This window comes from Streptomyces sp. NPDC051738 (assembly GCF_044453205.1).
Taxonomy (GTDB): Bacteria; Actinomycetota; Actinomycetes; order Streptomycetales; family Streptomycetaceae; genus Streptomyces.
The window spans coordinates 389,463-447,133 of sequence record NZ_JBITCM010000006.1; the positions used below are offsets into that span (position 1 = coordinate 389,463).

The following is a 57,671-nucleotide window of genomic DNA, read 5'->3' on the forward strand; positions in this document are numbered from 1 at the left end:
CTTCGCCGGAGGCTCAGGCTTGGCGGGCAGTGCGGGCTTGGCCGGGAGTGCGGGCTTCTCGGGCAGTGCGGGCTTCGCCGGGAGTGCGGGCTTGGCGGGAAGCTCAGGCTTGGCCGGGAGTGCGGGCTTCTCGGGGAGAGTGGGCTTCGCGGGAAGCACGGGCTTGGCGGGCAGTGCGGGCTTCGCCGGGAGTGCGGGCTTGGCCGGCAGCTCAGGCTTGGCTGGGAGCGCGGGCTTGACCGGCAGCGCGGGCTTGGCGGGAAGCTCAGGCTTCGCCGGGAGTACCGGCTTCGCCGGCAGCGCGGGCTTGACCGGCAGCGCAGGCTTCTCGGGAAGTGCGGGCTTGGCCGGCAGTTCGGGCTTCGCCGGGAGTACCGGCTTGACCGGCAGCGCGGGCTTGACCGGGTGCACTGGCTTGACCGGCAGTTCGGGCTTGGCCGGCAGTTCGGGCTTGACCGGGAGCGCGGGCTTGACCGGGTGGACCGGGTACACCGGCTTGACCGGGTGTTCCGGCTTGATCGGGTAGGCCGGCTTCACCGGGTGGTCGGGCTTGATCGGGTAGGCCGGCTTGACCGGATGTTCCGGCTTGATCGGGTACACCGGCTTCACCGGGTGGTCGGGCTTGATCGGGTAGGCCGGCTTGACCGGATGTTCCGGCTTGATCGGGTACACCGGCTTCACCGGATGCTCCGGCTTGATCGGATAGGCCGGCTTCACCGGATGCTCCGGCTTGACCGGGTGGTCCGGCTTCACCGGATGCCCTGGATAGGCCGGCTGCGCCCCATGCCCAGGGTGGGCGGGCTTCGCCGGATACGGCGGGTGCGGGGTGGTGTGGTCCTGTGCGTTGGCGGCACTCGCGCTCGCCAGGGCGGCTGCGGCGAGCGCGGCCGCCATGGCCGGCGCCAGAACAGATCGCCATTTCGGCGATGTCGTCATTTGCTTCCACTCTCCTCGACTTGGTTCAGGGCCTCGTGACGGCTGGTCAGCACCAAGAGCCGGACAGTGGAATGAATAGGAAATCGGCTGATATGAATAACGCTGCGACGGTCATAAGCCACCGGATGGGGTAGCGCACGCGGTCACCGATTGGCCCGGGTGGTGGCAGGGCGGCGATGCGGCAGGGCAGTTGCACCACACGACACGCCTGCGCCGCCGGTACGCACATCCGACGGACCGTCAGGTCGCCCACGGGCCCGACCCATCGGGCTTTCGGCGCGCGTCGACAAGCGCCTTGGTGACGCCGTCCGTCGCCTCGCTCCGGCTGGCCCGCCCCTGACCCACGGCCCCCGGGCGTAGCGCGAACTTCGCGGACATCACGTCCACCGCGACACTCCCCGCCCCCGCCGCCACCCTGCCTCGGTCGGCGGGGTTATCTGAATGTTTCATCAGTTCTATTGACTGACATCAGTCTCGAAAGTGAAGCTTTCCTCAACCGATCACTGCACCAAGGAGACAGCCGAAGTGGTCCCGCTGACCGTCCTCACCTCCGTCCTGGCCGTCTGGTTCGCGTTCCTGGGCGTCGGTAAGGCCATCGGCGCCGCCCCGATGGTGGAACGTGCCGCTCACGTGGGATTCGGGCTCGGCGTGTACCGGGTCATCGGCGCTCTCGAACTCGCCGGCGTGATCGGGCTGCTCCTCGGGCTGATGCTGCCGGCGCTGGGCGCCCTGGCGGCGGCCGGGTTCCTGCTGCTGCTCACCGGGGCGGTCGCGGCGCACCTGCGTGCCGGGGACCGACTGTCCGCGGTGGTACCGGCGATCGTCTCGGCCCTGGTCGTGGTGGGCTACCTGATCGCCCTCTTGCGGTAGCGATCCCCGCCGACCAACGATCACGGCTACTGGCCGCTGCGCATGCGGGAGGTCTACGTCGACGAGCAGAACATCTTCGAGTGGGTTCTCGGGCAGGTCACCGCCCCGAGCGGCGGCCGTTGGTGGACCGACGGTCACGACGACGCCGTGGGCCACCGCACGGTCCTCCTGCTGCGCCGGCGCCGCGGGGTACGCGGCCGGGCGTTCCGGACGTACGTCCACGACCGCATGGGTCCCGCGCTGCACACTGCCGGAGCGCGGGCCTGCGGACGTACACCTTCCTGCCCTGGTCCCGCTTCATGCACCTCACGCCGGGCTTCGTCGACGTCTGTCTAAGGACAGCGCATGTCGATGGCTTGCGGAGGCAGTTGATGAAGTAACGGGCGCAAAGACAACGGATATCGCTGATCTGGGACGATGCCGCTCAGAGAGCCCGTCGAGAGCCTCACCAGGACTCACTGCGCGGCTTGCCCCTGCTGCTGAAGGATGGCGGGGCGGCCTCCTAAGCTCGCCCCATGGTTAATTTGGCCCCTTACGAGCAGACCTGGATCGACGTCCTGGACGAGCTGAAGAACTGTCCCGGGATCGAAGTCCTCAACGAGTACCGGGAGATCGACCCCGAGATCGAGGATGCCGAGACCAGCGTCGACACCGTCTCCGTCGCCACGGGCATGCCGTTGGGCCCGTCCTTCCGGGACAGTCACTTCCGGTTCGAGTATCTCGGCAGCGCCTGGCAGAGCGCCGAGGGCGAGGATCACTTCATCACCGGGGAGTTCTGCCTGGAGGCCCTGGAGACTGCCGTGCTGAATCAGCGGCCGCTCGAACTGTGGGCGAACATGACGCCCGAGCAAGAACGGCTTCAGTCCGAACTCCGGTGCATCGACGGAACGCCCGAGTGGGGCACAGGCCATCTCGCCGCGCTCAGGGTGCAGCCGGGTGTTGAGCAGCCCGAGATCTGGTTCGACAAGACCAGCGACCACTATTACACGCTGGACCTGGACTACCAGGGCTATCTCGACGCCCTGCGCGTCACGAAGGGCACCTTCGGCTGGCAGTACCTGTTCACCGAGTCCTCGCTCAAGGGCAGCGACAGCACGGTCGCCAGGCTCCGCACGATGCTCGAACTGTTTCCCAAGTGGTTTCCCGACCACGACTACAAGCCGTTCCGGCGACGGCTGGACATGGCTCTCAAGCGTCGTTGACACAGTGGAAGGGAGTGGCGAGCACACGATCGCCGACCTCGCTGAGTTGTTCTCCATGAGCCGGTCGACGATGGCCGCGCAGAGGCGGGGTCGGTGAAGGTCTTGGTCCAGCCGCCGAAAGACTCGTTGGATGCGATGGCGACGCTGTTCCTCCCCTCGCGCTCAGTCCGCACCTGGAAGAGGAGCTCGGCGCCGTGGCGGTCCAGTTCCACGTAGCTGAACTTGCGTTCAAGCTCCCGCATCGACTTACCACCGCGATGGTCTGCTGCTCGATAAAGCCACCACGCCCGGTGTCGGTCACGACACCCCAGTCTTCCGCCGCTACCACGCGAGCGTCGTCATCGGAACCGACAGCCGCGCCGCCCTGGACGACCTGCTCCACTCCGAGCAGGTCGCCGGACTCCTCGCCGACCAGCACACGGTCCTGACGGCCGTACACGCCTACACGGTGGAGCGAGCCGTGCCCGTCATCCGCGCGTGACGTGCCCCCGCCGCATCGCCGAGGAATTCGACGCCGGCGGCCGACAGTTCGGCGGAGGCGGCCTCGATGTCGTCGCGTTCCAGGTGACGCCCTGTGTCTTCATGGTGTGGATCTCCCTGACGGTGCTTGTCAGGTGGTTCTCAGAAGGCGCCGGGGGTGCGGCCGAGGGTGTCCGTGGGGTCGCCGGGGTCGGTTCCCTTGACCTGGCCGAAGTAGAGCTCGACCTGGGAGCGGAAGCGTTCGACGGCGTCGCGGTTGGACATGAACTTGGCGAAGGCCTTGGGGTCGGTGTTCTTGTACGACGCCAGGGGCTTGAGGCCGGTCGGCGGGGCGACGTCCTTGCGGGTGGACCAGGTCCAGGTGGCGATGGCGTTCTTCTGGACGGCCTGGGAGTTCAGCCAGCTCATGAAGAGCTTGGCGCCGGCCTTGTGCGGGGCCTGCTTGAAGATGGCGCCGCGCTGGGCCCAGGAGTTGAAGCGCTCGGTGTTCGAGAAGACCTGGGTGCCGTTGGGGCGGGCGTCGCCGCCTACGGCGATGGAGGCGCGGTAGTCGCCGCTCGCAACGCCGGCCGCGGAACCGGGGACGCCGCGGATCAACTTGGGGTTCTGCGCGGCCAGCTCGGCGAGGTAGTTCCAGCCGTACTCGTCGACGATCTGCTTGTAGCCGAAGAGCACGGCGTCGTCGTCGTTCGGGTAGGTCAGGATCAGCTTGTTCTTGTACTCGGGCTTGAGCAGGTCCGTGCCCTTGAAGTCGCTTGCCTTCGTCGGGAGTTGCTTGGCGTTGACGATGTAGGAGAAGGCGCCGTAGAAGACGCCGGTGTAGTAGCCGTCCTTGTCCTTGGCGTTGGTGAACACCTTGTCCCAGCCGACCGGCTTGTACTTGAGCAGGTCGCCGTGCTTCTTCCAGCGGTCGAAGTCCTGGCTGGTCTGCAGGATGGCGGCGTCGGCGACGAGCTTGCCGGTGGCGAGCTGGTTGTCGATGCGGGCGTCGTGGTACTTGCTCAGGTCGGTGACCAGGTTGAGCTTCACGTCCGGGAACTGCTGGGTGAATGCCTTGGCCAGCGAGTCCCACTGGCCCGGCGCGTCACCGCCCATGTAGACGGTGACCTTCCCGCCCTCGGCCTCCGCCGCCTTGTAGAGCGCCGCCAGCTGATCCTGCTCGCTCGCGGCGGCAGGGCGGTCGGCCCGGTCGGCCTGGGGCGTCTGGGCGATCGCGGTGGTGGCGACCGCGGCGAGCGCGACGCCCGTCGCGACGGCCGCACCGAGCTTGTTCTTCTTGCTGAGCTTCATGGCGATGTGCTGCCTTTCCTGGGCTCGCGAATCCTGGGCCGCCCGCAAAGCGTTTGATACTTCAAACGAACTCTCGCTCGTACGCTACATCGCATGGATTGAAAGTTCAAACATCGCTGGATTGAAGGTTCAAACGAAACGTCGGTAGGCTGCCCCCATGTCCACGACGCCGCGCTGGCTCACCTCCGAGGAACAACAGGCCTGGCTGGCCTACATCGATTTCTCCACCCTGCTGAGCGATCACCTGAACCGGCAGCTCCGGCGGGACGCGGGACTGACCCACGCCGACTACACCCTGCTGAGCCACCTCTCCTCGGTCCCCGACCGCACCCTCGGCATGTCCGAGCTGGCCCACCGGCTGAAGATCACCCGCAGCCGCCTCACCCACGCCGTGACCCGCCTCCAGCAGGCCGGCCACGTGGACCGCCGTGACGACCCCGCCAACCGGCGCAACCAGCTCGCCACCCTCACCGACCAGGGGCAGGAGCTGCTGGAGCGGACGGCCCCGGGCCATGTCGAGGCCGTGCGCCGTGCGGTGTTCGACGTCCTGACCCCCGACCAGGTCCGCCAGTTCGCCGAGATCGGTGAGGCGATCGGCACGGCACTGCAGCGCGCCGACGACGGTACCGAGGCCGAACCGGAGGCGCTGCCCTGGCGGCGGCGGTAGCGCGCCCCGCAGCTCCCGGCAGCAGCTCCCGCCCGCAGCTCCCGCCCTCAGCGGCTGCGGCGTTCGGCCCCCAGACGGGCGTAGTACTCGATGAGATCCGGCGCGTCCACCGCCGCGGCGTTGACGACCTGCTCGGCGGGGGCGCCCTGGAGGAGGCGTTTGACCGGGACCTCGAGCTTCTTCCCGGTGCGGGTGTGCGGGATGGCCGGCACTTCGAGGATCTCGTCGGGGACGTGGCGGGGTGAGGCGCCGGTGCGGATGGCGTCGCGGATGCGGTCGCGCAGGGCGTCGTCGAGGCTCGCCCCGGCCGCGAGGACCACGAACAGCGGCATCCAGTAGCCGCCGTCCGGCTCCTCCGCGCCGATGACCAGCGCCTCGGCGATCTCGGGGAGCCGTTCGACGACGTCGTGGATGTCGGCGCTGCCCAGCCGCACGCCGTTGCGGTTGAGGGTGGAGTCGGAGCGGCCGTGCACGATCACCGAGCCGTGTCCGGTGACCGTGATCCAGTCGCCGTGCCGCCATACGTCCGGGTACGCCGAGAAGTAGGCGGCGCGGTAGCGGCTGCCATCGGGGTCGTTCCAGAAGTACAGCGGCATGGACGGCATCGGGCGGGTGACGACCAGCTCGCCGACCTGGTCGAAGACCGGGAAGCCCTCGGCGTCGTACGCGGCCAGGGCCACGCCCAGGTGGGGAGCCGACAGCTCGCCCGCCCAGACGGGGGTCGTGGGCGCGCTGCCGGCGAAGCCGGAGACGATGTCGGTGCCGCCGCTGATGGAGGCGAGCAGGACGCCGTCGCCGACGTGGTCGCGGACCCAGGGGTACGCGGAGGCGGGCAGCGCGGACCCGGTGCAGCCGATGACACGGATCGACGACAGGTCGTGCACGGACGGGTCGATGCCGAACTTGGCCATGCCCAGCAGGTATTGAGGGCTGGTGCCGAAGACCGTGACGCGGTGGCGGGCTGCCAGTTCCCACAGCACGTCGGGGTGGCTCAGGGGGGCCGGGCTGCCGTCGTACGTGCAGGCCGTGGCGCCGGTCAGGAGGGTCGAGGCGACCAGGTTCCACATCATCCAGTGCGTGGTGGTGTACCACAGGAGGCGATCGCCAGGGCCGAGGTCGGAGTGCAGGCTCAGGGTCTTGAGGTGTTCGAGGAGGACGCCGCCGTGGCTGTGGACGATGCCCTTGGGTAGTCCGGTGGTGCCGGAGGAGAAGACGACCCAGAGGGGGTGGTCGAACGGCACCGGCTCGCAGGCGAGTTCCTCGGAGCGGGTGGAGGCGTCCTCCCACGGGAGGACCAGCGACGGGTAGTTCTCCGAGAGGCCCGGGAGGCCCGCGTGGTCCACCAGTACGGTGGCCTTCAGCGTCGGCAGCGCGTGGGCCAGTTCGAGGGCGGCGTCTCGGCGGTCGTGGGTGGTGCCGTTGAAGAGGTAGCCGTCGGCGGCGATCAGGACGGTGGGTTCGAGCTGGGCGAAGCGGTCGGCGGCGGCCTTGGGGGCGTAGTCCTGTCCGCACACCGACCACACGGCACCCAGGCTCGCCGCGGCCAGGAACGCGACGATCGCGTGCGGGGTGTTGGGCAGATAGCCGACAACCCGGTCGCCGGGTCCCACCCCCAACTCGCGCAGGGTGGCGGCGACGGAGGCGACCTGTGCGCGCAGCCGCTTCCCGGTCACCTCGTACCCGGCGCCCGTCTCGTCGAGGGCGACGATCGCCGCCTCGTCGTCCGTGAGATTGCGCAGCGCGTGGTGGGCGTAGTTGAGCGTGGCGCCGGGGAACCAGCGGGCGCCCGGCATCCTTTCCTCGGCCAGCACCTGCTCGTACGGCGTCTCGGCGTCGACGCCGAAGTACTCCCACACCGCACCCCAGAAGCCCTCCAGGTCGGTCACCGACCAGCGGTGCAGGGCGGCGTAATCGGCATCGGCCTCGACGCCTCGGTGCCGGGCGGCCCAGCGGGCGAAGTCGACGATGCGGCTGGCGGCCGCCGCCTCCGGATCGGGCGTGAAGAAGGGGGTCGGGGTCGGGGTGTTCATCGTGTGGTGCTCCTCAACAGGCTTTTCTCAACGGTCCGTTGGGAAGGAAGGGGGCTTCGTGTGGTGTGCAGCAGGGACGCCCAGCCGGCCGTGCCCGTGAACGCGCCGCCGCCCGCCGGGACGACGTCCATCACGACCCGGTCCGGTCGCAGCAGCGCGGCGTCCGCCCGGCCCGCGCGCAGCCAGTCGGCGAGGCGGCCGTCGTCACCGAGGCCGGCCACGGGGAGGATCCGGGCGCCGAGGCCGTCGGCGACCGCGCGCAGGGAGGGGGAGAGCGGTACGGCGGTCAGGACGGCGAAGGAGTCGCCGAGCAGGTCGTCGAGGCGGGCGCGCCGCCCGTCGGCGCTCACCCAGGGCTGCGGGCAGAAGCGGCCCGCGAGACCGCCGCCTCTCCCGGTGCGGCGGCGGACGAGCGGCCCGGCGGTCAGTCCCGGACTGAGGTCGCGGGCGACCGCCGTACTCAGCCCGGGGACCCGGACGGCCGCGCCCAGGAGTCCGCGCCGGACGGCGGCGGCGCCGTCCTGGCCGCCCGTCATGGCCCAGCCCATGGCCACCGCGAGCCGGATCACATGGCGGGCGTGCGGCCGGCGCTCGCTCTCGTACGTCTCCAACAACCGTTCCTGCGCGCCCTGTTGGAGGACGCGGGCGAGCTTCCAGGTGAGGTTGTAGGCGTCGCGCAGCCCCGCGCACAGGCCCTGCCCGATGAACGGCGGGGTGAGGTGGGCCGCGTCGCCGAGGAGGAAGACACGTCCCCGCTGCCATCGGTCGGCGATCCGCGCCCGGAAGGTGTACTGCGCCTTGCGGACCACCTCGAAGTCGGCGCCGTACGTGAGCTCCACCCACGGGGCGACCAGCTCCCGCAGCCGATCGAGATCCGGCTCCGCGTCGTCGTACAGCCGGAACTCCCAGCGGTAGCGGTCCTCGCCTATCCGCATGAAGGTGGCCGGGCGCCGCGGATCGCAGACCTGCTCGACGCCTTCCCAGCAGCGGACCGGGAGGGTGGTGCGCACGTCGATGACCGTCCAGCGCTCCTCGAAGCGCAGGTCTTCCCAGGTGGCGCCGATGGCAGCGCGGGTCAGGCTGTTGGCGCCGTCGCAGCCGAGGACGGCGTCGGCCCGCAGCAGGTGGTCGCCCGCGTCGTCGCGGTAGGTCACCCGGACCGGGCCGTCGCCGCCCTGCTCGACGCCGACGACCTCCACGCCGTCGCGAAGCTCGCACTGCGGGGTGCGGGCCAGGGCGTCGCGCAGCACCCGTTCCAGCTCGGGCTGGTCGAACATGCTGGTCTGCGGAAAGCCGTGCGTACCCTGCGCGGCGCGCGGGAACTCGGCCAGCACCCGGTGCCGGGCGTCCAGCAGCCGCAGTCCCCGCGCGGGGCGGGCGATCGCGGCGAACTCCTCCTGGACCCCGGCCGCCTGGAGGATACGGCGGACCTCGTCGTCGGTGGCGACGGCGCGGGGGAGGGGATAGATGTCGTGGTGGCGTTCGAGGACGACGGTCCTCACCCCACGTCGGGCGAGCAGGAGGGCGGCGGTCACGCCCACGGGCCCGGCTCCGACGATCACCACGGGTACGTCGGCCGAGGTGTGCTCGACGGTCATGTGCGGCTCGTTTCGGGTCAGTTCGCGTCGCTGACGGGGGTGCGCTGCTCGCCGAGGTCGATGCGCCCGTCCGGGGTGGCGATGGTGGCGGTGACGACGTCGCCCTGGTGCAGGTAGTGGGGGTTCTTGGCCTGGGTCTTGAAGAACGCCTTCCACTTCACGGCGGGCGGGAGCAGCGCGCCGATCTTCTCGACGGCCTTGGGTGGGGCCTTCAGCGCCGTGCCGCCGGGGGTGCCGGTCAGCAGCAGGTCGCCGGGGTCGAGGGTCTGGAACCGGGCCAGCAGCGTGAGGGCCTGCGCCGGGCGGACGATCATGTCGGCGAGGGTGCGGTCCTGGCGCAGGTCGCCGTTGACGCTCAACCTCAGCCGCAGGTCCAGGAGATGGGCGAAGTCCTCCGGGTCCAGCAGGGCCAGGTGGGGGCCGGTCGGCGTGAAGGTGGGGTACGACTTGCTCTCGTAGAACTGCGTCTTGGTCAGCTGTACCTCGCGGGCACTGACGTCGTTGGTGATGACGAGCCCGGCCACGTACGAGGGCAGGTCCCGCTCCTCGACGACGGTGCCGATGGGCAGCGGCGCCCCCATCACCAGGCCGAGCTCGACCTCGTAGTCGAGGAACTTCACGTGCGGGGGCCGGACGATGGCCTCGCCCGGGCCGCTGACCGAGCCGGACGCCTTGCGGAAGAAGGCGGGCGGGATGTCGCCGGTGAAGCCCGAATCGCGGGCGTGGCTACGGTAGTTGACCATCTGGGCGACCACCCGGCAGGGGGTGGTGACCGGGGAGAGCGCTACCAGGTCGGCGACGGGAGTGCCCGGCTCACCCGAATGGGCCGCCTCTCGCACGGCGGCGCGGTCGGCGAGCAGGTCCGCGGTGGTCGCCGCCTTGGTGTCGACGGGGACGGCGCGGTCGCCGAGGACCACCCACCAGCCGTCGGCGGTGCGTAGGACGTTCGTACTCATGTCAGGGCCTTCATCTTGGGGAGGGGAGGGGAGGGGGAGGGGGAGGGGGTCAGGTGTTGGCGGCCTTGAGCAGGCCGAGGAGACGGGCCGGGTCCATCTCGTTGTCGCCGCGCAGGGCCTCGATGACGTCGCGGACCCGCTGCGGGGAGGGGCTCGCGCCGAGGAAGTCGCGGGTGGCGGGCGGGCCCCACTGGGCGAGACCGCTGGTCGACATGGGCGCCCAGCCGGGCTCCAGGTCGCAGGAGAACAGGTCGCCGTCGGCGAAGTGCTCCAGCATGAAGTGATCGGGATCGCGCCAGTAGTCGAAGAGCTGGCTGCCCTGGATGTGCCGGCCGATGCCCCAACTGCGCTTGTAGCCACGCTCGTTCAGGTACTCGCCACCGGCCGCGATCGAGTCGAGGTCGGTGACCTGGTAGGCGGAATGGACATAACCCGTCCCCGGCCCCAGGTGCATGGCCAGCGTGTGGTGGTCGGCCGGCACGCTGCCCAGATCGCAGCGGATGAACGCCATCGTCGGGCCGCGCCCGCGCTGCCCGTCCAGGAACAGGAAGTCGGACACGATCATGCCGAGCGTGTCCAGATACCAGTCCAGGGCCCGGCCGAACACCCGTGTCTCCAGCACCACATGACCCAGCCGCTGGATGCGGGACGGCTCGCGGGGCGGACGCTGCGTGACGTTCGTACGGCGGTGCTCGGTGCCGAAGTTGAGCAGCAGGGGCCGCTGCTCCGGCAGGGCCGGCAGCTCCTCGCCGCAGTGCACGACCCGCACCGGGAAGCCCGACGGGTCGAGCAGGTGCACGGCCTTGCCGCCGCCGGGCACGTCCGCGTCCCGTACGACCGTCCCCGTCGCCCGCGCCAGCCGGTCCAGGTCGGCCCGCTCGGCCGCGCGGAACGCCGGGCCGATGAAACGGGACGTACGGCCCTGTCGGATCACCATGCACGGGGAGCCGGCGAAGGTGCCCCGCAGCCACAGCTCCCGCTCGGTGCGTGCGGCGATGCCGAAGCCGAAGTCGCGGGCGAAGACCTCGGCCCGGTCCAGGTCGGGCTTCTCGAACTCCAGCCACGCCAGGTCGGCGACCTTGATCACGGGGTTCCGGGACCGACCTGGATGCTCGCCGAGCAGGGCGCCCTGCTCACTGTGGAGGTCCTGATGGGCTGTTCTGGACATGGCGTCCTCCAAGCAACATTGCCGTAATGAGGAAATCATCAGCATTGACTTCTCAATCGTCAATAGCTGAACCCGCTGAAAGTGATGGAGTCATCAGAACTGTGGCATCAGATGGCCCGTTGCTAGACTCGCGCATATGTCGACGTCAGCCCTGCCCCGCAACCGATTCGAACGGCGCCGTGCCGAGACCCGGCAGGCACTTGTCCGTGCCGCCCGGCAGATCCTCGCCGAGACCGGGGACACCAGCGCCAGCATCCAGGCGATCGCCGAACGCGCCGACGTCGGCTTCGGCTCCTTCTACAACCACTTCGAGTCGAAGACGGAGCTGTTCGACGCGGCGGTGAAGGACGCCCTCGAAGAGCTCGGCCAGACCTTCGACGAGCATCTGGAGGGCATCGACGACCCCGCGGAACTCGTCGCGGCGGGCTTCCGGCTCAGCGCGCGCATGGCGGAGTCCCGCCCGGAGTTGATGCAGGTGCTGCGCCACCGCGGACTCGGCCACATCCACTCCGACTCGGGCCTGGCGCCGCGCGCCCTGCGCGACCTTGAGGTCGGCGTCGCCTCCGGCCGCTTCGTCATCGTCGACCCGGTGGCCGCGCTGACCGCCGTCGGCGGCTCGCTGCTGGCACTGCTGGAACTGCGGTTCGCGCGGCCGGAACTCGACGGGGACGAGGCCGCGTCCAACCTGGCCGAGATGCTGCTGCGGATGCTGGGCGTACCGCCCGAGGACGCCCGCGACGTCGCCCGGCGCCCCCTGCCCGACCTCGGCTGACGAAGGTCCGCGGGGTCACGCGGACGTCGAACTCGGGCGGAAGGTCACCGACTTGCCGGTGAAGCGGGCCTCGATCCCGCTCTCCGTGGTGGTGACCGACCGCAGGTGCAGCCCGGCGGGGATGTTGTGCAGCGGGACGGGCGCTTCCAGGGCCTTGTCGAGCAACGCCTCGGCGGGCGGGATCAGTTCGCCCTCGGCGACCCGGACGTCCCTGAAGGCGATGCGGTTGCCGGAGGCCGCCGAGACGGCCGTGCTCACGGTCACGTCCCCGGCGAGCGGCAGGCTGACCGTCAGGTTCGCCCGGCCGGGCCCGTCGCCCTGCGAGACGTGCAGGCCGAGCGCGTTCGACAGGTCCTCGTACGACAGGAAGGCGGTCGCCTCGACGTCGCGGGCATGCGCCTCGTCGGCGCTCCCCGAGGTCTTGAGTCCGTCGAGGCCGATGGACAGCTTCGTCACCGGCAGCGGTCGGGTTGCCCCGCGGGCGGGTATGTCGTGGGCGGTGATGTCGACATGCCGCAGGCTGCCGTCCGCCAGCTGCGTCAGCACGGGAAAGCCGCTGACGTGCACCGAAGGTCGCTTCGCTGTCCCCATGCCGTCCTGGAACGCCTTGGCCGTACGGCTCTCCACGCCGGCCGCGGCGACCCGGTCGACGGCGACGGCGCCGAGGAGCAGGGCCGTGAGGGAGGCGATGGCGATGATCTTGCGGCGTCGCCCAGGGGTCGGGGAGCTCACGTAGGTGGCTGTGTCGGTGTAGTAGGCGTGGGCGTCGGTGTAGTGGGCGTCGCCGTAGTGCGTGTCGCCGTAGTAGTACGGCTCACCCACGGTTTTCTCGTTGTACGGGGGCTGGTGCATGGCGTTCCTCTCGAACTGGTGGTGCTGGTGGTGCTGGTGGTGCTGTTCGGGCTGTGGTCTCCGGCCGTGCGTGAGTAGCCGGGGCCGGGGCCGGAGCCGGAGCCGGAGCCGGACTCGGGCGCGGCGTGGGGTTACCGGGCGCAGACGAGTTCGGGGCGATCGAGCCCGCGGACCCGCGCCGCGGCGAGGTCGCCGTCCACCCCGAGCGCGATCAGTACGGCCGTCGCGCTGCCGCTGCCGTCGTCGCTCCAGGTGCCGGCGTTCACGCATTCGAGGAGCGCCAGGATCAGCCGTTCCAGGGCCCTGCTGAGCGGTTCCGGCGGGACGCTGGTGTGGAAGACGCCCTGCTGCTGCCCCCGCGTGATGATCGCCCTCGCGGTGTCGCGGGCGGGGCCGAGGATCTCGTTGACGCGTTCCTCCCCCAGATCCTGGGGCGCGAGCCGCAGCAGCGTGCGATAGCGGTCGCCGACGGGCCAGAGGGCCAGCACGAAGCCCGCCATCGCGTCGATGGCCTCGGGGCCGGGGTCCGGCGCGCCTGTCAGGGCCCGCCGCAGTGCCTCCGCGGCGTCCGTGACAAGCCCCTCGACCAGCGCGGACCGTCCGGCGAAGTGGTCGTAGACGGTACGGCGCACCACACCGGCGACCTCGGCGATGTCACCGAGGCTGCTCTCGGGGGCGCGGCCGAGTTGCTGTCGTGCCGCTTCGAGGATGCGGGCCCGGGTGAGCTCTGTCTGGCGGCGTCCACCGCCTGTGACCTGCGGGTTGGGCATGTACGACCTCCAATCGACGGGGCGGGCACCTCGATACTTGCACAACGGCGAGCAATTAACTAGTCTGCGCATTGTTGGGTAATTAACTGTGTCCGGTCGGGGACGCGGCCATGCCGGCGCTGCTCCCGCCGATCCATCGATCCATCGATTCAGAGATCCATGGCGAACACGTCGCTGATCGTGGCCGCGCCCGACATGACCGTGACCTGGGCCTGAGCAGCAGTGACCGCTGGGGGGCACCTCCCACGCCCTTGAGGCAGTGGGGGAGGGGCATCGACGGCTACACCGTCCCGTACGCCGCGCTGGTGCTGGTGCTGGTGCTGGTGCTGGTGCTGGGCTCGATCGGCGACAAGTACAGCCGCCGGGGCGCGCTCGTCCTGGGCCTGCTGATCTTCGTGGGCGGTTCGGTGATGGGCGGCCTGGTCGACGAGACGAGCCTGGTGATCCTCGCCCGAGCGGTCACGGGCGTGGGTGCCGCCGTCGTCATGCCGGCCACGCTGTCGCTGCCGGTCGCGATCTTCCCGAAGGCGGAGCGCGCCAAGGCCATCACGGCCTGGACCGCCACCTCCGGCCTCGCCATCGCCGCCGGCCCGCCGGCCGCCGGCTGGCTCCTAGAGGACCACGCCTGGGGCTCGACCTTCCTGATGAACGTGCCGATCGCGGTCCTCGGCGTCGTCGGCGCACTGCTGCTCGTGCCGTCGTCGAAGGCGGAGAAGATGGGCCGGATCGACTACGTCGGCGGTCTGCTCTCGATCGTCTCCGTCGGCTCACTGGTGTACGCGACCATCGAGGGCCAGCACTTCGGCTGGGGCGTCGGCCCGATCGCCGCGGCCGTGGTCGCGGGCGTGGCTCGGCCGGCCTTCGTCGCCTGGGAGCTGCGTCATCCCCACCCGATGCTGAATGTGCGCAAGTTCAGGGAGCGCCCCTTCAGCGGGTCGATGCTGGCGGTGCTGTTCTTCTTCGGCACCTTCGGAGCGAACTGCTACTCCACCCAGGGGGAGTCGGCGACGGCGGAGGCCGCCCGGGACGAGGACTGCGCAGCCTCCGTACGGTGACGCGGGCTCGACCGCCTGACCGCCCGAACCCCCGCAGCCTGCCCGGCCTCGCCCCGACGAGTCCGGGCCGCGGGCGTTCCGAGGTGCCCGGTCGGCGCCCGCATCCCGACGATCCGTATCCGCCCGTGCGGCGTAACGTCGACACTGTGGACGTCACCGCGGACAGCCTCGTCTCCCGTGCCGCACATGAAATCGGCCTGCGCGTGGAGAGCCTGATCGCCGACGTGGAGGAGTGCCTGCGACGCGAGCTGCCCGAGCTGTGGGAGGACGCGGACATCGCCCGCATGACGACGGACAACATCACCGAGCACGTCCTCGTCGCCATGGCCGGCCTGGAACACGGCATCGAGCCGACCCGGATCGATCCGCCCGCCGCCGACATCGCCCGCGTCCGTCGGCTGGCCCGGCACGGGACACCCGTCAGCGCGATGCTGCGCGGCCACCGGCTCGCCCAGGGCATCGCCCTCGACCGGCTGCTGGCCGAACTGCCCCGGCTGACGAGCGACCCCGAGCTGATCGGGGCGGCGGCGCGCAAGGTGATCGCGGTCACGACCGGGTACGTCGACCGCACGTCCGAGCAGGGCGTCGTGGCGTACCAGGAGGAGCGGCACCGTCGGCTCAGGGGGCGCTTCTCGATGGTGAACGAGGCCGGCATGCGCATCGGCACCACCCTGGACATCGCCCGCACCACCGAGGAGTTGGCGGATCTCGCCACCGAGCGGTTCGCCGACGTCGTCACCGTCGACATGCTCGATGCCGCGCTCCACGGCAACGACACCCAGGCTGACGAACCACCCGTACTGCGCCGGGTCGCCCGGCGCTCGGTGACCGGCGACCCCGACCCGACGATCGCACCGCAACAGCTCCACATCTTCCCGGACGGATCGCCGCCGGACCTCGCCCTGGCCACCGGACAGTCCTCACGGCACCACCCGGACGGGCCGGCCGACGCACCCGGGACCCACCCGGTGCACTCGATCCTGGTCGTGCCCCTGCGCGCCCGCGGCACCACCCTGGGCGTGGCCCAGTTCTCCCGCCACCGCAACGTCGACCGCTACGACGACGAGGACCTGCTCCTCGCCCAGGAGATCGCCGCGAAGGCGGCCGTGGCCGTCGACAACGCCTGCCGCTACACCCACGCCCGCACCACCGCCCTCAGCCTCCAGCGCAGCCTGCTCCCGACGCGCACCCCACCGCAGTCCGCCGTCGAGGTCGCCTGCCGCTACCTGCCCGCCGGAGGCCGGGTCGGGGTGGGCGGCGACTGGTACGACGTCATCCCGCTGTCCGGAGCCCGAGTCGCCCTCGTGGTCGGCGATGTCGTCGGCCACGGCATCCACGCCGCCGCCACGATGGGCCGGCTACGGACCGCGGTACGCACCCTGGCCGACATCGACCTGCCGCCCGACGAACTGCTCACCCACCTCGACGACGTCGTCATCCGCCTTTCCGCCGAGGCCGCCACCGACCCGGACGCCGAGACCGCCTCCGCGGAGCTGGGCGCCACCTGTCTGTACGCCGTCTACGACCCGGTCGGGGGCAGCTGCACCCTCGCCCGAGCCGGGCATGTGCTGCCCGCGGTGACGACCGGCGCCGGCGCGGTCGGGACCCTCGATCTGCCACCGGGCCCACCGCTCGGCCTGGGCGGCCTGCCCTTCGAGGCGGTGGAGGTCGACCTGCCGGAAGGCAGCCTCCTCGCCCTCTATACGGACGGCCTGATCGAGGCCCGCGACCACGACGTCGAGACGGGCCTCACCCTGCTCCACCAGGTTCTCGCCCGGTCCGCCCCCTCCCTGGAGTCCACCGCCGACGCCGTGCTCGAAGCCCTGCTGCCGGCCCGCCCGGACGACGACGTCGCCCTCCTGCTGGCCCGCACCCACGCCCTCGGGGACCGCCAGGTCGCCACCTGGGATCTGGAGCCCGAACCGGCGGCGGTCGCCGGAGCCCGCTCGAACGTCGCCCGGCAGCTGAGCACCTGGGGTCTGGACGACCTCGACTTCACCACCGAACTGGTGGTCAGCGAACTCGTCACCAACGCCATCCGCTACGGCCGTCCCCCCATCCGGCTGCGCCTCATCCTCCCCCGGCTCCCTGGCGGGCCGGGCGATGCCCCCAACGGCAGCCTCCTGTGCGAGGTCTCCGACGCCAGCGGCACCACTCCGCACCAGCGCCGCGCCCGCACCTACGACGAGGGCGGCCGCGGCCTCCTCCTGGTCGCCCAACTCGCCGAACACTGGGGCACCCGGCACGCCAGACACGGCAAGACGGTCTGGGCGGAACTGAACGAGGGGGCCGGAGTGGACGCCTTCACCTCCGTCTGGGCCTAGCCCTGCCCGCGGGTTTGGGCCGGTCCCGTGGCTGGGGCCGATGCGACGTGAGACGCGGCTTCAGCGCGCCGCGCCGTCGCGAGCCCTGGTCCCGGGGGCGTATGCCTGACGGAGCTCCTTCTCCAGCAGGGTGAAGGACTTGGGCACCCCGCCCGGCTGCGGCTTGCCCTCCTTATGGCCCACGACGCGGTAACCGGCCTCCTGGTAGTAGGCGTTGAGGGGCGCGTTGCCGGCCAGGCAGTCCAGGCGTACCCAGGTCCGGCCCACCGCGGCCACTCGGCGTTCCGCGGCCCTCAGCAGCAGGCGCCCCGTCCCGCGCGTGGCGATGCTCCGGTCCACCATGAGTCGGTGCACATACCCGGCCACCGGCGGCTGCGGACCCCAGGCGGCCTCGTCCTCCCACCACAGCTCCCAGGCACCGGTGACGCGCCCGTCGGCCTCCGCGAGCCAGACCTCGCCACCCGCCATGACCCGGCGGAAGTGCTCCTCGTCCAGTTCCCCCGGCCGCCACTGCCCGGTGATGCCACGGGCGAGCATCCAGCGGGCCGCGTCGTCGCGGAGGCGGACGAGCGTGGTCAGATCGGCCTCCGTGGCGGGGCGGATGCGTAGATCATGCCGGCGTAGGTCATTCACGGCGGATCCGGTCATGTCCTGTCGGACGCCCCCGAGGCGAGCTGTAGCTCCAGGAGTGGTTCGAGCTGGGCGGCCCACTCCGGGTGCATGGCCGCCTTCCGCTCGTGCAGTGCCATGATCGCGCCGGCCAGCTCCGGGGCCATGTCGTCGGAGAGGTCGGGGCCGATGGAGATCTTGGCCAGGTGCGGGAGGATCTCGGGATCTCCCGCCAGGTGAACCGGGTCGTGCATGTACCGCTCCAGGGCCGCCAGGTCCTCGATGCCCACGCAGTAGGCGTGGGTGAGCCCCTCGGCGGGATCGCCCAGGCTCTGTCCGACGGTGGCGAACGAGACCGACTCGACGGACGCCGTTCGCCGCATCAGGGCGAGTACTTGGGCCTTCTGCTCCTCGGTCGTCCCGTCCTTGAAGGCGAAGCGCAGCGTGTGAACGATCATGGGTTCCCGCCCCTCGATTGAATCGTCGACTGAACCAGTTGGTTCAGTAAATCTTCCTGGTCGGTAACGCACCTAGAATGAACCCATGGGTTCAGGAGCGTCAACTGGCGCCGGCGCCGGCGGCGTCTCGCGCGGGCGTGTCGACAAGCGGCAGGCGATCCTCGACGCCGCGTTCGCCGTCTTCGCGCGGCGCGGCTACGCGCAGGCATGCGTCCAGGAGATCGCGAAGGAGGCAGGCGTCGCCAAGCCGACCGTCTACAGCCACCTGAACGACAAGGAGACGCTCTTCCGCTCCACCGTCGAGGCGGCGGCCGACACCCTGATGGCGGAGAACCTCGCGGCAGTCGAGCGGCTGCGCGATCGAGCCCCGGACCATGACCTGCGTGCGGCGCTGACGGACCTGTCCCAGCGGCTGCTGCGGATCTGCTGCGGCGAACGCGCCCGCGCGCTGCGGTGGTTGACCTACGCCCAGGTGGCGCAGTTCCCCGACCTGATCGAGACCGTGCAGGAGCGCACCGCTCACCGCCCCCGCGCCGCGCTCGCCGATCGGCTGGCCCGCCTCTCGCTCGCCAGCCGTCTGCGCCCGTGCGACCCGGACCAGGCCGCCGAACACTTCCTCGCCCTGCTCACCGGCCCCTTGGAGTTCCGCTCCCGACTGGGTACCCGTCGAGTGCCCGCCGCCGAACTGCGTGACATCGCGGATGCGGCCGTGGACGCCTTCCTGCGCGCGTACGGGAGCGACTGAGCGTTCCCTCGGTCATGCCGCCTTTGTTGCGTCGATATGCGTGCGCCCTGGCGAGCACGGAGGTGTGGGGGAGGTAAGAACCCGGTCGTGGAGCTCGACTCGATCCCCCGGCACCTGTGGGGGATCGGGTGCACTTGGGGAGCGCAAAAGGGCTGGAACGAGGTCAACCCGCCCTGCGGAGCGGGATACTGGTGCCTTCTCGCGACGTGGCGATCAGGGGAGCGAATTGGTGAACTCGGTCGGAGAAGCGGGTCGTTGGGGCGTAGGCGACGGTAGGGAGGGGCGGCACGCGGTCGTCGTGGGCGGGAGCCTCGCGGGGCTGCTCGCGGCGCATGTCCTGGCCGGCCACGCCGACCGGGTGACCGTCGTGGAGCGCGATCGGTTCCCGGACGGGACGCGGCCGCGCCCCGGCGTACCGCAGGGCCGGCATCCGCATGTGCTGCTGGAGGGCGGTCAGTCGGCCCTGGAGTCGCTGCTGCCGGGCTTCCTGGCCGAGTTACGGGCGTCCGGAGCACCGCGGGTGGGCATGCCGTCGGACCTGGTGCTGTGGCAGAACGGCCGCTGGTTCCGCCGGCTGCCCGCGACGACGCACATCTACACCGGTTCGCGCGCGCAGCTCGAGGAGCTGGTGCGGCGGCGGGTTCTGGCCAACCCGGTGATCAGCGTGGTGGAGGGCACCGACGTCGTCGGTCTCCTCGGTGACGCCTCGCGTGTGCGGGGCGTGCTGCTGCGGGACCGCTCCGGTGACGACCGCGGGGAACAGCGGGCCGTCGAGGCCGACCTGGTCGTCGACGCCTCCGGCAGCGGCACCAAGGCCTCGCAGTGGCTCGCGGCGATCGGCGCCGAGTCCCCGCACGAGGAGACCATCGACACGGGGCTCGCGTACGCCTCGCGCATCTACCGCGGCACGAGCGACGTCCTCGACGGTGACACCGCCGGCTACTACGTCTACCCGAGCCCCGACCAGGTCCACGCCGGCGGCGCGTTGCCGCTGGAGGACGGCAGTCACCTGGTCATCGTGTCGGGACTGCGCGGCGACGAACCGCCCACGGGCGACGACGAGTTCGTGACGTACGCCAAGAGGCTGCCGCATCCCCTCCTGCACCGGTGGCTGGACGAGGCCGAACCGCTCTCGCCGGCGTTCGGCTACCGACGGACCGCCAACGTCCGCCGCCGCTACGACCTGCCCGGCCGCAGCCCGGCCGGTTTCCTCGCCACCGGCGACGCCCTGTGCACCTTCAACCCGATCTACGGACAGGGCATGGCCGTCGCCGCGATGAGCGCGGTCGCCCTGCGCGACGCGCTCGCCGATCCACGCCGGACTCCCACGACGCGGCGCGTGCAGCGGGCAGTGCTCACGGCGTCCCGGCAGGCGTGGGACATCTCCGCCGGGGCGGACCGCAAGATGCCGGGCGCGGTCGGCAACGCGGTCGACGGCGGGCCTGCGGACCGTGTTGCCGACTGGTACCTGCAGCGCGTGCAGGACTGTTCCCCCGGCGACCCCGTCGTCGGGCGCGCCTTCCGCTCCGTACTGACCCTCTCCGCGCCCGTCACCGCCCTGTTCGCCCCGCCCGTGGCCCGGGCCGTCCTCTTCCGCCCGCCCGCGCCGACCCCCACGGAGCCGCCTGCGGTGCGGGAGGAACCGCGGGAGGAACCGGGAGGTTGAGCGAGGCGGGCGGCACGTCGGTCAGGCGTCTACGACGGGGCCCGCCCTGCCCATGGGAAAGCCCCGGCTGGACGGGGGAGACCAGCCGGGGCCGTGAGTGGTGACGAGCGGAGGGCGGTCGCCTCTCGGCGAAAGGCTCCATGGGGCTTCAGCCGGACGATCGTCCCCATGGGCTATAGGTGGGGCCCGGGGACACTGTTCCCTCCGCTGGCCACATATAGGTGAACGGTCCACCGCCTCGGGTTGTTCCCTGCGCCGCCAGGGTCCCGCTGTGAGGTGGGGCACTTTGCGTCAACGGCTGCGCGTCACCGGAGAGATTTGGAATACCTGCTGGTCATCATGGCTGGGAAACCCGTAGGTGCTGTCGCTCGGCCAGTTCCTCCGCGCCGACCACGGTCAGAACGGGGGTGCCGGGCGGCGCGAACATGGTCACCACCAGCTGGGACTGCGCGTCCGGAAGGTTGTTGGCGCCCTGGTAATGGATCACGTCGCCCCCGGGCTCGAACAGGGCGTCACCGGCCTTGAGTACCCGGGGCGGCTGCCCTTCCAACTCGAAGACGATCTCGCCCTGAGTCACATAGCCGAAGAGCGGCCCGGGGTGCCGGTGCGGCGGCGCGCCGGGGTCACCGGGCGCCAGGGTGACCCGGATGGTCCTGGCCTCGGCGCCGGCCGGGATCCTGGCCACCGCGTCCGGCAGGGTCGTGATCACCTCGACGCCTGGGGGCAGGTGTGCGTGCTCAGCACTCATGTATTCCTCCAAACAGAGACTGTCCCCAGTAAGGACAGGTCTGCCTCCCTGTTTGTGACAGCGCTGTGCGGCGGGACGGGGCGGGACGGGGCGGGACGGGTCCCGGGCCGACAGTTCTACCCTCCGCGGATGACTTCCGATGAGGTGCGCAGGCCCCCGGCGCCGGTACTCGCAGCGGTTGTGGTCTACGCGCTGTTCGCCGCCGTCTTGCTGATCTTTGCTCTGGGTGTCGCTATCGCCGGTGCGCCCGCATTGGCCCTGCTCGGACTCGTGGGGCTGCCATGGCGTCGACGGCACCTCGCCACTCACCGCAGCCGACGCGGTGCCGCCCTGCGCGGCCTCTGCTCCCGACCCTGGAGAGTTATAGGCCGACTCCCGTTACGGGTCCGTGCATCATCACTGTGACGCGTCTGCGCCAAGACGCGAATGCAAAGACGTTTCCCATGCAACAGAGCACAACACCCGTACACCGGAGGGCTTCTGTGAGCGTTCGAAACGTCATCCGCACCTCGGCCGTCGCCTCGGTGGCACTCGCCGCGAGCCTGGCCTTCATCCCGCAGGCGTCCGCAGACACCGCGGTGATTCCGTTCATCAGGCATGCGCAGAGCACGTTGTACCTGGACGCCAGCATCTCCCAGGGCATCCGCCTCAACGACTGCAACGACGGCGAATACCAGCGGTGGTCCTGACAGGGTTCTGACCCGCCCTGTGTCCCGCCGGCTGTGCGCGGGCGGAACACGGGGCGTCCGCATCGCAGTTGGAGCGCAACAGAGTGCGAGTGGCTTGGAGATGTGCCGGGTGAAGCGCAGTCGCCCTCGCCGAAGTTCTGGCCGCCGATGAAATGAGGACGCCGAGACGGAAACAGAGAACAAGGCGTCCATCGCAGAGGTCAAGCATGAGCTTCAGAGCATGGAGCTGATCTTCGCGTCACCGGTCATGTGCCCGGAATGGCTCGCAACGCTGGTTGCCCTTTCGAGGTGGAGGGCGCGACCCGGCCCGCCGCGGAGGTGGGCGGACGCATCGACGTGGAGCGGCACGCGGCATTGATCGACGAGATCACGAACCTGGTCGAGTCCGCGACCCCGATCCTGGGCGGCTTCGACGCGAAGTACCTCGCGCTGCCCGCCGACATCCTCGTCACGGTCATGCGCAAGCACCAGCGCTACCGTCCGGTCGTGGACGCGCAGGGGGAGACGCTGCCGTACTTCGTGGCGGTGGCCAACGGAACGTACGGCCACGACGCCGTCCGGCGCGGCAACGAGGCTGTGCTGCGCGCCCGGTACGAGGACGCCTCCTTCTGAGAGGCGGGCCTGCGGACGCCGCTGGGCGAGATGAAGGAGACGATCCGCCTGCTCCCGTTCGAGGAGCGGCTGGGCCCCATGACGGACCGCACGGACCGCATCACGGCGGTGGCCCGCCGACTCGCGGACGTGCTCGGCGTCTGCAGAGCGGATCGCGACACCTGGAGCGGGCGGCGACCCTCACCAAGTTCGACCTCGGGTCCCGGAGGGTCACGGAGCCGTCGAGCCTCGCGGGCGTCATGGCCCGGGAGTACGCCTCCCGGGCGGGGCAGAGCGAGGCGCTGGCTCAGGCGCTTTTCGAGAGCGAACTGCCCCGCGCCGCCGACGACGCGCTGCCCACCACGCTCCCGGGTGCGCCGGCGGCGCTGGCGGACCGGCCACTCGGCATCCAGGTCGTGTTAGTCGCCGAGCGACTGGTAGACCGTGGTCCAGTGGTCATGCGGTTGCCCCCTGAGTGGTCTCGTCACGAGCCGCCACGCCAGGAAGCCCGGCGTGGGACCGGGGAACGCGATCAAGCGGAATGCCGCCACGCCGTCGCCACCACGGGCCACTCGCGATCAAGCTCCTGCCAGCCACTGCCTGGGCCCGTCCGTCGGCCCGCGCAAGCGGAATTCGGCCTCGGCGTCAGGGGGCGGCTGGGCCATCTCCAGACGGTGTCAACCCGCTTGACAACATCGCGCGGCGCCTGCCAGGGTCAGTCGCCGTGGGTCGGGGGCCGTAAAGGCGATTCGATTCAGGCGAACCGGGGGAAGTGCGACCTCATTTGTAACGGCAGTATTACACGCCCTCCTTTTAAGTAATATTATATTGACTCTCGCTCTGAATGGGTCGACTGAGGGCGCACAAGACACTTATTGAAATTCCAGGAAGCTCACGGGGGTGGCTTTAATGGAAGCGCAAAAGCCTGCCAATAATTCTTCTGCCGACCTGGCCGCCGCAGTGCGCTCCGAATTATCCGCCCAGCTCGGCATGGATCCCGCTGCTCTGCGCGACGACGTCGTGTTCTCCGCCTATGGACTCGACTCGCTCAAAGCCGTCGGATTCGTCGAGGCGCTCGGCGAACTGATGGGCCGTAAGCTTTCGGCCACGCTCCCGTGGGAATGCCCGACGGTCGAGCGGCTGGTCGCGCGGCTGCTCGGCGGACCGGCGCCGGCGGCGACAAGCGCGATGGAGGGTCCGGGGGCGCCCGCGAGCGGCGAGCCCGTCGCCGTCGTGGGCATGGCCTGCCGCTTTCCGGGCGCGGACGACATCGATCAGTTCTGGCGGCTGCTGAGTGACGGCGCCGACCTGACCGGACCGGTACCGCCGGGGCGGCGAACGCCCACGTCGGGGCCGCGTGAAGCGGGCTATCTGCGCGGCCCTGTCGACCGGTTCGACCCGCTGTTCTTCGGCATCTCCCCGCGCGAGGCGCAGGAGATGGATCCGCAGCAGTCCCTCTTCCTCGAAGTGGCCTGGGAGGCGCTGGACGCCGCCGGGCTCGGCGACGGCAGCCTCGCCGGCAGCCGCACCGGCGTCTTCGTCGGCGCCATCTGGCACGACTACGCCGACCTGGGTGCGGCGCCGGACGGCCCGGCCTCGGCCTACCTGGCGAGCGGGCGCTCCCTGAACATGATCGCCAACCGCTTCTCGTACGCCCTCGGGCTGCGTGGTCCGAGCCTGGTCGTCGACACCGCGTGCTCGTCCTCGCTGCTGGCCGTGCACCTCGCCTGTCAGAGCCTGGCCACCGGGGAGTCGAAGGTCGCCGTCGCCGGCGGGGTCAACCTGCTCCTCGACCCGCGGACCACGGAGGCGCTGCAGGGCTTCGGCGCTCTCGCGCCGGACGGCCGGTGCAAGGTCTTCGACGAGAGCGCCGACGGCTTCGGCCGGGGCGAGGGCTGCGGCGTCGTCGTCCTCAAGCCCCTGTCGCGCGCGCTCGCCGACAACGACCGGATCTGGTGCGTGATCCGGGGATCGGCCGCCAACAACGACGGGCAGAGCAACGGCCTGACCGCGCCGAACCCCGTCGCCCAGCAGGAAGTCCTCAGCCGGGCCTACGAGACGGCGGCGGTCGACGCGCGCGAGGTCGCGTTCGTCGAGACGCACGGCACGGGAACCGCGCTCGGCGATCCGATCGAGGCCTCCGCCCTCGGCGCCGTGCTCACCGTGGGGCGGCAGGAGGATGCGCCCGACCTGGTCCTCGGTTCGGTGAAGGCGAACATCGGCCACCTCGAAGGCGCCGCGGGCATCGCGGGGCTGATGAAGGCGGCGCTGTGCCTGTGGCACCGCCGTATCCCGTCGAACCCGCACTTCGAAACCCCGAACGCGCACATCGACTTCGAGGGAATGCGCCTGCGCGTCCCGCGCGAGAACGAGGCCTGGCCGGAGAACGCGCGCCCGCTCGCCGGCGTCAGCGCCTTCGGCTGGGGCGGCACGAACGTGCACGTCGTTCTTGAAGGACGCGACGAGCCCCCGCTCCGTGAACTGCCCCCGGCGGGCACCCCGGAGCCGGTCGGGAGGTCCACCGCCCCACCCGTGGACGGGCCGAACCCGGACATCCTCTTCGTCTGCTCCCCGCACGGGCACCAGTACGCGGAGATGGGCGTCGAGCTGATGCGCGCGGAGCCGGTCTTCCGCGCCGCGGTCGAGGAGTGCGACCGCTCCTTCGTCCCGCTGGCCGGCTGGTCCCTGGCCGAGAAGCTCGCCACGGGCTCGGAGTCCAGGAAGCGCCTGGACGTGGTCCTGCCGCTGCTGTACGCAGTCCAGGTCGGCCTGGCCCGCCTGCTGGAGCACCACGGCGTGCGCCCGGCCTCGGTGGTCGGACACTGCATCGGCGAGATCCCGGCGGCCGTGATCGCCGGAATCCTCGACGTGGAGCAGGGGACGGCGCTCGTCTACCACTACAGCCGGTACCAGTACCAGATGGCCCGCCCCGACCACGGCATGGCCGCGCTGGAGTACACGGCGGCCGAGGCGTACGAACTCGTCGGCGACGACGACCGGGTGACCGTGGCCGCGTGCAACGGGCCGCGTTCCACCGTGATCTCCGGCGACCGCGCCCGGCTCGAAGAGCTGGTCGCCGAGACCAGGGCCGCCGGCGCCCAGGCCGGCATGATCGACGTCGACGTGGCCGGACACGGACCGGCGATCGAGCAGGTCATCGAGGACCTGGTGCGCGACATCGGCGAGCTGCGCCCGCGCCCGGGGCGGATCCCGATGATCTCCTCGGTCACCGCGGAGCCGCTCGACTGGCGTGAGGTCAACGGCGCCTACTTCGCGCAGAACCTCCGCTGCCTCGTCCGGTTCGACGACGCCGTACGCCGGGCGATGACCGACGGCGCCTCGGTACTCCTGGAGATCACCGCCCATGCCGTGCTGCTGCACGCGCTGACGCAGCTCACCGAGGAGGCCGCAGCCGGCGCCACCGGCGATGACCGCAGCCCTGTCGCACTCGGCACCATGCGGCGCGGCGACCCGCGCGGCGGACTCTCCGACGCGCTCGCGGCGCTGCGGGCGTTCGGCTGGCAGCCTCAGGCGCGGGACGAGCGGACGGCGCAGCTGCTGGCCCTCTCCGCGCGGAGTCCGCAGGCGCTGCTCCAGTACGCCGGGGAGACGGCCCGTGCGCTGCGCACGGCCACGCCGGAGACCACCGTCGCGGACGTCTGCCAGGCCACCGCACGGCGCACCGCCTTCCCGTATCGGCTCGCCGCGGTCGGGCGCGATCTGCCCGGCCTGGCCGCGGACTTGGAGCGGCTCGCCCAGGGCGGCGACGCGGAGGCCGCATGGGCCTGCGAGCAGCCCGCGGCCGGCCGGCCCCGGACCGCGTTCGTGTTCCCCGGTCCCGGCTCGCAGTGGCCCGGCACGGCCCGGAGCCTGCTCGCAGAGGAGCCGGTGTTCGCGGCGGTGCTGCGCGAGTGCGACGCGAAGGCGGCGCCGCTGCTCGGCCGCTCGCTCCTGGAGGAGCTGAACTCCACCGCTGCGGACGGGCAGCCGAACGGTCCCGTCCAGCCGCTGCTCTTCTCCGTCCAGGTGGCACTCGCCGAGCTGTGGCGGTCCTGGGGAGTGGAGCCGGACGTGGTGATCGGCCACGGCATCGGCGAGGTGGCGGCGGCGTGTACGAGCGGGGCACTCACCCTGGACGACGGCCTGCGGATCACCTGCCTGGGCAATGTTCTGTCGGACGGCCCGCTGGAGGAGCTGCGGGCGGAGCTGAGCGCGCTCCGGCCGGCCGCCGGCCGGGTCCCGATCCACTCGACCGTGCTGAACCAGCGCGTCGACGGCTCCGGCATGGACGCCGCGTACTGGTGCGGCACCCTGCGCGAGCCCGCGGCGTTCCCGGACGGTGTCCGGCCGCTGCTCGACGACGGCAACTCCCTCTTCGTCGAGATCAGCCCGGACCCGGTCCTCACCGGCGCGATCGACCAGGCCGCCGCGCACGCCGGGCGGCGGGTGACGGTCGTCCCGTCGCTGCGCCGCGACGAGGACGGGCGCGCGGTCATGCTGCGGTCGCTCGGCGCCGCCCATCTCGCCGGTGTCGAGGTCGAAGCAAGCGCGGCGCTGCGCCCCGGCGCGCGCCGCCAGGCGGACCTTCCGGCGTACCCCTGGCAGCGGGAGCACTTCCCGATCCCCGGCCTGTCCGGTGCCGATCGCGAGGCGCGCTCCGGGTACGCGGCCGGTACGGGTCTGGTGCTCGGCGCCCGGCTCGACTCCGCGGTCGAACCCGGGGTGCACTACTGGCAGACGCGACTGTCCGCGGAGCTCCCGGAGGTCGCGGACCACCAGGTCCGGGGCACCGGGGTGGTGCCGGGATCGGCCTTCCTCGCGCTGGCGGCGGCCGCCGTCGACGAGGTGATGCCGGGGGCGGAACTCGGCGTCTGTGACCTCCTGTTCGCCTCCGCGCTCGCGCCGGAGGCCGGACGGCCGCGGCTCGTGCAGTCGGTGCTGTCCGAGGAGGGCGGCGGCGCCTGCTTCCGGGTCTTCGACCGCACAGGCGCGACCCCGGTCCTGCTCGCCGAGGCCGTGTTCCGGGCCGAGGACCGCATGCCGGACGAGCACGGTCCGCTGCGCCACGGCCTCCTGTGCCACGGTCCCCTGCGCCACGACACGGAGCTCTCCGCGCCGGACGCCCTCACGGAGGACGGCTTCTACCGGCTGCTGGCCGAGCACGGCGTCGAGTGCGGTCCGGAGTACCAGCGGGTGACCGCCTTCCGGGCCGTCGACGGCGGCGCGGTCGCGCTGGCCACGCTCACGGCACAGGACCTCGCGATGGCGGGTACGCGACTGCCGCGCGCCGCGTACGACGCGGCCTTCCAGACCGTCACCGCCGCCGTGCTCGGCGGCGCGGCCCCGGACAGGACGGGCCTGGTGCTGGTCGAGGGAGCCGACTCGATCTCCTTCGCCGGCAAGCCGTCCGACACGGTCTGCGTCCACGTGCGCCTCGAAGCGGACGGCGCCGGAGGCACCCGGGCCGACGTGCGGATGCTCGACGCCGCAGGCGGCGACCTGATGGAGCTCCGCGGGCTGCGCGTGCGCCGGTCCGACACCTTGCGGATCGCCTCACCCGCCGCGGAACCGGGCGGCTTCGCGCAGGCCCCGGAGTCCGCGCGGCCCGAGGCGGCCGACGAGAGGGGGCCGGAGCCGCTCACGGCGGCCGAGGTCGAGTCCATCGTGCGGACGGCCGTCGCACGGATCGTGGACACGAGCCCCGAGCGCCTCCGCGCCGACCAGCCGTTCAGCGAGTTCGGCATGGACTCGCTCATGGCGGTCGAGCTCCGCAAGCGGCTGGAACGGAAGTTCGGCGTGAAGCTGTCGGCCAGCCTCGCCTTCAACTACCCGACGGTCCAGGAGCTCGTGCCGTACCTCATCGACAAGGCCGGGCTGAGCACGCCGCAGCACGACGCCCTCGCGCAGCGGCCGCCCGAGCCGCTGCCGCCCGGCTCACCCGACGGATCCGCGCTCCAGCCCGGTGCGGACGACGCAGACAGCCTGCTTCGGGAGCTCGAACTCCTCGAAGCACGCATAGAGGACCTCTGACATGACCGATTCCCCCACCGTCGCGGCTCGGCCCGCGTCGGCGCCCGACGCTGCGCGCATCGTCGCACGCCTCCGGGAACGTATCGAGAAGCTGGAGCGCACCCGCAGCGAGCCGATCGCGCTGATCGGCATCGGCTGCCGCCTGCCGGGCGGCGTCCGGTCCATGGAGGACTACTGGGACCTGCTCTCCGGCGGCGTGGACGCCATCACGCCCATCCCCGCCTCGCGGTGGGACGGGGACTCCTACTACGACCCCGACCCCGAGACGCCCGGCCGGATGCGGATGCGGTACGGCGCCTTCGTCGACGGGGTCGACGAGTTCGACCCGTACTTCTTCGGCATCTCGCCGCGCGAGGCCTCCCGGATGGACCCGCAGCAGCGGCTGTTCCTGGAGGTCGCCTGGGAGGCACTGGACCGGGCCGGACTCTCCCGGGAGACGCTCGCCGGCACCTCGACCGGAGTGTTCGTCGGGGTGAACTCCGCCGACTACCTCCAGCTCCAGGTCGCCGACCCGTCCTGGGCGGACACCTACACGATCACCGGCGGCACCAACTCGCTGATCGCGAACCGGCTCTCCTACCTGCTCGACCTCAACGGCCCGAGCCTGACCGTGGACACCGCCTGCTCCTCCTCGCTCGTCGCGGTGCACCTGGCCTGCCAGAGCCTGCGTAGCGGCGAGAGCGACCTGGCCGTGGTCGGCGGTGTGAACCTGATCCTGTCCCCCTCGGTGGCGGTCGCCCACGCGAAGGGCATGCCGCTCGCCCCGGACGGCCGATGTCGCACCTTCGACGCCGCAGCGAGCGGATACACGCGCGGCGAGGGCGTGCTCGCGGTCGCGCTCCGCCGGCTCAGCGACGCGGTGGCCGCGGGCGACCCGGTCATCGCGGTGATCAACGGCACCGCGGTGAACCAGGACGGCCTGAGCAACGGTCAGACCGCCCCGAACGGCCGGGCCCAGCAGAAGGTGATCCGCCAGGCGCTCAAGTCCGCCGCCCTCCAGCCGGACCGGATCACCCTCGTCGAGGCGCACGGCACGGGCACGGTCCTCGGCGACCCGATCGAGGTCGAGGCGCTTGCGGCGACCTACGGGCGCGCGGACGAGGCGCCGCCCTGCCTGCTCGGTTCGGTGAAGACCAACATCGGCCACCTGGAGTCGGCCGCGGGACTCGCCGGGCTGGTGAAGGCCGCACTGTGCATCAAGCACGGCCGGATCATCGGCAATCTGAACTTCGAGAGCCTCAACCCGAACATCGACCTGGACGGCACGCGGCTGGCCCTTGCCGAGAAGGCCCAGGACTGGACGGTGCCCGACCACTTCCGGCACGCGGCGGTCAGCTCCTTCGGCGCCGGCGGGACGAACGCGCACGCGATCCTCGGCCCGGCACCGGCACCGGAGCCCGCACCCGAGGCCGCGCCCGCCCCGCCGCCCCCGTACGTCGTGGCGATGTCCGCCCGCACCGAGGAGCTCCTCGCCGCCACCGCGGCGGCGCACCGGGACTTCCTGCACGGGGCCCCGGACGGTGACACGGAGTACCGGGCCATCGCGCACACGGCGACCGTCCGGCGTACCCACCAGGAGCACCGCCTCGCCGTGGTGGCCCGCACCGCGCGCGAGGCGGCGGAGCGGCTCGGCGACTGGTCGGAGTCCGGCTTCGCCGCCGGGGTGACCGGCGGGCGGGCCGCCGACGCGCCGAACGGCGTGGTGTTCGCCTTCTCGGCGCACGCGCAGGGCGGCTGGGCCCAGACCGCGCGGCGGCTGTCGCAGGAGAGCCGCGCCTTCCGGGAGACGCTCGACGACTGCGACGACGCTCTGCGCCCGTGGCTCGGCCGGAGCATCCACGACCTGATCGAGGGCATCGACGACGAGCGGCGGATCGACCTGGTCCAGCCGGTGCGGTACGCGATCACCCTCGGCCTGGCCGCCTGGTGGACGGAGCTGGGGGTCAGCCCGCAGGCCGTCATCGGGCACGGGTTCGGCGAGGTGGCCGCGGCCCGGTTCGCCGGGGCGCTGGACCGAGTCGACGGCGCCCGGGTGATCTACGCGCAGAGCGCCGCCGTCGAGGCGCGGCGGGGCCACGGCGGGATGCTCGCGGTCGCCGCGTCGGCCGACCGGCTCGCCGATCTGGTGCGGCGCCACGACGGTCTCGTGGTGGCCTCGTCGGAAGGCCCGCTGTCCGCCGCGCTCTCCGGCCCGCAGGACGCGCTGGAGAAGGCGGCGGCCGAGCTGAAGGCGGAGAACGTCCCGTCACGGCTGGTCAGCCAGGCGGTCGCGACCCACAGCTCGGCCATGGACGCGATGCGCGAGCAACTCCTCGACGCGCTGTCCGGGCTGACGCCGCGGCCGGCCGGTCCGCAGATCGTCTCCACGGTGACCGGACAGGTCCGCGAAGGCACCGACTTCGGGCCCGAGCACTGGTTCGAGAACATGCGGCGCACGGTCCGCTTCTGGGACGCGGCGCAGACCGCGCTCGGCCTCGGCGCCGGCCTGTTCGTCGACCTGAGCCCGGGCCAGCCGCTCGCCAGCAGTCTTCAACGGGCCCTCGCCGACGCCGAGGTCGAGGGGCTGGCCGTGCCCGCGCCGAACTCGGGCGCCGCGGCCGGGGAACCCCTGCTGCTGGGCGCCGCGGCGCTGCACTGCGCAGGCATGCCGATACGTTTCGACACCCTGCTCGGTCCGGTCGCGCAGGCGGTGCCGCTGGTGCCCCAGCAGTGGCAGCACGAGCGGCTCTGGTACCGCGAGCGCGACACCCGGGCCGTGGCGCAGGCGCCGAAACCGGCCGCGCCGCAACGGCGCCGCGCCTCCGCCGATGCCGAGCTCGGCGGGCGACTGCGTACCCTGCCGCCGGCCGAACGGGTGCCGGCCGCCGCGGACTTCGTCCTCGGCCTGGTGGCCACGGCCCTGGAGTTCGACCCCCGGGAACTCGACCCGGACGCGGGCTTCTTCCAGCTAGGCATGGACTCGCTCATGGCGACGAACGTGCACAAGCGGATCGTCGCCGCCCTCGGCATCCCGATCCCGGCGACGGTCATGTTCGAGCACGGATCCGTCAACGCGCTCGCCCGGCACCTGACCGAGGTGGCCTCTCCCGAGGACGAGGGCCAGGACGGGGCCGTTCCCGAGGCCGTCACGGTGCCCGCCCCCGAGGCCGACGCCCGGGAGGTGGAGGCACTGGATCTCGCCGAGGCCGAAGGCCTCTCGGAAGAAGACCTCATCGCTCTGCTCAACGCGGAAATCGACAGTGAGGATTAGGCGAAGGGCTATGACCATCGACACAGCTGAGTCCAGCCAGGCCCGCGAGGTACTGGCCCGGAGCCTGGTGCAGATCCGCAAGCTGCGCGAACGCCTCGACGAGGCGGAGCAGGCGAAGACCGAGCCCATCGCGGTGATCGGCATGGGCTGCCGGCTGCCCGGCGGAGTGCGCAGCCCGGAGCAGTACTGGGATTTCCTGCTCCGGAGCCAGAGCGGAACCGGGCCGGTCCCCTCGGACCGCTGGGACCCGCAGCGCTGGGGCGGCGTGAAGGGCGGCGGCTTCCTCGACGAGGTCGACCGCTTCGACGCCGGGTTCTTCGGCATCTCCCCGCGCGAGGCCGCCGCACTCGACCCGCAGCAGCGGATGTTCCTCGAAGTGGCCTGGGAGGCCCTGGAGCACGCGGGCCAGTCCCCGGACCGCCTGTCCGGCAGCCCCACCGGCGTCTACCTGGGCGTCACCACGTACGACTACACCCAGAACCAGATGCAGCACGTCGTCCCGGACGAGCTGGAGATGTACTGCACCACCAGCAACGCCTCCACGTTCGCGGCCGGCCGGCTCTCCTACTGGCTCGGCCTGAGCGGCCCGAGCCTGTCCGTGGACACCGCCTGCTCCTCCTCGCTGGTCGCGGTGCACCTGGCCTGCCAGAGCCTGCGCTCCGGCGAGACCTCGATGGCCCTGGCCGGGGGCGTCAACGTCCTGCTGAGCCCCGAGTGGTTCCTGCTGATGACCCAGGCCGGCATGCTCGCCGAGGACGGCCGATGCAAGACCTTCGACGCGTCCGCCGACGGGTACGGCCGCGGCGAGGGCTGCGGCGTGGTGGTGCTCAAGCGGCTGTCCGACGCGCTCGCGGACAACGACCGGATCGAGGGGCTGATCCTCGGCTCCGCCGTCAACCAGGACGGCCGCAGCAGCGGCATCACCGTGCCCAACCCGGCGGCCCAGACCGACGTGGTGCGGGCGGCGCTGCGCGCGGCCCGGGTCGACGGCAGCCGCGTCGGGTACATCGAGGCGCACGGCACCGGCACCCCGCTCGGCGACCCGATCGAACTGCGGGCGCTGCGCGCCGCACTCGGCACGCCGGCCGGTGCGGAGCCGCCGCTGGTCGGTTCCGCCAAGACCAACTTCGGCCACCTGGAGGCCGCGGCCGGCGTCGTGGGCCTCATCAAGGCCCTGATGACCGTGCGGCACGGCACCGTACCGCCGCACCTGAACCTGAACACCGTCAACCCGGCGATCGACCTGGACCAGCTGCACCTGCGCATCCCGGTCGAGCCGACAGCGTTCCCCGCCGGGAGCGGAACCCGCGTCGCCGGAGTCAGCGGGTTCGGCGTCAGCGGCACCAACGCGCACGTGGTCGTCGGCGAGCCGCCGGCGCCGGAAGCGAGCGCGGACCTGCCCGAGCCGCGCAAGGACCACGTCCTGACCCTGTCCGCGAAGAGCTCCGCGGCCCTCGGCGAGCTGGTGCACGCCTACCAGGAGCGGCTGGTGGCCGTGGACGAGCGCGAGCTGCCCGACCTGTGCCACACCTCGACCGTGGGCCGCGCCGTGCTGCCCCACCGGGCCACCGTGGTCGGCTCGACCGCCGAGGTGCTGAGCGAGCGGCTCGCCGAGGTGATCGAGCCGGACGAGGACGCGTCGCCGTATGTGCACACGGGCCGGGTGAGCGCCTCCGGGCGGCCCCGCGTCGCCTTCCTGTTCACCGGCCAGGGCTCGCAGTACGCGCCGATGGCCGCCACGCTCTACCGCACCGAGCCGCTGGTGCGCGAACTGTTCGACCAGGCCGACGAGCTCCTCGAGCCCGTGCTCGGCCGCCGCCTGCTGCCGCTGATGCTCGACGGCTCGCTCGACACCGGGCTCATCGACGAGACCCGTTACACCCAGCCGGCCCTGTTCGTCCTCGAGTACGCCGTCGCCCGGCTGTGGCGCTCCTGGGGCGTGGAGCCGGCCGCCCTGCTCGGCCACAGCATCGGCGAGCTCGCCGCGGCCTGTGTGGCCGGGGCGATGGACTGGACCGAGGGCGCGCTGCTCGCCGCCCACCGCGGCCGGCTGATGCAGGAGCTGACCCCCGAGGGCGCGATGCTCAACGTGTTCGCCGACGCCCAGCGGGTGCGCGAACTGCTCGCGCAGGCCGGGCCGGGGCTCTCGCTCAGCGCCGTCAACGGCCCGCAGAGCATCGTGGTGGCCGGCGCGCCCGAGGCGATGGAGCCCTTCCTGCCCGTCCTCGCCGAGGCGGGCATCAGCTCACGGCCGATCAACACCGCCAAGGCCTTCCACTCGCCGCTCATGGAGCCGATGCTCGACGCGTTCGAGGCCGAGGCCGAGAAGATCGTGTACCGGGCTCCGCAGATCCCGTTGTTCTCGAACGTCACCGGCAAGTCCCTGGGCGGCGACGGCTGTATCGGCGCCGGGTACTGGCGCCGCCACGCGCTTGCCCCGGTGGACTTCCTCCGCGGGATGCAGGCCGTGTTCGACTCCGGCTGCACCGTGTTCATCGAGGTCGGGCCGAGCCCCGTGCTCTGCGGCATGGCCTCGCGGTTCGCCCCGCAGTCCGACTCCGGCCCCGACCTGCTCTTCCTGCCCTCGCTGCGGCAGCGGCAGGACGACAACCGGGTGATGCTCAACAGCCTGGCCGCGCTGCACACCCGCGGCGTTCCGGTCGACTGGGAGAAGGTCGACGCGGGACGGGGCCGGCGCAAGGTCGGCGTACCCACGTACCCGTTCCGGACCGACCGGCACTGGTACACCCCGAGCACGCGCACCGATGTCGCGGCGACGCCGGGCTCCCCGGCCCCGACGGGCGCCTCCGCTGGCGCCGCGGGCGGCGCGCTGCTCGGCGCGTCCATCCCGTGCGCCCTGGACAGCCGTCTCTACGACGCGCGGATCGACCCCGCGGCGCACGCGGTCCTGCGCGACTGCGTCATGGACGGCATGCCGGTGGTCAACGCCGGTGTCTACCTCGACCTGGCCATGTCGGCCGCGCGGCGCGAAGGCGTCACCGGGCCGATCGCCGTCGAGGACTACTCGGTTCCCCAGAGCCTCATCGCCAGTGAGGTGTGTGCCGGACAGATCGCGCTCGAACCCCTCGACGAGACGCGCCACGCCTACCGCTTCTTCGCCCGCCCCGAGAGCGCCGGAGACTCCGCCCCCTGGGTGCTGCACGCCCAGGGACGCGTCGGCCCCGGCACGCCCGGTACGGCCTCCGAGGCCATCGACGAGGCGCGGCTGGCCGCCGAGTTCGCCCAGCAGACCACCGGCGAGGAGCACTACACACAGCTCTGGAAGCGCCAGATCTACCTGGGTGGGGCGGCCCGCTGGATCGACCACCTCTGGCACCGGCCCGGCGAGGCCGTCGCCCGGCTCCGGCCCGCCGCTGCGGGCGAGGCCGACCCGTATCTGCTGCACCCGGGCGTGACCGACTCGCTGCTGCAGATGCTGATCAGCTGCATGCCCGAAGGCGGTGCGCCGGACGAGGCGTACATGCTCCTCGGCATCGACCGCCTCACCTTCCACGGCCACGACGGCGGCGCGATCTACTGCCGCGCCACCGTGACCCGGTCCGGCTACGCCGGCGACGTCCTCACCGCGACGCTCGACGTGCGGGACGCCGAGGGCAACCCGGTGGTGTCGGCCCAGGGCGTGTACATGAAGCGCGCCGACAAGGACGCGGTCACGCGGCAGCAGACCGCGAAGACGAACGCGGCGCGCCCCGGCGCGGCGGCGTCCGCCCAGCCGGCCGGAGCGAGCGGTGCGGCACGCGCCCGTATCCTCGCCCTGCCCGCGAACGAGCGCGCGGCCGAGACCCTGAAGCTGGTCGCCGGAACCATCGCGGGTGTCCTCGGAGCCCGCGCCGAGGACCTCGACCTCGACGAGCCGCTCCCGGCCCTGGGGCTCGACTCGCTGATGGCGCTGCAGGCCAACGACCAGCTGACCCGCCGGCTGTCCGTCTCGCTGCCGCTGGTCGCCTTCATCGAGGGCTGTGACATCAAGGGCCTGACGGAGCTGGTCCTCGACGCGCTCGGCGAGCCGACCGGCGCCGACGCCGTGCAGGACGCCGCTCCGGGCGCGGATACCAGCCTCGAACCCGTGGCGGACGAGCCGCCGCGGATCGTGCCCGACCCGGCCGCGCGGTTCGAACCCTTCCCGCTCACCGACCTCCAGCAGGCCTACATACTGGGCCGCACGGACGCCTTCGAGCTCGGCAACGTCTCGACCTACTTCTTCACCGAGGTCGACCTCGAAGGCGCCGACCTCGGCCTCCTGACCGACAAGCTCAACGAGCTGATCGACCGCCACGACATGCTCAGGGCGGTGATGAACGGCGACAGCACCCAGCGGGTGCTGCCCGAGGTGCCGCGCTACGAGATCCGTACCTACGACGTGTCCGGGCTCGACGCCGAGGCGCGTGAGCGGGAGCTGACCGCCGTCCACGACGAGATGCGCGACCAGGTCTTCGACCCGGCCGAATGGCCCCTGTTCGACGTCCGCGCCACCGTCCTCGGCGAGGGGCGCATCCGTCTGCACGTCGCGCACGAGGCGCTGATCAGCGACGCGTGGGGCGCCTCGACGGTGTTCCGCGAGTGGGCGGCGTCCGTCAACGGCGAGGACCTGGGCGAGCCCGCGGAGATCACCTTCCGCGACTACGTCACCGCGGTGAAGGAACTGGAGCAGGGCCCCGAGTACGAGGCCTCCCTCGACTACTGGCGCGGCCGGGTCGCCCACATGCCGCCCGCGCCCGAACTGCCGCTGGCACGCGACCCCGCCACCGTGCGCCGGCCGCACTTCGTGCACCGCTCGCACCGGCTCGACGGCGAGGCCTGGACGGCGTTCCGGGAGCACGCGAAGGCGGCCGGGGTCACCGCGTCCGCGGCCATCTGCGCCGCGTACACCGAGGTGATCGCGCAGTGGAGCACGAACCCCGACTTCACCCTGAACGTGCTCTTCTTCAACCGGATGCCGCTGCACCCGCAGGTGGACTCGATCGTGGGCAACTTCAGCTCGACGATCCTGCTGGAGGTGCACGCGGGCGGCGGCACGCCGTTCGCCGAACGCGCCGTCAACGTGCAGCAGCAGCTGTGGCAGGACCTCGGGCACAGCCGGGTGAGCGGTGTCCGGGTGCTGCGCGAGCTGAACCAGCGGCGCGGCGAGTCGGTGCGCGCGTCCGTACCGGTCGTGTTCGCCAGCACGGTGAACTTCGCCGCCCGTGACACGCGCGCCGCGGGTGTCGGCCTGGTCCAGCACCTGCTCTCCCTCGGCGACGGCGGACACGAGGTCTCCAGCGCCATCCGCACCCCGCAGGTGTGGCTCGACCACCAGGTGATCGAGGACGACGGCGAGCTGATCGTCAACTGGGACGTGGTGGAAGAGCTCTTCCCGGCCGGTCTGATCGACGCGATGCACGCCGCCTACGTCAGCCTCCTCAACGAGCTGGCCGCCTCGCCCGCGGCCTGGCACGGTCCGATCGCCCCCCTCCTGGGCCAGCCGGACCTCGCCGTGCGCCACCGCGTCAACGCCACCGCCGGCCCCCGGCCCGAAGGGCTGCTGCACGCGGGGTTCCTCGCAGGCGCGGCCGAACGGCCCGAGCGGGTCGCCGTGATCACGCCCGACCGCAGCCTCACCTACGGTGAACTCGACACCCTGTCGAACCGGATCGGGCACTGGCTGCTCGACCGCGGCACCACCCCCGAGCAGCTGATCGGCGTGGTGATGCACAAGGGCTGGGAGCAGGTCGCCGGCGCACTCGGCATCCTCAAGGCGGGCGCCGCCTACGTGCCGATCGACGCCTCGGTCCCGGCCGAACGGCTCCGCACGCTCTGCGAGACCTCCGGCATCACCCTGGCGCTCACCCAGCCCGGCGGGCCGGCCGACGAGTCCTGGCCCGAAGGCGTGGAACGGCTCGTGATCGACGACGAGACGCTCGCCGCGCTCTCCGACGCGCCGACCCCGCCGTCCCCCGCGGACCCGGGAGACCTGGCGTACGTCATCTTCACCTCCGGCAGCACCGGAACCCCCAAGGGGGTGATGATCGAGCACCGGGCGGCCTGCAACACCATCGCGGACGTCAACGACCGCTTCGCCGTCACCGACCGGGACCGCGTGCTGGCCCTGTCCGCGTTCAACTTCGACCTGTCCGTCTACGACGTGTTCGGCATGCTCGCCGCCGGCGGCGCGATCGTGCTGCCCGAGCCGGACGCCGCGCACGAACCGTCCCGGTGGGCCGAACTCGTCCGCGAACACGGCGTGACGATCTGGAACACCGTCCCCGCCCTGATGGAGCTGTTCGCCCAGCACCTCGCCTCGCCGGCCGCGCGGCCGACGGACCAGGTCCGCATCGTGATGATGAGCGGCGACTGGATCCCGGTGACCCTGCCGGAACTGATCCGGCGCGTGCTGCCCGGCGCGGCGACGTGGAGCCTGGGCGGCGCGACCGAGGCGGCGATCTGGTCGATCTGGCACCCGATCGAGAGCGTCGACCCGCAGTGGACGAGCGTCCCGTACGGCACGCCGATGCGCAATCAGCAGTTCCACGTGCTCGACGAGCAACTGCGCCCGCGCCCGGCCTGGGTGCCCGGCCAGCTCTACATCGGCGGCGAGGGCCTGGCCCGCGGTTACCACGCCGACGGGGAGAAGACGCGCGCCTCGTTCGTCCGGCACCCGGCCACCGGTGAGCGGCTCTACCGCACCGGCGACCTGGGCCGCTACCGGCCCGACGGCGTGATCGAGTTCCTCGGCCGCGAGGACAACCAGGTCAAGGTGCAGGGATACCGCATCGAACTCGGTGAGATCGAAGCGGCGATCGCGCACTGCGAGGGCGTGCGCGCCACCGTGGTGCAGGCGCTCGGCTCCCGGCAGGGTCCCAAGCGTCTGGTCGCCTACGTGGTCCACCAGCCCGACGCCGACCCGGACACCGGCAAGCTGGAGTCGGCGCTGCGCGCCGTGCTGCCGGAGTACATGATCCCCAGGCAGTTCGTGCTGCTCGACGAGCTGCCGCTCACCGCCAACGGCAAGGTGAACCGCGGCGCGCTGCCCGACCCGTCCCTGGCCCTCGGCGACGCCGCCGGCCGGGCGCCCCAAGGCGAGACCGAGACCCGGCTTGCCGCGATCTGGGCCGAGTTCTTCGACCCGGCGCTGGTCACCGCGGAGGCCGGCTTCTTCGCCCTGGGCGGCGACTCGCTCACCGCGGTGCGGCTGATGGCCCGCATCGAGGCCGAGTGGGAGCGGGTGCTGCCCGTGTCCCTGCTGTTCGCCCGGCCGACCATCGCCCAGCTGGCCGAGGCGCTGGCCGACGCAGGCGGCACGGCCCGCCGCGAAGCCCTGGTGCCGGTGCGTACGGAAGGCGCGCTGCCGCCGCTGTTCTTCGTGCACCCGGTCGGCGGCGACGTGCTCTGCTACGCGGAACTGGCCGCGCGGGTCGACGGCGACCGCCCGTTCTACGCGCTCCAGACCCCGGACGACCTGGGCGCGCCGACGCTGACGGAACTGGCCGCCCACTACGTCGAGGAAGTCCTCGCGGTACGGCCGGACGGCCCCTGGGTGCTCGGCGGCTGGTCGATGGGCGGCGTGGTCGCGATCGAGATGTCCCGGCTGATGGCCGCTTCGGGCCGCACGGCGGAGCTGGTCGTCGCCGTGGACCTGCTCGAACAGCCGGGTCCGGCCGCCGGCGGGCCGCTCGGCGACGACGAGCTGCTCGACTGGTTCGCCCGCGACCTGGCCGGACTGTCGGGCCTCGACTGGACCCCGCGCCCCGCGGCGGACGACGACGAGGCGGTGTCCGATACCGACCGCATCCAGTCCCTGCGCCAGTCCCTGGTGAGCGCCGGCGTGCTGCCGGCGGACATCGGCGCCGAGGCCTTCCAGCGGATCATCGAGCGCTTCATGGCCAACTCGCGCCTGCTGGAGGCCCACCGTCCCGCCCCGTCCGGAGTCCGCACCCTGCTGCTGCGCGCGGCGGACGGCGGCGCGGACGAGAAGACGGCCGCGGCCTGGACGGAACACCTGGGCGGCGACGTCACCAGCGTCGAAGCCGTGCCCGGCGACCACTACTCCGTCGTCGCGCCGCCCGCCGTGGACGTCGTGGCGGACGCGATCCGGCGAGCCCTGCATTCCTGACCGAACCCGGCGAGCGAAATCCCAGAAGAAATTCGAGAGGACACCCAAGCATGCGATTCGGAGCGTTTCTCCCTCCCTTCCACCGGCTCGGCCAGGACCCGACCGCGAACTTCCAGCACGACCTGGAGCTGATCAGCCGCGCCGACGAGTTGGGCTTCGACGAGGCCTGGGTCGGCGAGCACCACTCCGGCGGCTGGTCCACCATCGCCTCGCCGGAGCTGTTCCTGGCCGCCGCGGCCGAGCGCACCCGGCGCATCATGCTGGGCACCGGCGTCGTCAGCCTGCCCTACCACCACCCGCTCACCGCGGCCGACCGGATGGTCCAGCTCGACCACCAGACCCGAGGCCGGGTCATGTTCGGCATGGGCGCCGGGGTGCACCCCGCGGACGCGTACATGATGGGCATCTCCGCCGGTGACCAGCGTCGGATGATGGCCGAGTCGCTGGACGCGATCCACCACCTGCTCACCAGCACCGAGCCGCTGACCCGCAAGACCGACTGGTTCGAGCTGCGCGAGGCCCGGCTGCAGCTGCGGCCGTACACCCAGCCCTGCTTCGAGATGATGGCGGCGGGCGTGGGTACCGAGCGCAGCATGCGGCTGGCCGGCAAGTACGGCATCAACCCGCTGACCTTCGCCGGACTGGCCGGACGGGAGGCCCCGCCGCTGGGCAAGCTGTGGGAGGCCGCCGAGGACGAGGCCGCCAAGAACGGCACCACGGTGGACCGCGGCAAGTGGCGCGTGGCGATCTGCACCCACATCGCGGAGACCCGCGAGGAGGCGTACCGGCAGGTGCGCGAGGGGGCGGCGGAGTGGTTCCGCGACTACGTCAAGGGCACCCTCGGCGCCGTCGGTGACCTGCCGGAGGGCCGCGAGGTGGAGCACATGGTGGAGACGCGCACCGCGATCATCGGGTCCCCGCAGGATGCGATAGAGGCGATCGAGCACCTGACCGAGCAGAGCGGCGGCCTCGGCAGCCTGCTGCTGACCGTGCAGAACTGGGCCAACCGCCGGCAGACCATGGAGAGCTTCGAGTTGTTCGCCTCGGAGGTCGCGCCGCACTTCACCGGCTCGGTGCGGGGCCTGCGCGACTCGCAGGCCTGGGACGCGTCGCACCGCCACGACTTCTCCGCGCAGGTCCGCGAGGCGGCCCAGGCCGCGGCGAACGGCAGGGTCTGACGAGGCCGCCCCGGTCGCGGCCACCGGCCGCGACCGGCGGCCACGCGGGACGTCGACGGCACGCCCCGGAGCGTTCACGGCCGCGTCCGTGACCCGGTCCCGCCCGGCACCCCGCGCCGATACCGGTGCGCATCCGCGCACCTGCCCTTCCCGCCGACGTACCAAGACGAACACCCGCGGCTACCAGGCTCGCGTCATCAGCTGACTACGGGGGTACTCAGTGCTTTCTGGGACGACAACCAGCACGTGTCGATCGACCGACAGTGAGGTGCCGGCGGACCATCAGGCCGACGCGCGCCGCCGCAATTTCCTCCACCAGGACGGCGTGGTCGTCTCCTCAGTCCTCCGCGCACTCGACTCGCTCGGCCTGCTGGACACCGGACCCGGTCAGCAGTGCGGCCTGCCCGAGACCGGTTACCTGAGCGTCGTCCGGCGCTGCCTCGCGAGCGTCGGCTGGTTCGACGGTGACGCCGAGCCGGCGACGTGGACGCCGTCCGGGCGAGCGGCCCTGCGCCATCGCGATCACCTCGTGGCGGCGGGCCGGCTCCTCGCCCGGTTCGCCGGCAGCGCGCCCGACGCGTGGCAGACCCCGTGGGATGCCGAGACCGCGGACGCCTTCTCAGCCGCGGTGGGGCGCTTCGAGGAATGGCACGCGGGCGCCGAGCAGGACGAGTTGGTAGGGGCATGCCTGGAAGGCGCGCTGCTGGTACCGGTCATGCTGGCACTGCGGGCCGACGAGGGCGGCGACCGGCTCCCGCGGGACGCCGAACGTTTCCTGGCCCTGATCGGCTGGGTCGACGCCGAGTCCCGTTGGACCCGGAAAGGCCGGGCCTTCCGGGAGTTCGGCGACCACTTCGGCCTGGCGGGCTCGCATCTTCCCCTGCTGGCACGCCTGGAAGAGCTGCTGCGCGGCGAGCTCGTGGTGGATCCCGGCGACGACGCATGGCAGGGAGAGCGCGAGCTCCAGGTGTGGGCCGGCTCGGCCGCCCGTCGCCGGTACTTCGCCGACGCGGACCCGATCTTCCAGGAGATGTTCGCGTACGGCCGGCGGCCGGCGTTCATCGCCGACATGGGGTGCGGTGACGGCAGTTGGCTCGCCCACCTGCATGCCATGCTCGGGGACGGTGTCCGGTACGTCGGAATCGACGCCAGCCCCGTCGCTCTCGACGCGGCACGGCGGACGTTGCGCGCCGCCGGCGTACGCGACCCGCTGCTCCTGTCGGGAGACGTCGCGTCGCCACAGGAACTGCGGGCGCGACTGGCCGAGCACGGGCTGTCGATCGAGGACGGCCTGCACATCCGCTCGTTCGCCGATCACGGCCGGGTCTACCGGGGCGGATCGCCGTCCGACGTCCCTGGCACGGCGTCCGGCGCGTACGTGGCGCCCGACGGCACGCCGCTGTCGGCCGCCGCGGTCGAGGCGGATCTCGTCGCGCATCTCGAGCGCTGGAAGCCGTACATCGGCAAGCACGGCATGGTGCTCGTCGAGGCGCACAGCGTGCCGCCGCACGTCGCGTCCCAGCATCTCGGCACGCTGCACGCGGCCGCCTTCGAGGTCTACCGCGGCCTGGCGCACCAGTATCCGGTCGAGTACTCGACGTTCATGACCTGCTGCCGGAGGGCCGGTCTGACCGCGAGCAGCCACCTTGAGCGCCGTCACCCGGCCACGCGGCCTTTCGTCGCGGTCTCGGTCAACCGGTTCGTGTGCGCGCAGCCCAATCCCCTGGAAGTGATCCAGCGACGCGACCGAGACGGCAGGCCCGGGGCGCCCGCGGTCGCGGGACAGCACCTCGTGACGACCGCGCGGGCGGGCGACTGGCGCCCGGAACCGGGATGCGACCTGGACGACGGTCGCGGCCTGCACGAACTGCTCTACTTCGACGGCGACTTGTCCCAGCCCCGCAGGTGGTCCGCCGGAGCGACCGGAGTCGTGGTCCGCGAAGTCATGGCCGCGATCAACGCGCGTGCCGAGCAGGCCCGCAGGGGCGAGGTCATCCGGGTTCTGGATTACGGGGCGGGTACCGGCCTGGCATCGATAGAACTCTCCAAGGTCTGCATCGCGCAGGACCTTCCCGAACGTCTCGCCGGTCTCGGTATCGGCTTCGAAGTCCACCTGGTCGACCTGCCGACCGGATGGTTCGCCCAGGGCTATGAACTCCTGAAGGACGTCCCGTGGGTCAGGTTCCATTCTCTGCGAGGAGAGGACGGTCAATTCCGTGGGCTGCTCGACGTCATGTCAGGCGATCGCGTCGACGTGGTGATGGCGAACATGGTGTTCCACCTGCTTCGTGAAGGCCCTATGCGGCACGCGGCCGCCTCGATCGCGGAGGTGCTGGCGCCCGGCGGAAAGCTGGTCTTCAACGCGCCCGACCTCGGACCCGCCACCAGGAACTCCGTTCATTTCCACGACCCCAACCGCCTGCTCAGAAAGCACTGGCTGAACGCGCTGGACGCGGCCGACCCGTCCCATTGCCCCGCGCCGCTGCGCGAGGCCGTCGCCCGCGTGCGTCCGAGCGAAAGAGCCAACGCCCAGAAGCGTGCGGATCGCCGGATTCTGCCCACGCCGCAGTCCATCGAAAGCGTGGTCGCTGCTCTCGCGCCCTTCATGACCGGAACGTCATTCGGTCAGACTTTCGAGTTGCTGGCCGAGGAAAACCTGGCGACCGCCCTCGTCCCGTCGAATCAGGCGGAATACCTCGCCGAGATATCCGACCGGGCGACCCGAGAGGAAGTCATTCGCTTCATCATGCGCGAACGTGTCTTCCCGGAACTCTCGAAGGGGCCGGCCGGAACGGGTCTCGGCTACAACATCGAGTGGAAGTTCGGCGTATTCGAGCGCCTCTAGGAATTCCTTTCACTGTGACTTTCCAAAAGCACTCTCCGGCGCTGCACGAATCTTCGTAAGGAGGCCTGGCCGGTGTTCAGGCGTATTGCCATTGTCAACCGGGGGGAAGCCGCGATGCGGCTGATCCACGCTGTCCGTGACCTGTCCGCGCAGACCGGGACGGTCATCGAGACGGTAGCGCTGTACACCGGCGCCGATCGCGGTGCCACGTTCGTGCGGGAGGCCGACCGAAGGGTCTTCCTCGGCGCGGCGGCGGACCGCCCCTATCTCGACTTGGCGGTGCTGGAGAGCGCCCTGGCGGAGTCGGGCGCGGACGCGGCGTGGCCGGGCTGGGGTTTCGTCGCGGAGGACCCGGCGTTCGCGGAGCTGTGCGAGAAGGTCGGGGTCACGTTCGTCGGCCCGTCCGCGGAGGCGATGCGCAATCTGGGCGACAAGATCGGCGCGAAACTGATCGCCGAGCGGGTCGGCGTACCGGTCGCCCCGTGGAGCCGCGGCCCGGTCGCCACCCTGGAGGAGGCACACCAGGCGGCGGAGCGGATCGGCTACCCGCTGATGCTGAAGGCCACCGCCGGCGGCGGCGGGCGCGGCATCCGGGTCATCACCTCGGCCACCGACCTCACCGAGGCCTTTGAGCGGACCAGTTCGGAGGCGGTGCGGGCGTTCGGCAACGGCACGGTCTTCCTCGAACGGCTCGTGACCGGTGCGCGGCACGTCGAGGTCCAGGTGATCGCGGACGGGCAGGGCACGGCCTGGGCGCTGGGCGTGCGGGACTGCTCGGTGCAGCGCCGCAACCAGAAGGTCATCGAGGAGTCCGCCTCCCCGCTGCTGTCCGCGCAGCAGGTCACGGACCTGAAGGCGTCCGCGGAGCGGCTCGCCCTCTCGGTCGGTTATCGGGGCGCCGCGACCGTGGAGTTCCTCTACCACCCGGATGACAAGCAGTTCGCGTTCCTCGAGGTGAACACACGCCTGCAGGTCGAGCACCCGGTCACCGAACTGACCACGGGCCTCGACCTGGTGCGGATGCAGCTGCACGTGGCGTCCGGCGGGCGCCTCGTCGGGGACCGGCCGGCCGAGTCCGGGCACGCCGTCGAGGCACGGCTGAACGCCGAGGACCCGGACCGCGACTTCGCGCCCGCGCCCGGCCGCATCACCCGCCTGGTCCTGCCGGCCGGGCCGGGGATACGCGTCGACACCGGCGTCGGCGAGGGCGACACGATCCCCGCGGACTTCGACTCGATGATCGCCAAGGTCATCGCCTACGGCCGCGACAGGGACGAGGCCCTGGCCCGGCTGCGGCGCGCCATGACCGAGACCAGCGTCGTCATCGAGGGCGGCGCCACCAACAAGAGCTTCGTCCTGGACCTGCTGGACCAGCCCGAGGTCACCGACGGCGGCACCGCGGCCGGCTGGGCCGACACCGGCTGGATCGACCGGGTCCGTGAGCAGGGCCGCCTTGCGGCCCACGAGCACTCCGGCGTCGCCCTCGTCGCCGCGGCTGTCGGAACGTACGAGGACGAGGAGGAGGCCGGACGGCAGTCGCTGCTGGCCGCCGCCCGCGGCGGGCGACCCCACGTCCGTCACGACCCCGGGCAGGCCCGCGACTACAAGCTCCGCGACGTCTCCTACCGGGTGCGCGTCGCGCGCCAGGGCCCGGACCGCTTCCGGGTCGAGATCGCGGCCGGCGGCGACGTCGCCGTGGCCGATGCCGTGCTGGAGCGGTTCGACGGTCACAGCGGCGCCCTCACGGTCAACGGGCGGCGATTCCGGCTGACGGCCTCCGTGCACGGGCCCGTGCACCTGGTCGAGGTCGACTCGGTCGCGCACCGGATCAGCCGTGACGAGGGCGGCGTGGTCCGCTCTCCCGCCCCGGCCCTGGTGGTCGCGACCCCGGTCGCCGCCGGGGACGAGGTCGCGGAGGGCGCCCCGGTCCTGGTGCTGGAATCGATGAAGATGGAGACGGTGCTGCGGGCCCCGTTCCGTGCCCTGGTCCGCGAGTGCCCGCTCCCGGTCGGCACCCAGGTCGAGACCGGTACGCCGCTGCTGCGCCTGGAGCCGTTGCCCGACGAGGACGGTGCGGCCGGCGACGGCACGGCCGTCGGCGAAGGCATGACCCCGGGGGAGCAGGCCATCGACCTGCCCGCGGTCGCGGACCACGGGTCGGCCGCGGACCTGGCCTCCGCGTGCCTGCGGGACCTGCGTGGCCTGCTGCTCGGCTTCGACGGCGACGCTGACGACCGTACGTTCCTGCTCGCCGCGTACCTGGGCGCCCGCGCCGAGCTGGGCGACGAGCTCGTCCCCGCGGAAGGGGACCTGCTCACCGTCTTCGCCGACCTGTCGGAGCTGAGCCGGAGCAGGCCGGTCCGCCATGCCGGGGCCGCGGACGTGGACCTGGCCGGGACCGGCGGCACCGTGAGCTTCGTGCACAGCCCGCGCGAGCACTTCCACGTCTACCTGCGCAGCCTCGACGCCGACCGCGCCGGGCTTCCCGAGCCGGTCCGGACCCAACTGCGTCGGGTCTTGGCCCACTACGGCGTCACCGGGCCGGACCGGACGCCGGAGCTGGAGACGGCGGTCTTCCGGATCTTCCTCGCCCAGCAGCGGATGGCCGACGGTGCCGTGATCATCCGCGAGCTGCTGCGGCGGTGGCAGACGAGCGCACCGCCCGCCGAGCCCGTCCGCGCGCGGGTGGGCCCGGCCCTGGAACACCTCATCGAGGCGACCCGGGAGCAGTTCCCCGCCGTGTCCGACCTCGCCCGCGGCGTCCTGTTCCGCTGGTTCACCCGGCCGCCGCTGCGCCGCGACAGGGCCCGCGTGTACGCCGCGGTCCGCGCGGACCTGCGCCACCTCGACGCGCAGCCGCTCGCCGCCGACCGAGGCGACCGCATCCGGGCGATGGCCGCCGCCCCCGAGCCCCTCGTCCGGCTGCTCGGGCAGCGGCTCACCCGCTCCGCGCGCCTGGCGGGCGGAGCGGGTGCCGACCGGCCCGGCCTGGATCACACGCCGCTGCTGGAGGTCCTCACCCGCCGCTACTACGGCAACCGCCGCCTGGCGAACGTCACCGTCGCCGACGTCGCCGGGTACCGGTTCGTCACCGCGGAGCACACCGGCACCCTCGCCGCCGGCCAGGCCGGCGCCGTGACCCGCGTCGCTGCCACCACCACGGACATCGCCGGCCTGCCGGGCGCGGTCGCGGCCACCGGGGCCCTGTCCGGCCAGACGGCTGGCGGCGGCCTGGCCGCCGACATCTACGTCGCCTGGGCCGGCCGGCCCGCCGCCGACGAGATCGCCGCGGCGGTCACCGGCGCCGTCTCGGCGCGGCTGGCGCCCGCCGGGGTCGTCCGGATCACCGTCACGGTCGTCGGCACCGCGGCCACCGTCATGCCGCACCACTTCACCTTCGGACCCGGCGACGGCAATCGCCTGGCCGAGGGCCGGCTGATTCGCGGCCTGCACCCGCGGATCGCCGAGCGCCTGCGGCTCGGCCGGCTCCGCGCGTTCGGTCTCACCCGGCTGCCGTCCGCGGACGAGGACCTGTGCCTGCTCCGGGCCGTCGCGAAGACCGACGGCAGAGACGAGCGGCTGATCGCGATGGGCCAGGTCCGGAAACTGACCCCGCTGCGCGACGCCGAGGGCCGGCTTGTCGCCCTGCCCGAGGTGGAGAACACCCTCGCCGCCTGCCTCGACGCGATCCGCACCGCCCGGTCACAGCGGCCGGACAGCGTGGGCCCGGGGACCAACCGGATCCTGATGTACGTGTGGCCCCCAAGCGACGTCGGCGTGCGGGAACTGGCCCCGCTCGTCCGCCGGCTCCGCCCGTCCGTGTCGGGCGCCGGCCTGGAAGAGGTCGAGCTCGTCGTCCGGCGGCGCCAGGCGAGCGGGGAACCGGCGGAGACGTCCCTGAGGATCACCGGCGACACGCAGGGCGCTCCGGTGCTGCACGCCGGTCCGCCGCCCACCGACGTCATCCCGCCGCTGGACGACTACCGGCGGAAGGTCCTGTCAGCGGCCCGCCGCGGCACCGTCTACCCCTACGAGCTCACCGGCCTGCTCGCCGGGGACAAGGGCACGTTCACCGAGTACGACCTCGAACCCGGCGAGGCCGGCAGCGCCGTCGGGCCCGGCACCGGGCGCAGGTGCCTGGTCCCGGCGGACCGGCCGAGGGGGAACAACACCGCGGGCATCGTCGTCGGCGTCGTCACCACGCCCACAGCCGTGTACCCCGAGGGCGTCACCCGGGTGGCGCTGCTCGGAGACCCGACGAAGTCTCTGGGTTCCCTGTCCGAGCCCGAGTGCGCCCGCGTCATCGCCGCCCTCGACCTGGCCGAGGAGATGCGGGTCCCGGTCGAGTGGTTCGCCCTTTCCGCCGGGGCGCAGATCTCCATGACCTCAGGCTCGGAGAACATGGACTGGGTCGCCGCCGCGCTCAAACGGATCGTCGAGTTCACCCAGGCCGGCGGCGAGATCAACATCGTCATCGCCGGGATCACCGTCGGCGGCCAGCCGTACTGGAACGCCGAGGCGACGATGCTCATGCACACCAAGGGCATCCTGGTCATGACCCCGGACTCGGCGATGGTCCTCACCGGCAAGCAGTCCCTCGACTTCTCCGGCGGCGTGTCCGCCGAGGACAACTTCGGCATCGGCGGCCACGACCGGATCATGGGCCCCAACGGCCAGGCCCAGTACTGGGCACCGGACCTCACCGCCGCGGCCGCGCTCCTCATGACCCACTACGACCACGCCTACATCGCGCCCGGCGAGAAGGCGCCGCGCCCGTCCCCGACGACTGACCCGAGTGACCGGGACATCTGCGGCCACCCGCACCCTGCCGACGGCAGCGGGTTCTCCACCGTCGGGGAGATCTTCTCCGCCGCGTCCAACCCGGACCGCAAGAAGCCGTTCGACATCCGGACCGTGATGCGGGCCCTGTCCGACCAGGACCACCCCGTCCTGGAGCGGTGGGCGGGCATGGCCGACGCCGAGACCTCCGTGGTCCAGGACGCCCACATCGGCGGACACCCGGTCTGCCTGCTCGGCGTCGAGTCCCACTCGGTGCCCCGGCGCGGCTTCCCGCCCAACGACGGACCGGACACCTACACCGCCGGCACGCTGTTCCCCATGTCGTCGAAGAAGACGGCGCGGGCGATCAACGCCGCCTCCGGCAACCGGCCGCTCGTGGTCGTGGCGAACATGTCCGGATTCGACGGCTCCCCGGAGTCGATGCGCAAGCTCCAGCTGGAGTACGGCGCCGAGATCGGCCGGGCGGTCGTCAACTTCGAAGGCCCGATCGTGTTCTGCGTCGTCTCCCGCTGCCACGGCGGCACCTTCGCCGTGTTCTCCAAGGCGCTCAACCCGAACATGACGCTCCTCGCCGTCGAGGGCTCGTTCGCCTCCGTCCTCGGGGGCGCCCCCGCCGCCGCGGTCGTGTTCTCCGGCGAGGTCCGCAAGCGCACCGCCGCCGACCCAAGGGTCGCCGGCCTCCACGCGAAGGTGGCCGGGGCCGGGACGGCCGACCGCGCCACGCTCGACGCCGAACTGGCCGAGGTCACCGAGGCCGTACGGGCGGAGAAACTCAGCGAGGTCGCCGCCGAGTTCGACGGGATCCACACCATCCAGCGGGCCGTCGAGGTCGGCTCCGTCGACAGGATCATCAGCGCGGCGCAGCTGCGCCCCGCAGTCATCGAAGCAATCGAGACATGGAAGTCGGAACGGTCACGTCCTACCACTGACGATGAGAACGGAGAATTCGTCCCACCCGCGAGATCGGCCCCGGTCTACTCGCGATGAGCTCGCGATGAGTGTTTTCCGTTCGCCTTTCCGGAGAAGGGCCTCACCACGTCGGCCGCAGCGGCGGAATATTGCCCCCGCTCAGCGACACAATCATCTCCGCCAGCGTCATCCGCAGGGTGTACATGGGAATCCTCCCGGTCTGGCCGATGACCTCGGCTTCGAGGTCACGCAGTACGGCGCCGGCGACCTCCAGGTGCTCATAAGCCCTTTCGGTCAGCTGAATCAATTGGCGGCGACCACCGGACGGGTGCTGCACGCGAACCACATACCCGTGTTCCTCAAGGTGCGTGATCATCCCGCTCACGGCCTGCTTGGTAATTCCCAGTGCGGCGGCCAGTTCGGTACCGGTGGCGCCACCGCCCTTGAGTACCTGAAGGGCCATGCCGTCAATTGGTCTGACGTCTTCATAGCCGCGTTCGTTAAGCCGACCCACGAACTCCCCGAGCAACAGCTGGAACGTCATCCCGACAAGGTAGATGAGCTCGTAGTCAGTCAGGTCATCCGCGTTTTTCATGGATCCATGTTGACACACGCTCGGCCGTCCCCATTAGAGTGTGTCAAGCAACTTGACACAGGAGGAGCACCGTGAACATCATCAACCCCTCTGAAGACCGGACGATCAAGACCGCGTCCGCCGTGATGTACGGCCTCGCCGCGCCGAGCCAGGGCAGCGACCAGGTGGCGACCTGGAAGGTCTCGGTGATCGACGGCGGCGAGTCCCCCGTCCACGTGATCGACAAGGATCAGATCTGGATGCCGATCGCCGGCTCCTTCGAGTTCACGGTCGACGGCGAGACCGAGCAGGTCTCCGCCGGTCAGGCGCTGGTGGTACCGGCAGGCTCCGTGCGCCAGTTCCGCAGCACCGGTCAGCCGCTGGAGGCACTGGTCGCCATGCAGGCCGGAGCGCTGGTGAGCATTCCGGGCACCGAAGGGGCCAACCCCATCCCCTGGGCCGTCTGACATCGACACAGGGCCCCCTGGCCGCCGCTCCCGACTGGTGATCGGCCCCGCCAGGCGGGCCGTCGCACCATCTCCGTTCCCTCCGTCTTAAGGAAGGCAATGTCGAACACCTCGGCTGCACCGCCCCAGGTAGCCGCCCGGTCAGCCGAGCGCCGGCTGACGATGGCCCTCGTCGTGATCGTGACCTGCCAGCTCATGATCATGCTGGACCTGACGATCGTGAACACCGCCCTGCCGACCATCCAGCGCGAGCTGGGCTTCTCCTCGGCCAACCTCACCTGGGTCATCAACGCCTACGCGGTGGCCTTCGGCGGCCTGCTGCTGTTCGGCGGCAGGCTCGGTGACGCATACGGTCGCCGCACGGTCCTCATCGTCGGCGTGGCGGTGTTCACGATCGCCTCCCTCGTGGGAGGTCTCGCCCAGAACCCCACCTGGCTGCTCACCACCCGGGTGATCCAGGGGATCGGGGCGGCGGTCGCCGCGCCGAGCGCGCTGTCGCTGATCGCCACCACCTTCACCGCACCGCCCGCCCGGGCCCGGGCCCTGAGCTACTACACCGCCGCGTCCTCGGCGGGCGGCTCCCTCGGCCTGCTGGCCGGCGGCATGCTCACCTCGTGGGTCAACTGGCGCTGGGTGATGCTGGTGAACGTGCCGATCGGCATCATGATCATCGTGCTCGCCCTCCGGTTCATCCCGCAGCCGCCGCAGGTCAAGGGCAAGCTCGACGTGTTCGGCGCGGTCACCGGCACGGCCGGTCTGATCGGCATCGTCTACGGGTTCACCCACGCCGCTGACGGGGGCTGGGGCAGTACGCAGACGATCACCGCCTTCGTCGCGGGAGCCGTGCTGCTCATCGTGTTCCTGATCGGCGAGCAGCGGGTGGCCCAGCCGATCATCCCGTTGTCCCTGTTCGCCAGCCGGAACCGGGCCGTCGCCTACGCCGGCATGCTGATGCTGCCCGCGGCCATGTTCGCCGGCCTCTACTTCCTGATGGTGTACGCCCAGGACTCCCTGGGATACACCCCGGTCGAGGCCGGCTTCGCGGTCGTTCCGCTGACCCTGGGCGTCCTCTCCTCACGGTGGACCTTCCCGCCGCTGGTGAAGAAGTTCGGCCCGAAGAACCTCGTGGTCGCCGCGGCGGCGCTGATCATCATCGGCCTGCTCTGGCTCAGCCAGATGACCCCGTCCACCGGCTACGCCTTCATCGTGGTCCCGACAATCCTCTGCGGCGTCGGCGTCGGCATCGCCTTCACCGGGCTGAACTTCACCGTCCTCGCGGGCCTGCCGCCGCAGAATGCCGGCGCCGCGGCGGGCATGCTGCAGACCATGCAGCAGGTCGGCGGTGCGCTCGGCATCGCCGTCCTCGGCACGATCTACATCTCCGGGCTCGAGGACGCGCTCAAGACCGGCATGACCTCGCAGGACGCGGTCGCGACCGCCGCGGGGGAGGCCCTGGGCGGCGGCGCGGTGTTCATCGCCGTCCTCCTGCTCATCGGGCTGTTCGGCCTGGTGAAGATGGCTCCCGCCCCCGCCGCCGCCCCTGCTCCTGCTCCCGCCCCCGCTCCTGCTCCTGGAACACAGCCCCCTGGGCAGGCGACCTCTGCGTAGACCCGCAGTACCGCGTAGGTACGGGGCAGGGTGAATGCTCGACCTGCTTGGCGTGGCTGAAGATCTCGGTCCGCCAAGCAGGTCGAAGCCTGTGAAGCCGAAGCCGAGGCCGAAGCTAACCGAAGTCGAAGTCGAAGCCGCGCATCGCAGGGCGTCGCCCTGCGCACGGACAAGACCCCATGGGCATCGGCGACATGAGCTGATGTGCTCCACGGTTGAAGTGTCGACCGGGCGGCGACCCGGACATCGTGATGACGATTGGAGGCTGTCGTGAGGACCTGCGTTGCAGCGGGGAACCCCAAGGCAGGTTCGCGGGCTCCCGGCCCGGTCCAGGCACGTGCGAACGCAATCGCCATCGCCATCGCCATCGTCATCGCCGAGCCTGGCGGCGAGACCACGATGACGGACCCGGCCGAGCACGCGGCGGAGATCTCCGCCCGGCCCTCCTCCACCGCCGGATTCACGGTCGGCGCGATATGACGTTCACGGGCCTCGACAGGCGCTTCGGCACCGATGCCGCGGTCCTCGCACCCGCGGTCGCCCATTCCGACCAGGTGCGCGCCGTCTTCGGCGGCTTCCCCGCGGCGGTCGTGGCCCTCTGCGCGACGGTCGACGGGTCGCCATATGGGATGGTCGCCACATCGCTGGCGGTGGGAGTCTCCTTCGACCCACCCATGGCCCTGTTCTCGGTGCGGAACGACTCCTCGACCTGGCCCGTCCTGAAGACGGCCGGGCGGATAGGCGCCTCGGTGCTCGCCGAGCACCAGGGCGCGGCGTGCCGCCAGCTCGCGGCGAAGGACGCGGACAGGTTCGCCGGCCTCGGCACCCACCCCACCCCACACGGCTCGCTCTTCGTCGAGGGCGCGAGCTCCTGGATGGACTGCGAGATCGCCGGGGAACTCCCCGCGGGCGACCACACCGTCATCACCTTCCGGATCCACCAGGTCGGGCACGGCCCCGAGACCCCGCTGCTCTTCCACGCGGGCGGATTCCCGCGGATGCGCCACGAGCGCGCATGCCGGACGTCGACGGCCTGACCGCGCTGGGGTCCGGTGCGGCCGGTTTCCTGCTCAAGGACACCGAGCCCGATCAACTCGCCCAGCTGGTCCGTACGTTGGCCGCAGGCGGGGTTGTCATGTCACCTAAGGCATCGTGCGCTGTGTGGCAGAGCCATCCCGGGGCGGCCGAGGACGCCGAGACCGCCCGCGTCGGGCGGCTCACCGAGCGTGAGCGCGAGGGGCTCGTGCTGATCGCGGAGGGGTTGTCGACGCGGACGTCGGTACGCGGATCCACCTCAGCGCGGGCACCGTCAAGGACCACGTGAGTGCGATCCTCACCAAACTGCGCGTCACCAGCCGGGTCCAGGCGGCGCTGCTCGCACAGCGAGCCGGTGAAGGCGCTGGCCATCGCGGGCTGCGCCGCACTCGCCGCCCGTCGGCGCTTTCCGCTCGCGGTGTTCGTGTGCACGCTGCCCGCCACCCTGATGCAGGACATCGTGTTCGCCCCGTTCGCTGCCCTGTTCACCCTCGCCGAGCGGTCCCGCAACCGCCGTCTCCTCACCGCGTGCGCCACGCTGTTCATCGTCGAAAACATAACCGGGGGGCTACTCGACGGTGACAAGCACTTCGACCGGGGTGCACTCCGGAGCCGAGGCGATCAGGTGGATCTTGCCGGGGCCGGTCGGGCGCAGGGCGGCGAGGGAGCGGCCTTCGTAGGTACGGCGTTCGGTGGCGTCGAAGCGTTCCTCGGAGGCCGGATCGGCGCTGCCGAAGCCCGCCAGGACGCCCGTGGCGGAGACTTCGAGGCGCACCGGGCGGTCGGCCGTGGTGTGGAGGGTGCCGTCCGGGTCGGTCAGGGTGAGGGTGATGTATGCGAGGTCGCTGCCGTTCGCCGTGATGACCGGGCGGTCGGTCTCTGCGCGCAGCCGCACCGGGCCGGTGGCGGAGCGCAGGGTGTGGCGGCCGGTTTCGACGCCGTCGCGGCAGGCGATGGCGAGGAGTTCGCCGGGCTCGTACTCCGTGTCGAACTTCGTGCGGAAACGGCGCTCGCCGACCGGCCGGCCGCAGGAAGGCACTCCCCGATGCGAAATACTCTCCCGATGAGTTCACGCACTTCCCCGATCAGCCAGCCGATCACGATACGAAGGGCAGTCGCGCGGGATGCCAAACGGCTCACGCGGCTCGTGCGTGGCTCAGGCGCCTACGAGGGTAAGTACGCAGCCGCAGTGGCGGGCTACCGGGTCGGTCCTGACTACATCGAGGCCCACCGTGCCTTCGTAGCCGTCGGCGCCGACGAGCATGGAGGCCGGGTCATCGGGTTCTACTCGCTCGTCCTCGCTCCACCGGAGCTCGACCTGCTGTTCGTCGCCGACGAAGCGCAAGGACGTGGTATTGGACGGCTGCTCGTCGCGCACATGCAGTCCGAGGCTCGTGCCGCCGGGCTCGAACGTGTCGAGGTCGTGTCGCACGTTCCCGCCGAGGACTTCTACCACCGCGTCGGCGCAGTGCGGACCGGGACCGCACTCGCGAACCCGCCCGCCGTGCCGTGGGACCGTCCCAAATTCGAGTTTCGCATTCCTTCGGAATGATGCGGTGTACCGGTTCGCAGGGCACCGCCTTCGCCTGCATGGTGGCTGGCATGCAGGAGCCGCTGGACGCCGCGCGCTCCGTGTGTGCCGTCGTCTTTGCCCTGGCGGGGGGGATCGTCTGCGCCGGCGGCCTCTCCCGGCGACTCCCTCGCCTCCGGCACTCCCAGGGCCATCGAAATCGCGTACACCTCAGCTCGCTCCATACACGATCGAGGTCGGCCGCTGTAGATACGTAGTTCACACAACCCTGATCTGTGAGAGCCCTTGCCCCGTGGAGCTTGGCCGGTCGGCGTCGGTGCGGCCCGCGGTGGAGCGGATCGCGGCACGCTCCGGACAGGGGCATCAGAGCCTGACTGTCGTGGGTGTTGGCCAGGTCCGACTGGGCGCTCGGGGCGTCTGCGTCGACGATGGCGATGGTCCTGCCGGAGCCGCTGGCGGAGGCGGCGGAGGCCAGGCCGTAGGCCGACTGCAGGTCGCTGGGGCCGTGGCCGGTGGGGGAGTCCGCGGCGGCGTTCGGCCGGACGGTCTGGGGTGCGATGCCCTTCTTCGGGGTGCCGGCGCACTGCAACATCTCCAGGCGGAACCGCCGGCCCGCCCGCCCAGCGCTACGGCGTGGGGGGCCGCTGCGGGGAGCGGAGTATGAGCAGGGTGATCTCGCTGGGGGCGAAGATGCGGAAGGGCGGGCCCCAGAAGCCGGTGCCGCGGCTGGTGTAGAGGTGGGTGCGGGTGCCGTGGTGGCGGGCTGCCCGGTGGCGGGAGGTGAGCTGGGGGAGGTCGTCTTCCCATACGGCGCGGACAGTGCGACCGACGAGGGTGCGCAACACGGGCCACATCTGCAGGAGCAGATCCTGGTTGAGGTAGTGGGCAGGTCGTCGCGCAGGCGCCCTCATGCAAGACGGTGCGTTACGGGCCCATGCGCTGGTGAGGTTTGCTCATATCGTACGAGGTCATCCCGGACCAGGCCATGTGCGGTGGCAGCTCCACGACTCCCCGGGCAGGGCCGCGCAACTCGTCCAGCGACTTCGGCATGCGCCGCCGGAACTTCTCCCGGTACAGCGCGATGTCCTCGGCGTCCGAGGAGCCGATGCCGCAAGCGGCCATGGGATGCACTGCTGCTGGCGCAGTTCGCCGAGCCGGGTCCGCTGATCGCGGGCGCGAAGGCGGTGGGCGATCCGATCGCGGTGCTCCCGACGCTGTACCACCTGCTGTGGACCGGGCGGCTGCACACGGACTTGTCCGTCCGACTGGATGCACTGTCGGTGGTGAGCTGCGCATGAAGGTGCTGCGTGTGGGCGACCGGGTGCGTTTCGACGGCGGCTGCCGGCAGGTCGCGGGCTCGACGGGGTGCGGGTGCGCCTGGCCGCGTCCGCACCAGTTCCGGCCCGCGTGTCATGGCCGCGCTGCGGAACCTCGCCATCGGGGCGCTTCACCTGCACGGACGCGACGACACCGCCGAAGCCACCCGCCGGGCAGCACGACGGGCAGAACACCCGTTCCGCATCCTCGGACTTACATCATGATGTTGGAACGGCCGTGCTTGCGGACCACCGCATGCGGAGCGGGCCGGGAATGGTCTGCGCGGTGTTGTCTCGCCGGCGAGACAGGCGCAGCCTGGGGAGGGCCTGCGAGGGTATTCGTGTGCCGCGGCGAAGTGGTGTCGGCCGCCGTTCGGATGTCGAGTGTCGGATTGTTTGCACAGGAGAGACATGGCGAACCCAGTTCGAGGATCAGGGAGATGGCCGATGAGTCACGGCAGAGAGGCGGCGGGCAGGTGACGATCGGCAACGGCGACGGCCTCGTGGCCGTCCGCGGCTATCTCGACGGGCTGATCCGGGCGCGACTGACCGACCCGTTCAGCTGGGACGTCCCGTTGGTCTCGCTCGGGTTCGACTCGCTCGCGGCCATCGAGCTGTGGAGCCGGCTGCGGACCGACCTCGGTGTGGACGTCCCGGCTGGCGAGCTGCTGGACCTCACCCTGGATGGCCTGACGGCGCGGGTGCGGGCGGAAGGTGGGTCTGTCGCCGCGTTCGCTGCCGGACCGGTTGCCGGCGGACCCGCCGGGGCAGACCTCGACGACGCCTCTCCGGAGGCGGCCGCGCAGCTGCTGGCGACCCTCGACGGCCTGGACGACGCGGGGATGGAGCGCCTGGCGGCCGGACTCGGACCCGGATCCGAGACAACGCCCGCGGACTGAGCTCGGCCTCCCCGACACGCACGTGATCGACAAAGCCGAGGACGCGATTCCCAAGAAGTCCCTCTGGTACAACCGAGACTTCATGCTCTTGTGGAGTGGGCAGGCCGCCAGTTAACTCGGCTCGTCGGTCTCCCTCCCGGCCGGTGTCGTCGATCGGTGGCGGGCTCGTCGGGCTGCTCGCGCCGCGCGCGAACTGCGCGGATGCGGCCACGTAGGCGTTGTCAGCGTTGTCGCTGTTCCTGATCCGCAAGCCGGCGCCCGAGCCGCGCGCCGAGGGCCGGAAGATGAAGCGGGAGATCGCCGACGGGTTCTGATTCGTCGTCAAGTACCCGATTCTGCGCAATGTGGTGTGCTCCATGAGCACGTTCAACGTCTTCGGCTCGATGATCGGCGCAATGGAGATCGTCTTCCTGGTCCGGGTGCTGCACGTCACCCCCGCGGGCGTCGGCCTCGTCTTCTCGGGGTCGGCGGTCGGCGGCATGTCTTCAACGTCGCGCAGGTCACCTATGGGGCCGGATGCCGGTCGGCGTGGTCGTCGGCGGCATGCTGGGCACGGCGGTGGGGGCCGTGAGACGGTTTGGGTCTCGGTGATCGGTTGCTGGTGTGCGGGGTTGTAGGTGTTCTTCTCGCCGCTCCGGAGGAT

General features: G+C 71.5%; 37 protein-coding genes and 5 pseudogenes. 25 read left to right on the forward strand and 17 right to left on the reverse strand.

Annotated features, from left to right (window positions below; translation table 11 throughout):
- Together ACIA8X_RS17220 and ACIA8X_RS17225 are read right to left on the reverse strand one after the other, a co-directional pair.
- Positions 1-936 (reverse strand): annotated as a pseudogene (locus tag ACIA8X_RS17220) (hypothetical protein); the annotation flags it as partial.
- A gap of 240 nt (positions 937-1,176) precedes the next feature.
- The gene (locus tag ACIA8X_RS17225) at positions 1,177-1,386 is read right to left on the reverse strand and encodes a hypothetical protein (RefSeq protein WP_399458598.1); all 210 of its coding nucleotides are present in this window, start codon (positions 1,384-1,386) and stop codon (positions 1,177-1,179) included.
- A 75-nt stretch (positions 1,387-1,461) separates the two neighbouring features.
- Here ACIA8X_RS17225 and ACIA8X_RS17230 point away from each other — a divergent pair, with 75 nt between their 5' ends.
- Together ACIA8X_RS17230 and ACIA8X_RS17235 are read left to right on the forward strand one after the other, a co-directional pair.
- Positions 1,462-1,806: a DoxX family protein gene (locus ACIA8X_RS17230; RefSeq protein WP_399458599.1), complete on the forward strand. Its 345-nt coding sequence runs from the start codon at positions 1,462-1,464 to the stop codon at positions 1,804-1,806.
- 515 nt (positions 1,807-2,321) lie between these two features.
- Positions 2,322-3,008, forward strand: a complete 687-nt coding sequence (locus ACIA8X_RS17235) for a hypothetical protein (protein ID WP_399458648.1) — start codon at positions 2,322-2,324, stop codon at positions 3,006-3,008.
- Positions 3,009-3,050: 42 nt separating this feature from the next.
- Here ACIA8X_RS17235 and ACIA8X_RS17240 read toward each other — a convergent pair.
- Positions 3,051-3,232 (reverse strand): annotated as a pseudogene (locus ACIA8X_RS17240) (ATP-binding protein); the annotation flags it as partial.
- A gap of 397 nt (positions 3,233-3,629) precedes the next feature.
- Positions 3,630-4,778, reverse strand: coding sequence for an ABC transporter substrate-binding protein (locus tag ACIA8X_RS17245; RefSeq protein WP_399458600.1), 1,149 nt, complete (start codon positions 4,776-4,778; stop codon positions 3,630-3,632).
- Between the two features lie 157 nt (positions 4,779-4,935).
- Here ACIA8X_RS17245 and ACIA8X_RS17250 point away from each other — a divergent pair, with 157 nt between their 5' ends.
- The gene (locus tag ACIA8X_RS17250; protein ID WP_399458601.1) at positions 4,936-5,445 is read left to right on the forward strand and encodes a MarR family winged helix-turn-helix transcriptional regulator; all 510 of its coding nucleotides are present in this window, start codon (positions 4,936-4,938) and stop codon (positions 5,443-5,445) included.
- 47 nt (positions 5,446-5,492) lie between these two features.
- On the opposite strand, the gene ACIA8X_RS17255 is transcribed toward ACIA8X_RS17250, so the two are convergent.
- From ACIA8X_RS17255 to ACIA8X_RS17270, 4 genes are read right to left on the reverse strand one after another with little or no spacing between them, the layout of a single operon-like run.
- Entirely contained in the window at positions 5,493-7,475 is a 1,983-nt protein-coding gene (locus tag ACIA8X_RS17255) for an acetoacetate--CoA ligase (protein WP_399458602.1), read from the reverse strand.
- Positions 7,472-9,073 (reverse strand): bifunctional 3-(3-hydroxy-phenyl)propionate/3-hydroxycinnamic acid hydroxylase, encoded by a 1,602-nt coding sequence (locus ACIA8X_RS17260; RefSeq protein ID WP_399458603.1) that lies wholly within the window; start codon positions 9,071-9,073, stop codon positions 7,472-7,474. Before ACIA8X_RS17260 ends, ACIA8X_RS17255 begins: the two co-directional genes overlap by 4 nt.
- A 17-nt stretch (positions 9,074-9,090) precedes the next feature.
- A complete protein-coding gene (locus ACIA8X_RS17265) occupies positions 9,091-10,029 on the reverse strand; it encodes a fumarylacetoacetate hydrolase family protein (protein WP_399458604.1) in 939 nt (312 codons plus the stop codon).
- 49 nt (positions 10,030-10,078) lie between these two features.
- Positions 10,079-11,197 carry a VOC family protein gene (locus tag ACIA8X_RS17270; protein ID WP_399458606.1) on the reverse strand — a complete coding sequence of 373 codons (1,119 nt, stop codon included), beginning with the start codon at positions 11,195-11,197 and terminating at the stop codon, positions 10,079-10,081.
- A 136-nt stretch (positions 11,198-11,333) separates the two neighbouring features.
- On the opposite strand from ACIA8X_RS17270, the gene ACIA8X_RS17275 reads away from it, so the two are divergent.
- Positions 11,334-11,969, forward strand: coding sequence for a TetR/AcrR family transcriptional regulator (locus tag ACIA8X_RS17275; protein WP_399458607.1), 636 nt, complete (start codon positions 11,334-11,336; stop codon positions 11,967-11,969).
- Positions 11,970-11,984: 15 nt separating this feature from the next.
- On the opposite strand, the gene ACIA8X_RS17280 is transcribed toward ACIA8X_RS17275, so the two are convergent.
- Positions 11,985-12,821 (reverse strand): DUF2993 domain-containing protein, encoded by an 837-nt coding sequence (locus tag ACIA8X_RS17280; protein ID WP_393447951.1) that lies wholly within the window; start codon positions 12,819-12,821, stop codon positions 11,985-11,987.
- Between the two features lie 131 nt (positions 12,822-12,952).
- Positions 12,953-13,591: a TetR/AcrR family transcriptional regulator gene (locus tag ACIA8X_RS17285; RefSeq protein ID WP_399458608.1), complete on the reverse strand. Its 639-nt coding sequence runs from the start codon at positions 13,589-13,591 to the stop codon at positions 12,953-12,955.
- A gap of 159 nt (positions 13,592-13,750) precedes the next feature.
- On the opposite strand from ACIA8X_RS17285, the pseudogene ACIA8X_RS17290 reads away from it, so the two are divergent.
- Positions 13,751-14,586, forward strand: a pseudogene (locus ACIA8X_RS17290) (MFS transporter); the annotation flags it as partial.
- A gap of 206 nt (positions 14,587-14,792) precedes the next feature.
- On the forward strand, positions 14,793-16,970 hold the full coding sequence (locus tag ACIA8X_RS17295; protein ID WP_399458609.1) for a SpoIIE family protein phosphatase: 2,178 nt from the start codon (positions 14,793-14,795) through the stop codon (positions 16,968-16,970).
- 60 nt (positions 16,971-17,030) lie between these two features.
- Here ACIA8X_RS17295 and ACIA8X_RS17300 read toward each other — a convergent pair whose 3' ends face one another.
- Both ACIA8X_RS17300 and ACIA8X_RS17305 read right to left on the reverse strand, forming a co-directional pair.
- Entirely contained in the window at positions 17,031-17,603 is a 573-nt protein-coding gene (locus ACIA8X_RS17300) for a GNAT family N-acetyltransferase (protein WP_399458611.1), read from the reverse strand.
- 11 nt (positions 17,604-17,614) lie between these two features.
- Positions 17,615-18,037: a Dabb family protein gene (locus tag ACIA8X_RS17305; protein ID WP_399458612.1), complete on the reverse strand. Its 423-nt coding sequence runs from the start codon at positions 18,035-18,037 to the stop codon at positions 17,615-17,617.
- Between the two features lie 85 nt (positions 18,038-18,122).
- On the opposite strand from ACIA8X_RS17305, the gene ACIA8X_RS17310 reads away from it, so the two are divergent.
- Positions 18,123-18,782, forward strand: coding sequence for a TetR/AcrR family transcriptional regulator (locus ACIA8X_RS17310; protein WP_399458613.1), 660 nt, complete (start codon positions 18,123-18,125; stop codon positions 18,780-18,782).
- A gap of 298 nt (positions 18,783-19,080) precedes the next feature.
- Positions 19,081-20,448, forward strand: coding sequence for an FAD-dependent oxidoreductase (locus tag ACIA8X_RS17315; protein WP_399458645.1), 1,368 nt, complete (start codon positions 19,081-19,083; stop codon positions 20,446-20,448).
- Between the two features lie 337 nt (positions 20,449-20,785).
- Here the strand turns inward: ACIA8X_RS17315 and ACIA8X_RS17320 are convergent, their stop codons facing one another.
- On the reverse strand, positions 20,786-21,196 hold the full coding sequence (locus ACIA8X_RS17320) for a cupin domain-containing protein (RefSeq protein ID WP_399458614.1): 411 nt from the start codon (positions 21,194-21,196) through the stop codon (positions 20,786-20,788).
- Positions 21,197-21,678: 482 nt separating this feature from the next.
- Between ACIA8X_RS17320 and ACIA8X_RS17325 the strand changes: the two genes are divergently transcribed.
- From ACIA8X_RS17325 to ACIA8X_RS17365, 9 genes are all read left to right on the forward strand, one after another.
- On the forward strand, positions 21,679-21,885 hold the full coding sequence (locus ACIA8X_RS17325; protein ID WP_399458615.1) for a hypothetical protein: 207 nt from the start codon (positions 21,679-21,681) through the stop codon (positions 21,883-21,885).
- Between the two features lie 288 nt (positions 21,886-22,173).
- On the forward strand, positions 22,174-22,497 hold the full coding sequence (locus ACIA8X_RS17330; protein WP_399458616.1) for a glycine--tRNA ligase subunit beta: 324 nt from the start codon (positions 22,174-22,176) through the stop codon (positions 22,495-22,497).
- Between the two features lie 161 nt (positions 22,498-22,658).
- The gene (locus tag ACIA8X_RS17335) at positions 22,659-23,297 is read left to right on the forward strand and encodes a glycine--tRNA ligase subunit beta (RefSeq protein WP_399458646.1); all 639 of its coding nucleotides are present in this window, start codon (positions 22,659-22,661) and stop codon (positions 23,295-23,297) included.
- An 88-nt stretch (positions 23,298-23,385) separates the two neighbouring features.
- Entirely contained in the window at positions 23,386-28,506 is a 5,121-nt protein-coding gene (locus ACIA8X_RS17340; protein ID WP_399458617.1) for an acyltransferase domain-containing protein, read from the forward strand.
- A 1-nt stretch (position 28,507) separates the two neighbouring features.
- Positions 28,508-31,756, forward strand: a complete 3,249-nt coding sequence (locus ACIA8X_RS17345) for a type I polyketide synthase (protein WP_399458618.1) — start codon at positions 28,508-28,510, stop codon at positions 31,754-31,756.
- Positions 31,757-31,766: 10 nt separating this feature from the next.
- Entirely contained in the window at positions 31,767-39,866 is an 8,100-nt protein-coding gene (locus ACIA8X_RS17350; protein WP_399458619.1) for an amino acid adenylation domain-containing protein, read from the forward strand.
- A gap of 50 nt (positions 39,867-39,916) precedes the next feature.
- A complete protein-coding gene (locus tag ACIA8X_RS17355) occupies positions 39,917-41,044 on the forward strand; it encodes an LLM class flavin-dependent oxidoreductase (protein WP_393447975.1) in 1,128 nt (375 codons plus the stop codon).
- 268 nt (positions 41,045-41,312) lie between these two features.
- Positions 41,313-43,889, forward strand: a complete 2,577-nt coding sequence (locus ACIA8X_RS17360; protein WP_393447977.1) for a methyltransferase domain-containing protein — start codon at positions 41,313-41,315, stop codon at positions 43,887-43,889.
- 72 nt (positions 43,890-43,961) lie between these two features.
- The gene (locus tag ACIA8X_RS17365; RefSeq protein WP_399458620.1) at positions 43,962-49,676 is read left to right on the forward strand and encodes a carboxyl transferase domain-containing protein; all 5,715 of its coding nucleotides are present in this window, start codon (positions 43,962-43,964) and stop codon (positions 49,674-49,676) included.
- Between the two features lie 43 nt (positions 49,677-49,719).
- Here the strand turns inward: ACIA8X_RS17365 and ACIA8X_RS17370 are convergent, their stop codons facing one another.
- The gene (locus tag ACIA8X_RS17370) at positions 49,720-50,193 is read right to left on the reverse strand and encodes a MarR family winged helix-turn-helix transcriptional regulator (protein WP_393447981.1); all 474 of its coding nucleotides are present in this window, start codon (positions 50,191-50,193) and stop codon (positions 49,720-49,722) included.
- A gap of 71 nt (positions 50,194-50,264) precedes the next feature.
- Here ACIA8X_RS17370 and ACIA8X_RS17375 point away from each other — a divergent pair, with 71 nt between their 5' ends.
- The 5 genes and pseudogenes from ACIA8X_RS17375 to ACIA8X_RS17395 form a co-directional block, all read left to right on the forward strand.
- Entirely contained in the window at positions 50,265-50,639 is a 375-nt protein-coding gene (locus tag ACIA8X_RS17375; protein ID WP_393447983.1) for a cupin domain-containing protein, read from the forward strand.
- A 99-nt stretch (positions 50,640-50,738) separates the two neighbouring features.
- On the forward strand, positions 50,739-52,247 hold the full coding sequence (locus ACIA8X_RS17380) for an MFS transporter (protein WP_393447985.1): 1,509 nt from the start codon (positions 50,739-50,741) through the stop codon (positions 52,245-52,247).
- 270 nt (positions 52,248-52,517) lie between these two features.
- Positions 52,518-52,727, forward strand: coding sequence for a hypothetical protein (locus ACIA8X_RS17385; RefSeq protein ID WP_399458621.1), 210 nt, complete (start codon positions 52,518-52,520; stop codon positions 52,725-52,727).
- Positions 52,728-52,876: 149 nt separating this feature from the next.
- Complete coding sequence (locus ACIA8X_RS17390) at positions 52,877-53,284, forward strand: flavin reductase family protein (RefSeq protein WP_393448087.1); 408 nt, start codon at positions 52,877-52,879, stop codon at positions 53,282-53,284.
- Positions 53,281-53,639: pseudogene (locus ACIA8X_RS17395) on the forward strand (LuxR C-terminal-related transcriptional regulator); the annotation flags it as partial. The gene ACIA8X_RS17390 and the pseudogene ACIA8X_RS17395, both read left to right, overlap by 4 nt.
- A gap of 211 nt (positions 53,640-53,850) precedes the next feature.
- Here ACIA8X_RS17395 and ACIA8X_RS17400 read toward each other — a convergent pair.
- Entirely contained in the window at positions 53,851-54,321 is a 471-nt protein-coding gene (locus tag ACIA8X_RS17400) for a hypothetical protein (RefSeq protein WP_393447989.1), read from the reverse strand.
- 24 nt (positions 54,322-54,345) lie between these two features.
- Between ACIA8X_RS17400 and ACIA8X_RS17405 the strand changes: the two genes are divergently transcribed.
- Positions 54,346-54,834: a GNAT family N-acetyltransferase gene (locus ACIA8X_RS17405; protein WP_399458622.1), complete on the forward strand. Its 489-nt coding sequence runs from the start codon at positions 54,346-54,348 to the stop codon at positions 54,832-54,834.
- A 605-nt stretch (positions 54,835-55,439) separates the two neighbouring features.
- Here the strand turns inward: ACIA8X_RS17405 and ACIA8X_RS17410 are convergent.
- Positions 55,440-55,568 (reverse strand): annotated as a pseudogene (locus tag ACIA8X_RS17410) (metallophosphoesterase); the annotation flags it as partial.
- A 169-nt stretch (positions 55,569-55,737) separates the two neighbouring features.
- Positions 55,738-55,935, reverse strand: coding sequence for a hypothetical protein (locus tag ACIA8X_RS17415; protein WP_393447993.1), 198 nt, complete (start codon positions 55,933-55,935; stop codon positions 55,738-55,740).
- A gap of 634 nt (positions 55,936-56,569) precedes the next feature.
- Between ACIA8X_RS17415 and ACIA8X_RS17420 the strand changes: the two genes are divergently transcribed.
- Positions 56,570-57,028, forward strand: coding sequence for an acyl carrier protein (locus ACIA8X_RS17420; RefSeq protein ID WP_393447995.1), 459 nt, complete (start codon positions 56,570-56,572; stop codon positions 57,026-57,028).
- Between the two features lie 356 nt (positions 57,029-57,384).
- Positions 57,385-57,645 (forward strand): hypothetical protein, encoded by a 261-nt coding sequence (locus ACIA8X_RS17425; protein WP_393447997.1) that lies wholly within the window; start codon positions 57,385-57,387, stop codon positions 57,643-57,645.
- The last annotated feature ends 26 nt before the right edge of the window (positions 57,646-57,671 follow it).

Excerpts from the sequence above, each read along its gene's own strand:
- ACIA8X_RS17225 (WP_399458598.1), bottom strand. The coding sequence starts at position 1,386 with ATGAAACATTCAGATAACCCCGCCGACCGAGGCAGGGTGGCGGCGGGG.
- ACIA8X_RS17235 (WP_399458648.1), top strand. The coding sequence starts at position 2,322 with ATGGTTAATTTGGCCCCTTACGAGCAGACCTGGATCGACGTCCTGGAC.
- ACIA8X_RS17285 (WP_399458608.1), bottom strand. The coding sequence starts at position 13,591 with ATGCCCAACCCGCAGGTCACAGGCGGTGGACGCCGCCAGACAGAGCTC.
- ACIA8X_RS17280 (WP_393447951.1), bottom strand. The coding sequence starts at position 12,821 with ATGCACCAGCCCCCGTACAACGAGAAAACCGTGGGTGAGCCGTACTAC.
- ACIA8X_RS17420 (WP_393447995.1), top strand. The coding sequence starts at position 56,570 with ATGGCCGATGAGTCACGGCAGAGAGGCGGCGGGCAGGTGACGATCGGC.
- ACIA8X_RS17245 (WP_399458600.1), bottom strand. The coding sequence starts at position 4,778 with ATGAAGCTCAGCAAGAAGAACAAGCTCGGTGCGGCCGTCGCGACGGGC.
- ACIA8X_RS17415 (WP_393447993.1), bottom strand. The coding sequence starts at position 55,935 with ATGGCCGCTTGCGGCATCGGCTCCTCGGACGCCGAGGACATCGCGCTG.
- ACIA8X_RS17255 (WP_399458602.1), bottom strand. The coding sequence starts at position 7,475 with ATGAACACCCCGACCCCGACCCCCTTCTTCACGCCCGATCCGGAGGCG.
- ACIA8X_RS17310 (WP_399458613.1), top strand. The coding sequence starts at position 18,123 with ATGGGTTCAGGAGCGTCAACTGGCGCCGGCGCCGGCGGCGTCTCGCGC.
- ACIA8X_RS17405 (WP_399458622.1), top strand. The coding sequence starts at position 54,346 with ATGAGTTCACGCACTTCCCCGATCAGCCAGCCGATCACGATACGAAGG.
- ACIA8X_RS17320 (WP_399458614.1), bottom strand. The coding sequence starts at position 21,196 with ATGAGTGCTGAGCACGCACACCTGCCCCCAGGCGTCGAGGTGATCACG.
- ACIA8X_RS17380 (WP_393447985.1), top strand. The coding sequence starts at position 50,739 with ATGTCGAACACCTCGGCTGCACCGCCCCAGGTAGCCGCCCGGTCAGCC.
- ACIA8X_RS17265 (WP_399458604.1), bottom strand. The coding sequence starts at position 10,029 with ATGAGTACGAACGTCCTACGCACCGCCGACGGCTGGTGGGTGGTCCTC.
- ACIA8X_RS17390 (WP_393448087.1), top strand. The coding sequence starts at position 52,877 with ATGGTCGCCACATCGCTGGCGGTGGGAGTCTCCTTCGACCCACCCATG.
- ACIA8X_RS17425 (WP_393447997.1), top strand. The coding sequence starts at position 57,385 with ATGAGCACGTTCAACGTCTTCGGCTCGATGATCGGCGCAATGGAGATC.
- ACIA8X_RS17370 (WP_393447981.1), bottom strand. The coding sequence starts at position 50,193 with ATGAAAAACGCGGATGACCTGACTGACTACGAGCTCATCTACCTTGTC.
- ACIA8X_RS17345 (WP_399458618.1), top strand. The coding sequence starts at position 28,508 with ATGACCGATTCCCCCACCGTCGCGGCTCGGCCCGCGTCGGCGCCCGAC.
- ACIA8X_RS17350 (WP_399458619.1), top strand. The coding sequence starts at position 31,767 with ATGACCATCGACACAGCTGAGTCCAGCCAGGCCCGCGAGGTACTGGCC.
- ACIA8X_RS17355 (WP_393447975.1), top strand. The coding sequence starts at position 39,917 with ATGCGATTCGGAGCGTTTCTCCCTCCCTTCCACCGGCTCGGCCAGGAC.
- ACIA8X_RS17340 (WP_399458617.1), top strand. The coding sequence starts at position 23,386 with ATGGAAGCGCAAAAGCCTGCCAATAATTCTTCTGCCGACCTGGCCGCC.
- ACIA8X_RS17275 (WP_399458607.1), top strand. The coding sequence starts at position 11,334 with ATGTCGACGTCAGCCCTGCCCCGCAACCGATTCGAACGGCGCCGTGCC.
- ACIA8X_RS17260 (WP_399458603.1), bottom strand. The coding sequence starts at position 9,073 with ATGACCGTCGAGCACACCTCGGCCGACGTACCCGTGGTGATCGTCGGA.
- ACIA8X_RS17250 (WP_399458601.1), top strand. The coding sequence starts at position 4,936 with ATGTCCACGACGCCGCGCTGGCTCACCTCCGAGGAACAACAGGCCTGG.
- ACIA8X_RS17305 (WP_399458612.1), bottom strand. The coding sequence starts at position 18,037 with ATGATCGTTCACACGCTGCGCTTCGCCTTCAAGGACGGGACGACCGAG.
- ACIA8X_RS17270 (WP_399458606.1), bottom strand. The coding sequence starts at position 11,197 with ATGTCCAGAACAGCCCATCAGGACCTCCACAGTGAGCAGGGCGCCCTG.